Genomic DNA, 52,924 nt, shown 5'->3' with positions numbered 1-52,924 from the left:
ACAAAGGACATCCAGACTGTTACCTGGAAGCCTTTGACAAATTGTGGCAAACTTTGCTGAATAATTGCCCAACTCATATTTTCCCTTCTTTCCAAAAATAAGTAACTGGTAGTATTATAGACTTACTTTAAATCAGTTGCAATAGATAAGTGCATTATTTTCTTATATAGTAGTATTCATTTTTGTTATAGTAAAAAACCTTGTGGCAATATTGCTATTACCACAAGGTTTTTCATACTTAATTCTTCTATTAATCTAAGAAGTCCTTTAATTGATTTGAACGGCTTGGGTGACGTAGTTTACGTAAAGCCTTAGCTTCAATCTGTCTGATACGTTCACGGGTTACTCCAAATACTTTACCAACTTCTTCTAGAGTACGAGTACGTCCATCATCAAGACCAAAACGTAAACGTAAAACATTCTCTTCACGATCAGTTAAAGTATCGAGTACTTCTTCAAGTTGTTCTTTTAACAATTCATATGACGCATGTTGTTCAGGACTAGTTGCGTCTTTATCTTCAATAAAGTCACCTAGGTGAGAATCATCTTCCTCACCAATTGGTGTTTCAAGAGATACGGGTTCTTGTGCAATCTTCAAGATTTCACGAACCTTATCAGTTGGCATATCCATTTCGGCACCAATTTCTTCTGGAGTTGGTTCTCTTCCCAAATCTTGCAAAAGTTGTCTTTGAATTCTAATCAACTTATTAATTGTTTCAACCATGTGAACTGGAATACGGATTGTTCTAGCTTGGTCGGCAATTGCACGAGTAATTGCTTGTCTAATCCACCAAGTTGCATAAGTTGAAAACTTAAATCCTAAGCGATAGTCGAATTTGTCAACGGCCTTCATCAAGCCCATGTTACCTTCTTGAATTAAATCTAAGAAGGACATACCACGACCAACATAACGTTTAGCTATAGAAACTACCAAACGTAAGTTAGCTTCAGCCAATTCTTGCTTAGCTTCCTCATCGCCTGATTCAATTCTCTTAGCTAAGGCAATTTCTTGATCGGCATTTAATAATGAAACACGTCCAATTTCCTTCAAATACATCCGGACTGGATCATTCATTCTTACGCTTGAAGGTGCTGACATATCTTTTAATTCAGCCTTCTCAACGTCTTTTTGCTTCTTTAAAGCTAATTTTGAAGGTTCACCATTTTCATCAACAACACTAATTCCCTTGTCTTCAAATTCTTGAACTAGTTGATCTACCGCTTTTCCTTGAAGATCATATGGCTTAATTAGTTGAGCAGTAAATTCTTTTTCAGTAATTTGTTTGTCTTTTTTAACTTCCTTAACAACTTCCTTGACCTTTTTATCAAGTGTCATTGTTGTTTCTTTGGTAGTCTTACTCTCTGCCATGTAAAAAAGCCCCCTCTAAAACTTCTTTCTTCTTAACGCAATTACTTTTTGCGCTATTTCAAGCTCTAAACTATTATCTTGTTTTCTTTGAGCATCCTTCAATTGATTAAGCAAATCATTTAATTGCCGATCAATCTTACTTTTTTCCAATGCCCGCAATTGATCATCTAATTCGCGCTTAGAATAATCTGGAGGCATTGAAATCATCTCCATATTAATAATTATACCTTGAAGTTCTTCAGGAATAAAATCAATGAAGCCAGTAACCTCTGCCTCTTCATGAGTCTGGTGATACTTTAACCAAAATTCTGCTAATTTTGCATAACGTTCATCGGGAAACAAGAATTGCTGACTCAATAAGTAATCCCTTGCTTCATCACTATGTATAAATAGGTAAAGCAGGCGATCAAGAGCAGGATTTCTTGTCTCAAGGTCAGTCCCTGCTTGCTCTTCTTTCGGCTCAGTAGGCTGATCTATTGGAAGTGATTTAGGAGCTTGATAAGTTTGCTGATGATTCCTTGCACGCTGTAATTTACGTCTTTCACGCACAAAAGTTACTTTTAATGATTCACGAGTAACTCCAGTTTGACGTGCTAATTTATCAAGATACAAATCTGCCGCAACTGGATCATTTAGGCCAGCAATCATCTGTACACTAGCCGTAATATATCCTAGCTTCTCTCGATCATTATGTAAATTATATTGATTAGCCAATCTTTCAAGTAGAAAATCCATTGAGCTAAGTGCACCAGCTACCTCAGCTTGATACTTTTCTACTCCATATTTCTTTACATACTCATCCGGATCGAGATTTTCGGGTAAAACAATTATTCCTAAGTTGAATCCCTGTACTTGCCCAAATAACTTCGTTGCTCTTTCAGCAGCATGAATGCCGGGCGCATCTCCATCATAGTTAATTAAGATATTGGGAGTGATTCGTCTCAGCATATATACTTGTTCCGTGGTTAAGCTTGTTCCCATCGAAGCAACACCAGACTGAATACCAGCCTTATAAGCAGCAATTACATCCATATATCCTTCGTAAAGAATCAAATGTTTTTCACTTCTTGCCGCTTTTTTTGCTTCAGCAAAGTGAAACAGTAATTTAGATTTATTAAAAATCTTTGTTTCTGGACTATTCATATATTTAGCAATAGTTTTATCATTACTAATTCGTCGCCCAGAAAATCCTACTGTATAACCTGATTCATCCCCTAATGGAAACATTAATCGATCACGAAAACGATCAAATAATTGTCCATCTTGTGACTCTACAAATAAACCACTTTCTCGCAGCTCAGCATCTGTATAACCTTCTTGGCGAAGATAAGTTAACAAAATTGTATCGTTATCAGGCGCATAGCCCACCTTAAAATGCTCTAATAGATCATTAGTTAATTCACGTTTTTGAGCATATTCAAGTGCTCTTTCACCAACTTTAGTTGTGAGCAAAATATGCTGGTAAAATTCTGTTGCCTGTCGATACATCTTCTTTAACGGGCTAATTGGCTTTACTGCTTCACCATAGCCATCTGGCATATGAAGATGAGCTAATTCAGCAACTTTTCTTACACTTTCAGGAAAAGTCAGATGATCCTGATACATTAAGAATTTAAATACGTTTCCACCTTTACCACATCCAAAGCATTTAAAAAACTGCTTTCCTTCATTAACGGTAAACGAAGGCGTTTTTTCTTGATGGAAAGGGCAAAGTCCTAAATAATCCTTACCTTTTTTTTCTAAAGAGACATATTGACTTATTACATCCACAATATCGATCGAGTTTCTAACTTCATCGATAAATTGTTCAGGAATACGTCCTGCCATCAATGGATCATCCCAATCAATTATTATTTAATTACTAATTTACTTAAGTCACCCATTCGATCAGCTAAATTATTAACCTTTAATAATTGAGCCAAACGATTATTCTTTACCTTTTCATCCTTATCAAGAATCATATTACTTTCAAAGTAATTATTAATTACAGGTTGTAATTCTACAAAACCTTTATAAAGATCGGCAATACTCAAATCATTATTTTCTTCTAATACATTTACGCCAACATATAATTCTTCTTCACTAACATCTTGGAAAAGACTTTCATCAATGTTATTAGCATTTCTATATTTTGCTTTCTTCAAAATATTAGTAATTCTAGTCAAACTTTCAACTACTGGTTTAAAGTCAGCGTCATCATGATGCATTTGCAGAGTCTTAGCAGCAGCCAAAATTTGAATTGGATCTTGTTGACTAGATGCAAGAACAGCATCAATTACATCATAGTCATATTTTTCAACTTGTAATTGTTGCTTTACACGATCACGAATAAAGTCGGCAATTTCATTTTCAGCTTCAGCATCCTTAGGTAGCTTAGCTGCGGTCTTACCTGATAGTAATTGAATTAATTCTGGTAAAACATCTTTAATAGGAAGTGACCAACCTTCGTTTAATAAGATTCTTACAATTCCGTATGCATTTCTTCTTAATGCATATGGATCATTAGATGAGGATGGGATCATACCTGCACCGAAGAAGGAAATGATTGTATCAAGTTTATCTGCAATTGAAAGTAAAGAACCTACAGTAGTAGTTGGTAATTCACCTTCAGCACTAGTTGGCATATAACTTTCTTTAATTGCTACACTAACATTTTCATCTTCACCAATTAAGCGGGCATAGTGCATTCCCATGACACCTTGTAATTCAGCGAATTCACCAACCATTGAAGTAACAAGGTCAAATTTGTAGATATCACTAACTCGGTCAAAGTCTTTCATTTCAGTATCTGAAACATTAAACTTCTTACCAAGGTAATCACCAATAATTTGAACACGTGCCATATGTTCAGCTACTGAACCAATCTTATCATGGAAAGAAACATTCTTAAGCTTATCAACGAAGTGAGCTAATGGGTACTTCTTATCTTCATCATAGAAGAATTGTGCATCATCTAAACGAGCAACAAGAACTTTTTCATTACCAGCGATGACATTGTCTAAGTATTCACTATTTCCATTTCTAACTGAAATGAAGTGATTAATTAATTTGCCGTTTTCATCATAGACTTCAAAATATCTTTGATTATCCTTCATTGAAGTAATTAATACTTCATCAGGGATGTTCAAGTATTTTTCATCAAAAGAACCAGCAAATACGGTTGGATATTCAACCAAATTAGTAACTTCTTCAAGTAAACCCTTGTCAATATTAACTTTCCAGTTATGTTGAGCAACAAGTTCTTGAATTTGGTTAAGAATCATACCCTTACGTTCATCAGCATTAGCAATTACGTATTGGCTCTTTAATGCTTCTTCATAATCATCAGCGTTAGCTAATACTACACTGTCGCCTAAGAAACGATGACCTTGAGTTTTACGACCAGCTACTACATCTAGTAACTTAACTGGCACTACTTCACTACCAAGTAAAGAAACCATCCAATGAATTGGACGAACAAATTCGAAGTCGTAGCTACCCCAGCGCATCTTAGTTGGGAAAGTCATTGCTTTAACAATATCACTCATTCCCATTAAGATATCAGAAGCTTTTTTACCTTCTTTTTGAACATGAACATAGGCATATTCAGTGCCCTTAAGCTCTTCAAAGTAAATGTCATCAGTAGTCATCCCTTGACCACGGACAAATCCTTGAGCAGCTTTTGTCCAATTGCCGTCTTTATCTTGCGCAATCTTCTTAGCTGGGCCCTTTTTCACTTCATCAATATCTTCTTGTTTTTCAGCTAAATCTTCAACTAAAATCGTTAAACGACGTGGAGTTGAATAAGTCTTAATATCTTTAAAGGATAACCCATTTTCCTTTAAATACTTTTTAGTACGATCAGCTAATTGCTTAACACTTTTAGAAACAACGTGAGCTGGCATTTCTTCAGTGCCAATTTCAAATAAATAATCTTTAGTCATTGTTTTGCCCCGCTTTCTTAGTTTCTTCTTGGTGCTTTAATAATGGGAAGCCACGTTTTTCACGCTCTTCAACAAATCCCTTAGCAGCAAGATGAGCTAAGTTTCTAATTCTTGATAAGTAACCCGCTCTTTCAGTAACTGAAACTGCACCGCGTGCATCAAGCAAGTTAAAGGTATGACTACATTTTAAGATGTAATCATAAGCTGGATGAATTAGATTTTGACTTAACAAGCGCTTAGCAGTAGCTTCGTAAATATCAAAGAACTTAAGTAATTGTTCTTGATCACTTTCTTCAAAAGCATACTTAGAATGTTCATATTCTGGTTGCTTAAAGATATCACGATACTTAACTCCATCGCCCCATTCAAGATCAAAGACTGAGTTTACATCTTGAATATAAGAAGCAAGACGTTCTACACCATAAGTAATTTCACTCATAGTTGGTTTAACATCAAGTTCCCCAACTACTTGGAAGTAAGTAAATTGAGAAACTTCCATTCCATCAAGCCATACTTCCCAACCAACACCGGCACAACCCATAGATGGGTTTGCCCAGTTATCTTCAACAAATCGAATATCGTGTTCAAGAGGTTCAATACCTAATACTCTTAAACTATCTAAATAGTATTGTTGAATGTCTTTTGGTGCAGGCTTAATAACTACTTGGAATTGGTGGTGTTGGTATAAACGATTAGGGTTATCACCATATCGACCATCGGCAGGTCTTCTTGAAGGTTCAACATAACAAGCTGCCCAAGGTTCTGGTCCAACAGCACGTAAAAATGTATATGGACTCATTGTCCCGGCACCTTTTTGTTCATCATATGAAGGCATAATCATACAACCTTTAGAGGCCCAGAACTGTTCCAATTTAAAAATCATATCCTGGATATTCAGTTTCTCTGACATTTATCTCTCTCCTCACAACATAGGCATAAAAAAAGCCTATGCAAAAATTGCATAGGGACGATTTACTTCGCGGTTCCACCCTAATTCAGGAAAATATTCTTCCTGCCCTTAATTAACAACTTTGACTAAAAGGTGCCTTTTCCCAAATGCACTTCCACCAGTCTGCACTCGCTGTATTGGTACTTTTCTATTCCTTTATAGTTGTCAAAATACGTATCTATTTTATCATCTTTTATAAAAAAAGACTAGTAAGAAAACCTCACTAGTCTTTAAACGAATATAAAAAGTCAACAGCTAAAAAAGCGCCAATTCATCAAGAAATTTTTTAGTTTTTAAATTAAGATCCAGATAGTTAACGTACATCCGATCGATCACCTTGCCAGAGTCCTTTTTTAATTGCGGATTAATTTTTATTTTCCCTAAACGATCAATATCAACTAAAGCTAGAGTACGAATCAAGGCTACTACTTTAGGATCTAGATGCATCCTTTGACTGACACTATTAAAGTGATCACTACAAATAATTCCACCTAATTCCATCGAGTAGTCAAACACACCTTGTACTTTACCACAAATTAGACAACGATCTAATTGGGGCGCTACTCCATATGCATTAAGCAACTTCAGTTGTACCATCTGGGTAATAATTGCCGCATCTTCTCCAGAATTTATCTTCAGCAACGCTTTCATAATCAAATCATAAAAACTTCCAATATCTTTATACTCAACAAAAGCATGGTCAAGCAAGTCTAAAACATAACTCGAATACGCATTCTTAGTTAAATCTAAATATAACTGGTCCAGCTGCTTTACATCCTTGAAAGTCCGCAGCGTACTGATTCCCTTCAAATTTGTATTTACAATATACTTTCCATAAGAGAAGTTAAGGGTTGCAGCTCCTAATCTGGACTTTGGTCTCAGTGCTCCTCTTACATCAATTGTAAAAATACCATGATCTTTAGTCATGATCTTGGTTAGAACATCAGCTTCTTTATATTTTTTTCTTTTAAAAATTAATCCTTGAACTTCACAAAGTTCACGTGCCATCTATCTTAATTCCTTAGCGTTGTAGCCAATAGATTTAAGAAAGGCAGGATCAGAACGCCAATTCTTTTGAACCTTAACCCATAGGCGTAAATTAACCTTTTCACCTAATAAAGCTTCAATTTCCCGACGTGCAGCAATTCCAATCTGCTTCAACATTTGACCTTTCTTGCCGATAATAATGCCCTTTTGACCGGGACGCTCAACATAAATTGTAGCCTCAACTTGAAGCTTGCCACCTTCATGATCCCGCATTCGGTCAACTACCACGGCCGTAGCATGCGGAACTTCTTCATGAGTGAGCTTCAAAACCTGCTCGCGAATTAATTCAGCTACAATAAAATATTCTGGACGGTCAGTCAATTGGTCTGCATCATAAAATTGTGGACCTTCTGGCAAATATTTAGCAATTGTTTTAATCAACTCGGAAACATTATTTCCTTGTGAAGCAGAAATTGGAACAATTTCAGCAAAATCGCCTAGATTCTTATATGAATCTATAATAGATAATAACTCATCTGGGTGGACTTTATCAATCTTATTTATCACTAAAAATACAGGCTTTTTAATTTTCTTAAGAAGTTCAGCAATATATTGGTCTCCCTTACCTGCTGGTTCAGGTTCAACCATAAATAAAACCACATCTACTTCATCTAAAGCAGAGTAACTTGACTTATCCATAAAGTCATCTAATTTATTTTTTGGCTTATGAATCCCAGGAGTATCAATAAAAACTATTTGCTCCTGATCATCAGTATAAATACCTGAAATTTTATTTCTAGTGGTTTGTGGTTGTGGTGACATAATTGCCACTTTTTGACCTACTAAATAATTCAAGAGAGTTGATTTACCCACATTAGGTCTACCAATTAAAGCTACAAAACCTGATTTAAAGTCTTTTTTTTCATCCATCATTGTTACATCCTTTTTATTTAAGTTTTAGTGAATTTGCTTTCCATGATTTTCTTGATCAGGATGAAGCGGAAGTCCATATTCACGTAAAACTTTACCTTGGATACCGAACATAACCTTGGCTTCATCATCTTCGATATGATCATAACCATTTAAGTGAAGGTATCCATGAACTAGTGTATATCCAAACTCCCGATTAAATCCAGTTTCATACTCTACACTATGTCTTTTGATGACTTCAGGGCAAAGAAATAAATCCCCAATATCTTCTACAAAATCAGGATCGTCACTAAAAGCACTCATAAAGTCTTCATCTAATCCATCTTCAATTGCAAAAGAGATTACATCAGTTGGACGATCTTTACCGCGGTATTTTTTATTAATTTCATGGATTTTTTTGGAAGAAACAAAGTTAATACTCATTTCTTGAGCATTCTCTTTATGAATTTCTTTTTTTGCTGATAATAATAAGTTGCTAATCCATGGAATCCAATCTTTATCGCTATCTTTTAAGAAATTAACTTCATCATTAAAAGAAATATCTAAATTATTCAACTCTTAGTGTCCCTCTTCTTCATATGCTCTAACAATTTTGGCCACAACGGGATGACGAACAACATCATTAAAAGTAAAGTTAATAAATTTTACTTGCTCAATATTCTGTAAAATATGTTCAGCTTGTAATAATCCACTCTTTGCTTTTCCTGGTAAGTCAATTTGGGTCTGGTCCCCATTGACAACCATTTTAGAATTAAATCCTAATCTTGTTAAAAACATCTTCATTTGTGCCTGTGTTGTATTTTGTGCTTCGTCTAGAATTACAAAAGCATCATCCAAAGTTCTACCGCGCATATATGCTAGAGGAGCTACTTCAATAACCCCGCGTTCCATTAAACGGTTGGTTGGTTCTACACCTAAAATAGCATATAAAGAATCATAGATTGGTCTTAAATATGGATCAACTTTTTCTTTTAAATCACCTGGAAGAAATCCTAATGATTCGCCTGCTTCTACTGCTGGCCTAGTTAAAATAATCCGGGACACTTCTCCTTTTTTAAAGGCAGCAATTGCCATAACTACGGCTAGGAAAGTCTTTCCTGTACCAGCTGGCCCAATTCCAAAAACGACATCATATTTTTGAATAGCCTCGATATAGCGTTTTTGTCCCATATTCTTAACGCGGACTGGACGACCTTTCGCATCCCTAATTAGAATTTTATTATATAATTCTCCAAAAAATTCTAAAGTTCCCTTATCTGCCATCTTAATTGCACTAACAACATCAGTTGCAGTAATAGTAACTCCACGGGTAACAACCTTATCCAAAGCAGTAAAAATTTGCATAATTTTCTTAACAATGCTTTCTTCTCCGGTTACTTCGATTTCACTACCAGTATCAGTTACCTGCACATCATAAGATTCTTCAATTAAACGCAAATTTGCATCGTTAATTCCAACTAAATTCATGATTGTTTCTGGTTTAGTTGGTGTAAATGTTGCTTCTATAGTTTGTCCCACTTAAAATCCTCCGTCTAATAAAAGCTATTAGTTAAGCTTTTTACCAACAATTGAAGAAGCGGCTTTACCATCAGCCTTACCTTTAATTTTTGGCATTAATGCTTGCATAACTTTACCAAAGTCTTTTTTAGAACTTGCTCCAACTTCTTTAATTGTTTCTTCAACAGTTGCTTCAAGTTCTTCCTTAGACATTTGCTTTGGCATGTATTCTTCAATTAATTTCATTTCATTCTTTGTTTGATTAATTAAATCATCTCTGCCAGCCTTAGTAAATTCTTCTAAAGATTCTTTACGTTGCTTAAGAGCGCTGGACAAAACTGTTAATTCATCATCACTAGTTAGATCATGTCCCACTTTAATTTTATAATTCATTACTGCAGCCTTAAGCGAGCGAATTGTAGTTAAAGCTTCCTTATCTTTGGCTTTCATAGCTGTTTTCATATCTTGCATTAAAGTATCATTTAGTGACATTGTATTTAATTCTCCTCTTTAATCAAAACTTACACAGTCTATTTTAAACTTTTTATATAAAAAAAGCTCTTGATAGAAGATTTTTCTACCAGGAGCTTTTTCTATATTAATAATGTCTACGCTTACGAGCAGCTTCGGATTTTAACTTTCTCTTAACGCTTGGTTTTTCGTAGAATTCACGCTTGCGGTATTCTTGCAAGGTACCACTTCTAGAAACGGAACGTTTGAAACGACGAAGAGCATCATCAATAGACTCGTTTTCGTGAACGATTGTCTTAGCCATGTGAGATCCCTCCTTCCATTTCTTGGCACACAAATATGTGCCACAACAATATAGTTAAATTATAGCTAAACGAGAAAAAACGGTCAATAGTCGATTAACATTTTTCTTACTTATTTTGGTATAATTTAGATAAATAATGAGGTGAAATATATGACTGAAGAAAAAAAAGAAAATCAAAAAATTGTTAATCTAATTATTATTTCTGACTCTGTAGGTGATACAGCTTTCAATATGGTCCAAGCTGGTGCGGTACAATATCCAAATGTTAAGTTTAACTACCGGCGCTATCCTTTTATTACAAATCGAGAAAAGCTAGAAAAAGTTTTTAGTGAAATCACAGAATTTGAAAACGTATTAATTGCCTTTACCTTGATTCACGAAGATGAACAATTGGCTGTAATTAAATTTGCACGTGAACATAATATGAAATACGTCGACTTACTTTCTGGCGTAATTGACAACATTCATGCTTTAACTGGTGAAGAACCTAAACATGAAATCGGTGCTGTTCACCATATGGGTCAAAATTACTTTGATAGAATTTCCGCAATGGAATTTGCTGTTATGTATGATGACGGAAAAGATCCAAAAGGTTTCTTAGAAGCTGACGTTGTTTTACTTGGTGTTTCTAGAACTTCTAAGACTCCACTTTCTTTATTCTTAGCTAACAAGAATCTTAAGGTCGCTAATTTACCACTTGTGCCTCAAACCCATATTCCAGATGAGATTTATAAGATTAATCCTAAGAAAATCATTGGTTTAACAAATGATCCATCCGTTTTGAATGAAATCAGACGTCAAAGAATGATAGCCTATGGCTTAAATCCAGATACAACTTATTCTAATATGGATTCTATCAATGCAGAACTTGAAGCAGCCAATAAACTTTATAAGAAACTTGGTTGCTATGTAATTAACGTTGCTCATCGTTCAATTGAAGAAACAGCAGCACTAATTTTAGAACACCTCGGTATTGATGACTACGCTAAGTAACAAATAAAATTAAACATTTTAAAAAGATCTTTCATTAAATTTTGAAAGATCTTTTTTTGCTTCTATTTATTTTATTTTTTATCATATCCAAAATATTTTTTAGCTTGATCACTCATCTTTTCTGGACTCCAAACTGGGTACCAAACGAACTCAACATCAACATTTTTGACTTCAGGAACCTTCATAACTGCTGTAGTAACCAATTCAATTAATACTTCTGTTAAAGGACAAGCTGGAGTGGTTAAAGTCATATTAATCAAACAAATTCCACCTTCATCTAAATCAAGCTCGTAGACTAGTCCTAGATTAACAATATCTACTCCTAACTCTGGGTCTATGACAGTTGCTAGTTGATTGATAATATTTTGCTTAATTTCTTCACTAGTCCGCATTTTAAACATCTTTTCCAAAAATTCTAGCCTTAATAGCCTGTCCTGTTGGAGTGCCTGCTAATCCCCCAATACCAGTTTCTCTTAATGATACTGGCATTTGATGACCCACTTTTTTCATAGCATCAATACATTCATCAGCCGGAATAACACTGGTACATCCAGCTAGTGCCATATCAGCCGCAATTAGTGCGTTGCCTGCTCCAATGGCATTTCTTTTTACACAGGGTACTTCTACTAGTCCTGCTATTGGATCACACACTAATCCTAATAAATTAGACATCGCAATCGCCAAAGCTTGGGAGCTTTGCGTAGGTGTACCACCAGCTATTTCTACAGCCGCTGATGCGCCCATTGCGGATGCTGAACCGACTTCTGCTTGGCATCCGCCGGTTGCCCCAGCAATTTCCGCATTATTTCCAATAACTAATCCCATTCCTCCTGCAGTAAAGAGAAAGCGAATCATTTGCTCTTCATTTAAGTTGAGCTTTTTTTCAAGCATAAATAAAATACCTGGAAGTGTGCCAGAAGAGCCAGCTGTTGGGGTTGCACAAATGACGCCCATCGCAGCATTTACTTCATTTGTCGCTACGGCATTTTGCACAGCTTCCATCATAAAATCACCAGAAAGAGTATGTCCTTTTTCACGATAATTCTTTATTTTAATCGCTTCACCACCTGTTAAGCCAGTATGAGAAAATACTCCTTTACCACTACTTCCTTTACTAACTGCAGCTCGCATGGTTTCAAGATTATATTTCATTTTAGTCCATACTTTTTCTCTAGATAGACCTGATAATTTGCATTCTTGCTCAATTATTAATTCTGAAATAGGCTTTTCTGTTTTTTCAGCGTCTGCAACAATTTCTTTAATATGATTGTACATTAGTTTCTCATTTCATAAATAAACAATGTTTTTATATTTTTTCTTGAGTTCTCCAATTAAAGAAGGCTTAAAATAGTTTTGAATATCATATTCATAGATGTAATAGTCAGGACTTTTATATATTCTACTCTCATTAAAGGGTGCCTTTTGTTGTAAAAAGGAAGTTAAGGATCTTTGATTTTTTATTTTTCTTTCTGGATCAATCAATAGAACAATGGGCAACGTACCGCTTGGCTCAACCACAATATCATGGATTACTAAGCGTCGAATTTCTATTGCCCCACCACCAATAGAACAGCCTGCCAACTGAACTTTTTTATGACCATCAGTCATATCTAAAATCGCTGTATTCGGGTGATGAATGGGGCTTTCTCCCTTTTCCTCTACAAATCTAATATCAATACCGCGCTTACGTGCAATTTCTGGAGCTTTTGGTACTCGTAAGTCAGAAGTGGTAAAGCCCAAAATCCCAGCGGCAATTGCATAATCAGTACCATGTCCACGATGAGTTTGAGCAAAAGAACCATAATAATGAACAGTAACCTTTTTAGGAATTCCTCCAAAAAGCTTATTCCCTTCTCTACCAATTGCTACTGCACCAGCTGTATGTGAACTAGAGGGTCCAATCATAACTGGACCAATGATATCAAAAACACTTTTAAAACGATTTTCCATCTTAGATTCCCTACATAAAAATATTTTTAAAGAAAAACGACCATTTCCTTTGTTGTATAAAGTGAAATAATCGTTTTCTAGTAACATCTAAACTGGCGTCTGTTCCTTGAATCTTCCATATACCTTCGAAACTTCGCTTAAACTCATGAAGGCATAAGGATCATGGTTTAAGACAATATTATAAATGTCATACATATCATATTTATCAATTACCATTAATAAGACTGTCTTTTCAGTATGACTATACGCACCCTCGGCATCATGCAGAATAGTAATTCCACGATGCATTTTAGCCTGAATTCCATCAATAATATGTTTAGGATGTTCTGTTACAATTAATACCTGCATCTTTTGATGTTGATTATAGACAGCATCTATTACCTTCCCATTGACAAAGATATTCAAAGCTGTATATAGAGCTCGAGTCCATCCAAATACAAAACCAGCACATATTACGATAATTAGGTTAAAAAAGATATTTATTTGACCAAAACTTTTACCAGTTTTCTTTCGCAAAATAATCCCTAAGACATCTAATCCACCGGTAGAGATACCAGATTTTAAAGCGATCCCAGTACCAACACCATTAATTACCCCACCAAAAATTGCACAAATAATTGGATCATAGCTCATCTTAATTGGAGCAATAATTTTCATCATGATAGATGCCAATAAAACTGCAATTAAAGTAAAAATCGTAAAGCGATGGCCAATTTTAAACCATCCTAGAATAAACAATGGAATATTTAATACAAAATACATCACTGATGTCGCTAATGTAAATGGTAAATATCGTTCTGATACAGACTGTAAAATTTGGGCAAAACCAGTAATTCCAGAAGCATAAATTTTACCAGGTTGCCAGAAAAAGTTTAAGGCGATAGCAACGGCTAAAGCATAAAACAAAGCTGCTGATAACTTTGAAATTAAAATATGACGCCGCGAAAGCCTTTCTAATGTACTCATAATTTTCCTCTTTTACTATGTTCATAACGTATCTAGTGTAAAGATATTTATAGTTAAAAACAAGTCTATTTTTTCCAATGTTTTTTGATAAATTGTTCTCTCCCTCCGGCCTCTTCTAAAGCATACCGTGCTGGATCTTTTTTATAGAAATCTTGATGGTAATCTTCAGCCAAATAGAAAGGCTTTGCTGGTTCAATACGGGTTACAATTGGATCTGAAAACTTATTTGAATCTGCTAAAGATTTACGTGATTGCTCAGCAATTTCTTTTTGTTCAGGTGAATTATAGTAAATCACTGGTTGATATTGACTGCCGCGATCTTGAAATTGTCCCATAGCATCAGTTGGATCAGTAACTTGCCAATAAATATTAACTAAATCCTCATAAGATAGTTTATTTGGATCATAAGTAATGCGAACCGCCTCAGTATGCCCAGTTAATCCCGTACAAACTTGTTCGTAAGTAGGGTTAGGCACGACTCCACCGGTATAACCTGATTCGACCTTTATGACACCAGGATATGTATCGAAAGGAGCAACCATGCACCAGAAACAACCGCCAGCAAAGATAGCTGTGTCATACTGCGTTTTTTCATTGTTATCAAGGGATTTAACGTCTTTCATTTTATTAGCACTTCTTTCTAAATTTGAATAATTATGGATTACTTTCACTATATTTCCACTAACTTTCTAAAAAATCAATGTTTATCAAAATTGTGGTACTTTTGTGGTACTTTTAGAAAAATTATTTTTCTATTTATATTATTGACTAAGCTTTATTTCTTGTACAAGAAAAGTCACTTTAGAACTAATATTCTGAAGTGACTTCTTTTTTATATTACTTACTTTCCTTTAACTTTGCTCTTCTTTCTATTATATAGGACTCTATATTTTTTAAATCTTCTTCCGTAGCCGACTTAAGAATAAAGTTCTTTGTAGTGGATCGTTTAACTATGTAGTTCTTTCTATCTTTATTATGTTCATCCCATTTTTTATTAGCTTTTTTTCTAGCTTCTGTTAGTTTAACCATTAAATATCATCTTTCTAATTAAACATAAAACAAATCTAAGTGATATTAGATATTGCTATGATAACAGATTTATAATTTCTTTCTTAGTCATAATATTTAGTTTTATAGCTATCACTGCTGTTAAGTGCATCGATTATAGCCGGCGTTTATATTAAATCTATTTTCAAAACAACACTTTACATAATTATATTAACGTAATAAATATAAATTTATTTTATCTGCAAAAGAATAAAAAAATCCATCTCTCGATTATATAAAATCAAAAGATGGATTTTAAATAAAACTAATTTTCATAAATATCATTAAGCGCTTTTTCAAATTCAGGAAGCCAGCTCAACTTATATCCAGCACGAGTGGGATGAATATCGTCAACCATATAGAGATGACGGTCTTTTTCATTGTAATCAAAGCGCTTGTCATCCCACATATTAAGAAACTTAAATTTCCATTTCTTTTGTAACTCTTTTGTTGCTTCTACTAATTCACCATATTTTTCAGAATCAAAAGATGGATTAGAATAAATCAAAACAGGACAATTCCAAGTCTTTTTAACATATTCTAAAATGAATTCAATTGCCCCAATACTAGTTGTAATATCATATTTGTCACTTTCACTAATTTTACCTAAAGGAATGTCAGCTTTAGCATCATTAGTTGAAAGTTGCAAAACAAACGCACTTATATTTTCTAAAATTGGAAGTTTCTCCAAACGTGCTACATAAGAATCATCACCATTTTCTGCTAAGGTTGTTCCGGAAACAGCTTCTTTAAATGGGTAAATCCCATCTTTTTTTCTTAAATAATCTACGAATGATTCACTCAAGGCACCTGCACCATAAGTAACAGAACTTCCTAAAAAGGCAATCTGTTTATCTACAAGCTTACTATTAGTAGACTGTGTCCCACTTACACTGTATTCAACCTGATTACCAGAGGCTTTAACTATCTTTGTCAAAAAGTCTTCATGTTGACCAGCAAACTCTAATAATTCAGGAATATTTTCTTCTGGAATCTTCAAATTATCAAAAACTTGTATTAAATTCATGATCCTATTCCTCAAATATTTTTTTATATTGATTATAGCCTTCCTCTTCTAGCTTATCATATGGAATGAATTTTAAGGAAGCAGAATTAATACAATATCTTAATCCTCCCTGATCGACTGGTCCATCAGTAAAAACATGACCTAAGTGGGAATCAGCAATGGGGCTTTTCACTTCTGTTCGTTCCATTCCATGGGATTGATCCCGTCTATAACTTAATTTTTTTATTGGTTTAGTAAAACTTGGCCAACCACATCCTGCATCATATTTATCTTGACTTGAAAAAAGTGGTTCACCGGAAACTACATCGACATAAATTCCTTTTTGATTAAAATCATTATATTTTCCACTAAAAGGCATTTCAGTTGCTGCATGTTGTGTAACTTCATATTGCTCAGAATTTAATTTTTTAAGAGCTTCTTTTTTATCAAACATTTTTTCACCTTCTAAAATTAAAGATACCAAATTTTAACATAAAAATGTTGTCTCATGATTTTTGTTTCTATACAATAATCTATAATATTAGAGGGGGATTTTTTATGCCAAAATTAGCAAATGATTTATCACTTACAAAAAATACACGACTAAATTCTTTAGGACCTTCAAAAATTAGAGCCTTTGATGAAAAAGCGTCTCAAATCCCAGGAATTATTAAATTAACGATTGGAGAACCAGATTTAAATACACCAGATCATGTTAAAGATGCAGCTATTGCTGATATTAAAGCAAATGACTCGCATTATGCACCACAAGCCGGTAAACCTGAGTTATTAGAAGCTATTAGCAACTACCTTGATCGTAGTCTTGACGTTAAATACGATTCAAAAACTGAAATTTGCGTTACAGTTGGAGCTACTGGTGCTTTAAATGATGTATTCATGTCAATTTTAAATCCAGGTGATAAAATTTTAGTTCCTACTCCAGTATGGGCTTTATATTTTCAATTAATTAAATTAACGGGAGCTATCCCAGTCCAAATTGATACTTCAAAAGATGATTTTATCCTGACTCCTGAACATCTTGAGACAGTACTACAAAATGAAGGAAAAGGCGCTAAAGCAATCATTTTAACTGATCCATCTAACCCGACAGGTCGTGTTTATCCAGCAGCCACTTTAAAGGCACTTGCAGAAGTTATTGCCAAGTACCATCTCTTCTCGGTTACAGACGAAATATATGGTGAATTGGTTTACGATAATAATGTTCATCACTCTTTATCTCAATATATTCCTGAGCGCAACATTCTAATTTCAGGGCTTTCAAAAGCATACGCAATGACAGGTTGGCGTCTAGGATATATTGCAGCTCCTGCAGATATTATGAAAACCATTCAAAAAGTAAATGCATTTCTTGTTACCTCTGTAACGGATAATGTTCAAGCTGCTGCAATTGAAGCCTTAAATAATGGACAAAATGATCCACTTGAATCACGTCAGATTTACGAAGACCGCTTAAAGTTTATGAAGGCTGGACTAGAAAAATTAGGCTTTGAAATGTCTACTCCTCAAGGAGCTTTCTATATATTTGCTAAGATTCCAGACGCATTTGGTACCGATGATGAAGCCTTTGCTAATGAATTGGCTACTAAGGCCAAAGTTGGTGTGACACCAGGGCGCTATTTCGGTAAAGGCGGCCAAGGATATGTTAGAATGTCTTATGCTTCTTCAACAGAACAATTACAAGAAGCCTTAAAACGAATTGCAAAATTTGTTGAAAATATTTAAATAAATAAAAAAATTGCATTACCTACTTTAAAAGTTAGGTAATGCAATTTTTTGTTATTCAATTTTTTTAACTAAGATTATTCATCCCAAGTTGAATTCTTATCAGCATCTTCTTGAGCTTCTTTTTCAAGACGTTGTTCAGTTTCCTTAACACTGTCTTCATATTGCTTTTCAACTTCAATACCAATATCCGTTAATTGCTTATCAGCAACTGGAGCTGGAGCATGCATCATTGGCTCAGAAGCAGAAGCATTCTTTGGAAAGGCAGTAACGTCACGAATGTTGTCCTTACCTGCTAACATCATAGCTAATCGATCAAGACCAATAGCAAGACCAGCATGTGGTGGGAATCCCATATCTAAAGCATCCATTAAGTAACCAAATTGTTCATAAGCACGCTTCTTAGTGAAACCTAAAGCCTTAAACATCTTTTCTTGAATTGAACGTTTGTGGATACGGATTGATCCACCACCCATTTCATCTCCGTTCATAACAATATCGTATGAACGTGCATGAGCTTTATGAGGATCAGTATCTAACAACTTAATACCTTCATCATCTGGCATAGTGAATGGGTGGTGAGCAGCAATCCAGCGACCTAAACCTTCATCATACTCAAACAATGGCCAGTCAACTACCCATACAAAGTCAAAGACACCTTCTGGAATAATACCAGTTTCATGAGCAAATTCACGACGTAGATGATCAAGTGAATCAGTAACAACCTTCCACTTGTCAGCAACAATAACGATTAATTCGCCGCCTTCAAGATCAAATTCTTTCTTCAAAGCTTCCTTGTTTTCATCAGTTAAGAAACGAGCAATAGGTCCTGAAAATTCGCCATCTTCATATTTAACCCAAGCTAAACCTTTAGCATTGTAGCGCTTGATGTAGTCTTGTTTTTCTTCAATCTTCTTACGTGAATATTCTTTAGCACCATTCTTAACAGCAATACCTTTAACTACACCGCCATTAGCAATTGCACCAGAAAATACCTTAAAGTCACTATCTTTAAAGATTGGGCTTAAGTCATGAAGGTACATTTCATAACGAGTATCAGGTTTGTCAGAACCATACTTGTTCATTGCTTCGTCCCAAGTAATACGCTTGATTGGCGTCTTTAAATCAATGTTCATAACATCTTTCATAATCTTCTTTAAAAGACCTTCAGTATAGTCTTGAACACCTTGTTCATCTAAGAAAGAAGTTTCCATATCGATTTGAGTAAATTCTGGTTGACGGTCACCACGTAAGTCTTCGTCACGGAAACAACGAGCTAATTGATAGTACTTATCAAAACCAGCACCCATTAATAATTGTTTAAATAATTGTGGTGATTGTGGCAAAGCATAGAAACTACCTGGGTAAATTCTTGAAGGAACTAAGTAGTCACGAGCACCTTCAGGAGATGATTTACCTAAAATTGGAGTTTCAATATCAATAAAGCCTTGTTCATCGAAGTATTCGTGAACTGCCTTCAAAATCTTTGAACGTAAAATAATTGCTCTTTGAAGAGTTGGACGACGTAAATCAAGGTAGCGGTACTTCAAACGAGTTTGTTCTGCCGCATTAATATCATTCTTAATTTCAAATGGTGGCACTTTTGATTTATTTAATACGTCAATTTCAGTAGCATCTACTTCAACTTCACCAGTCTTCATTTCTGGGTTTACACTTGAACGCTTAACTACTTTTCCCTTTACTTCAATTACATCTTCATTATTTAATGAATCAGCAATTTCCATTAACTTTTCACCGGAATCTTTGTTAACAACAACTTGTACGATTCCTTCACGGTCACGAAGGTCAATGAAAACTAAGTTTCCTAAATTACGAACACGTTGAACCCAACCATAAAGGGTTACTTCTTGTCCTTCGTATTTGCTAGTAATATTGCCAGCATAATCAGTTCTTTTGTCCATATGTTCCATGTTAATCCTCCAATTTATTTATAACATCTTGCATATTATTGATATCTTCTAAGCTAAGATCAATGGTTTTACCATCACTCAAACGCTTAATATTTAAAACGCCATTTTCTAATTCTTTAGCTCCTAAAGTAATTACAAATGTTGCATGAACACGATCAGCTTTTCTAAACTGTTGTTTAAGCTTCTTTTGGTCAACATCATATTGTGCACTAAATCCTTGTTCACGTAAACTACGTGCAACTTCAATAGCTTTGAATTCAGTTCCTGCACCAATATTAGTAATAAAGAAATCTATTCCTTCTTCTTGGAAAAGCGCTGGATTTTGCTCTTTCAATACAAGCATTAATCTTTCTTCACCAATACCAAAACCAACTGCAGGTGTTTCTGGCCCATCAAACTCTTCAACTAAGTGGTTGTAGCGACCTCCACCTAAAATTGTAGTTGCTGATTCCCATAAGTTCTTATCTTCAACCATGAACTCAAAAATAATTCCAGTGTAGTAATCAAGACCACGAACTAAATCATCATCCATTACATAGTTAATGCCTAATTGCTCTAACATATCAGTAATTGTTTTAAAGTTTTCCCGAGACTCATCATCTAAGTAGTCAACAATCTTAGGAGCATTAGGTAAAAACCTCTTATCTCGTTCATCTTTTGAATCCAAGATTCTTAATGGATTTTGACTTAAGCGACGTTGTGAATCTTCAGAAAGTTGATCTTTAACTGGTGTGAAATAATTTACTAAAGCATCATGATAGGCTTCACGAACTTGAGCATTCCCCAAACTGTTAATGTGTAACTCATAATTTTTAACACCTAACTCAGCGAGTAAATCATGTGCCATCATTAAAGTTTCTACATCTGCCAATGGACTATCAGAGCCAAAACTTTCAACACCGATTTGGTGGAATTCACGTTGACGGCCAGCTTGTGGTCTTTCATATCTAAAAGTATTATCAATGTAGTAAACACTAAATGGCTTTACAACATCTGGACCATAAAGTTTATTTTCTACATAAGCACGCACTACACCAGCTGTTCCTTCAGGACGCAATGCAATGTGACGACCCCCTTTATCGTTAAAGTCGTACATTTCTTTTGAAACAACGTCTGAAGTTTCACCACTAGAACGTGAAAAAACTTCATAATTTTCAAAACTAGGTGTTCTTATCTCACGGTAATTAGCTCTTTTAAAAAAGTTCCTAGCGATAGATTCTACTTTTTCCCATGAACCAGACTCTCCTGGCAAAATATCGACTGTACCTTTTGGTCTTTGAACTTTCATTTAATCATCCTTTAATATAGTAATAAAAAAGCGCCCTTGAACTGAGTCAAGGGCGCAATAAATTAGCACGGTACCACCTTTTGCTTGCTGCGATTAACGCTCGCGAAACGATCCATTATCTGCTAAAGGTGTCACAGATCGCAACCTATCCGCTATTCTCACCAAACAAGCGGTCTCTGAGATAGATCATGCTAATCTACATTCTTCGTCATCGATAATTCCTTTTTAGCTTATATTTTTCCGTCAACAAAGTCAACCTTTGTAAGCCTTTACTTAAATATTTTAAATGTCTAAGACAATTGTAAAGGGACCATCATTTTCTAAACTGACCTGCATATCAGCCCCAAATTCACCTGTCTCAACATGGAAGCCCTTATCTTCTAACTCATGATTAAAGTCTTCCCATAATTGTTTTGACTTAGGTGGACGCATAGCTTCTACAAAACTTGGACGATTTCCTTTTTTAGTATTTGCTAGCAAAGTAAACTGACTAACGCTTAGAATTTCTCCATTAACATCTTTCAAAGACAAATTAGTTTTACCATCTTCATCTTCAAAAATACGCATTTTAGCAATTTTATCAGCGGCTTTTTTTACTTGTGCTAGTTCGTCGCCATCCCGTAAGCCTACTAATAAAAGAAAACCACGCTTAATTTTACCTACAACTTCGTTATCAATAGCAACTTGTGCCTTATTTACTCTTTGAATAACAACACGCATTAATTAATTGACCTCTTTGCTTCATAAACATTTGGTACATCCCTCATTCGACTTAAAATATCTTCCAAATGAGTTGCATCTCTAACTGAAACCGTTGCATAAATATGAGCCATGTTATTACTGTCTACTTTTCCAGAAATATTGACAATATTCTTAGTCTTAGAATTTAGTGCATTTATTACATCACTTAAGAGACGCGAACGATTAAAACCATAAATTTCAATATCAGCATTATAGTTTTCTTTATTCTTGTCTTTGGCAATGTTTTCCCAAGCAACATCAATCAATCGACCCTGCTTTTTAGCTTCTTCGGTTATATTTGGACAATCTGCACGATGAATAGTTACGCCGCGTCCTTTAGTTACATAACCAATAATTGGATCACCCGGGACTGGATTACAACACTTAGCTAAATGAAGCATTAAGTCAGATACACCCTGGACCATCACTCCATTATTATGCTTAACACGCATAATATCTGCTGGAGCATCTGAATCGTTATCTTCTTCAGTACTTTGCTGGCCAGCGTTCATGATTTTCTCTTCAAGTTGACGTTGCTTTTCATCTTCAGCTTTTTTACGTAAATCTTCAGTTAAACGATTTGCGACTGTTGCCGCAGAAACTTCACCATACCCAACTGCAGCAAACAACTCTTCATCGTTGTGATAGTTGAAATGATCAATAACTCGCTGAACATCAGCTTTAGTCATGAATTCTTTAGGAACTAAATCACGATTTGACAATTCCTGTTCAATCATGCTTTGTCCCTTTTCAATGTTTTCTTCTCTATCTTCAGTCTTAAAGAAGCGCTTGATTTTATTACGAGCACGTGAAGTTTTAACTAAGTTAACCCAGTCGCGAGATGGACGAGCTGATGCTTGAGTTAACATTTCAACGATGTCACCAGTTTTTAATTTGTAGTCTAGGGGAACAATTTTACCATTAATTCTAGCCCCAACAGAATGTGCACCAACTTCTGAGTGAATCATGTAGGCAAAATCTAAAGGACCTGAGCCTTTAGGAAGTTCATAAACATCACCTTTAGGTGTAAAAACATATACCCTATCTGAGAAGATATCTGTTTTAACACTCTTCATAAATTCATGAGAGTCTTTGGTCTCATTTTGAAGCTCAAGAATTTCTTGGAACATATTGAGCTTTTTATTTGCATCTGTTTGCTCGACTTCTCCCTTGACACCCTCTTTATATGCCCAGTGAGCAGCGACACCATATTCAGCAACTTGGTGCATAGCTTCTGTTCTAATTTGAATCTCTAGTGGCTTGCCACCCGGTCCAATAATTGTAGTATGAAGGGATTGATAACCGTTTACCTTTGGAACAGCAATATAATCCTTAAAACGACCTGGCATTGGCTTCCATTTAGTATGGACCGCACCTAAAACAGCATAACAATCTTTCACAGATTTAACGATTACTCGAACAGCTAATAAGTCATAAATCTCACTAAAGTCTTTGTGCTTATTAACCATTTTTTTATAAATTGAATAAATATGTTTTGGACGACCATAAATCTCATACTTAATGCCTAAGCTATCTAAGGTTTGCTTCAAAGTCGAGATTGCATCAGCAATATATCCTTCACGCTCACTTCGCTTAGACTGCATCAAATTAACAATTCGGTAATATTGTTGTGGGTTGAGATAATGTAAACTCATATCTTCCAGTTCCCACTTAATTGTTCCAATACCTAAACGATCAGCAAGAGGAGCATAGATATCTAAGGTTTCGTCTGCAATTCTTCTTTGTTTATCTGGGCGCAAATGGTCTAAAGTATGCATATTATGTAAACGGTCGGCTAATTTAACCATGATTACCCGTAAATCTTTAGCCATCGCAATTAACATCTTACGGTGATTATCAGCCAAGTATTCTTCATGGCTCTTAGATTTATATTGAATCTTGCTTAATTTAGTCACACCATCAACAATAAATGCAACGTCCTTACCAAATTTTTCTTTAATATCATCGTTAGTTACGGGTGTATCTTCAACCGTATCATGTAAATATCCAGCCGCTACTGTATCAGGATCTAAACGTAAAGTTGCCAATGTTCCAGCAACTTGAGTGGGATGAATGATATAAGGTTGCCCGGAAACTCTGAATTGACCCTCATGTGCTTTCTTAGCAAATTCATATGCTGATTCAACAAAAGCTAAGTGTTCATCATTCATATATTTCTTACATTCAGCAAGAACTTCTTCATGAGTCATTTCATGATATTTTGACATAACGCATCACCTATTCTCTATTTCTTTTCTTTGTAAAAATCATCATGCCATAAACCAAATAATTCAAAACTTAAATATACTAAGCACAATAAGAAATTATATTTAGCAAAGTGAATTAAAACTGCAATAGCAAAAACTACAGGAAAAAGAAGCAGCCACCAGTAGCTTAACTTCCTAATTTGCATAATACGACCAATTTGGTAGCTTAAATAAGTATTAAAAATAAAGAAAACCAGTCCAATTCGCCAAACTCGACTTAGATGAACGAGTGGACAGATAATCCAAACAATTACTCCTAATAAAGTTAACCAAATAAGAGGCATAAATGACTTTTCATTTATTTTACTCCATGAAACCCTAAAATTAAAATTTTTCTTTTCTTCACTATTTTTCTTCATTTTTCGCTTACCTTTTCTTTTAATTAATATTTTTAATTTGGTTTTCTAGCAATTAATAATCCAATCCAGCGGCCTTCTTGTATTTTCATTTTAATTACAAAATTATTCTCTTCTAGCGCCTTCTCTATCTTAGGAAGTTGTAAATAATCAATTCCTGAGAAAATAATTTTACCATTTTCATTCAAATGATTATCTAGATCCGGAATTAATTCTAACAGAATATCAGCCAAAATATTTGCCACGATTAGATCATATTTTTCATCAACATCTTTTAACAGATTAGCCTTGCGCACATCAACATTGTCAATATTATTTAAGGCAATATTTTCTTTAGCTGCAGTAACAGCTTCATCAGAAATGTCAGTTCCTAACACATGGCTTGCTCCTAGCTTACTTGCAGCAATTGCTAAAATACCAGATCCTGTACCAACATCTAAAACAGACATCGGCTTAACTAAAGCACGTTCCATAGCAAGCAAAACTAATTGTGTTGTTGTATGACCCCCAGTACCAAAGGCAAGTCCTGGATCTAAACGAATCAATTGTTGATCAGAAAAAACTGGTTGATAGTCTTCCCATTCAGGAACAATAGCTAAGTGTCTTGAAAAATCAATTACATGGTAGTATTTTTGCCAAGCCGTATTCCAATCTTCATCAGCTACTTCCTTAGTACTAATTGAAACCTTACCAGCGTCTAAACCGTAGCTTTTCATTTCAGCTATCTTGTCAGTAATCTTTTGAACTAGCTTCTTTTTATCAGCATTTTCATAATCGAAATATGCCGTTAATTCCAAATCTTCAGGTAGATTTTCAATATCATCTAGTTCAACTAAACTACTATCATGTTTTTGACCCTCTAAAACAAAGTCACTACGCTTACGACTTTCAATTCCCTGTGCATCCAGTTCATCCTGCATGAAGAAACTTAATCCATCCTCTAATTCATGACTACATTCAACTTTTATCGCTAATAATTTCACTAATCTTGTCCCCTTTTGACATGTTAAATTCTCACGTTTATGATATTAAAAGGTGAGAAAAATGTCGAAAAAAAATAAAAAGAAAAAACTTAATAAAACGTTGATTGAGAAGATGCTCGACCAACAAAAGATTCCATATAAGCAATTACAATTCGCCACAGTTCAAAAAGGCGATGTTAAACAAATGGATACTTCCATTTTAGACGATGAAGAGGCTTTGGTCTACAAAACCTTGGTATGTGAGGGAAATAAAAATAGTCCTGTAGTTGGGGTTGTTCCTGTTACCGAGCACTTAAGTATGAAAAAACTTGCTAAAGCTTCTGGTAACAAAAAATGTGAATTACTTCCACTTAAGAAGCTAGTCGCAACTACTGGTTATGTTCATGGAGCCAACACTCCAATTGGAATTTACCAAAAGCATCATTTTCCTATCTACCTAGATAGCAGTATGAAAGAACATGATCAAATTGCTGTTTCAAGTGGTGAGGTTGGTAGAAGTATCATGATCAATCCTGATGATTTACAAAAAGTTACGGATGCTACTTTTGTTGATTTATTAGAATAATAAGATTAAGTAAAAAGCTTTCTAGAATTTTTAAAGTCAATTCCAGAAAGCTTTTGCTTTACTCAAGTTTTCAATTTTTCTTATTTTTTACAATATTCATAATTAAAAGTATAGATACAATTGTTATCGATATCATACTAATTACAAAGGTAAATATATTAAGTGCACTTGGAGATGAAGTTACTTTGACTATATTTCTGCCAGTACGTGATTTTATTGATAATACTTGCCCTGAATTAAAGTTTCGGATATTTTTCCCATTTACCTTAACCTGATAATTAACACCATTATACAGCATGAAAGGCAATGTAACTTTCTGACCATTTTTTTCATTAAATGATAATATCAAAGAATTAAAGTTCGAATCAACCGTCTTTAATGATTTAGGTGTTTCATCTAAAACTTTTTGACTTATTACTTCTTTATTGTTCTTTGTGATCATATAATCATGCTGAGCATTAGTTGCGTCATTAATCGTACTATAATAATTTTCCTTGGTTATATAGTATCGAATCGGATTGTCGTTCAATTGCGTTTGGTAGGTTGCACACCCAAAAATACAAGTAAGCATCATAAGAGCCGAAATTACATAAAATGTAGTTTTTTCTGATAATTTTGCACCATACTTATCAAAGTATAAAACTGTAGCAATAACTAAAAATACAACTACAAAAGAATTTAATCTACCCAAAAATTGAATATTTCCAAAAAAGCTGTTCACAACGAAATTAGAATATGGGATCCACGAGAATGTAGATATTAAAACAGCCCAAGCACCTAATGTCCAATATTTCCAAGTTCCCTCTTTTTTGGTAAAGAGCTGAAATGTTAAAAACAATAGCATTATGAAAGCGATTATCCCTATATTCCAACTTCTACTGAAGTTATCACTAATACTATTATTCAACATAGCATCAAACATTTCGCTTGGAATTACTTGGCTAAGGCCTTTACCTGGCGTTAATAGCTCGTTTGATTGCATTAACGTAAGCATATTTAATAAACTAAAACATGCAATCAATCCTGTAATCAAAGCTGCATAAATAAATCTTACAACTTCTTTTAAAGTAATTTTCCTTCCAAAAATCCTAAAAATTTCAATAATGACTATAAATAGACAAGTAAATGCCATTGTAATAACATGCGAATTAGCCGTCATTCCCATGCCAAGAGCCAGTGTCAATATTCCCACTTTTTTATTATTCCATATCTGAATACAGCCTAAAAATACAAGTGGTAGGAAAGTATAAGCTAATGCCTCTCCGAGAGCATCTCTTCCATAAAGAACACATAAGTGATATGTATTAAACTCATATAATAGAGTTCCTAATAATTGCCAATAATACTTTTTAGTCAATTCACGACTAAGAAAATAGGCATTAATTAAAGTAAATAGATTTACTAAAAAATAGCTAATCATAATCGCATGAATTGGATTTGTAAACACTATTCTCGGTATTATAAAAAATAGTCCGCTAATCCAAGGATACATCCCTGTAAAAGCATTTCCCCAATGACCAAATCCCATAAAATTAACAAGTGGTGGGAAATGTCCATCCATTGTAATTTTAAAATAACTATTTAAAAAAGATGGATACGTTGCTATAAACGCACAAAACAATAAAAAGACACCAATTAAGAGTGACTGATATTTTATTTTATTCTTTGAAAACATTACTAAACCAACTTCCTATGAGCCTAAATACACTAATATTCATAGTATGGCAAATTTTCTATTTGCGGCTACAGTATTTAAATAAACTAACCATACTATAAGTAAGTATCCCAAGCCATCCTATTATAGTAACACATAATAAACCTTTAAAAGCAATTGGGGTTTTAAATGAAAGAATTGCGACATTCTCTCCTTTTTTAGCTTTAATTTGGGGCATTCCAATGACATTTAGTTTAGGTTTTACTTTTTTGCCATTTATGCTCAACTCAGATTGGTGATACATAACAATTGGCAAAGTTTTTATACTTGTCTCTTCTTCATTCCATTTCAACTGAAGACGACCATTTGAAATCACAGTTTTATTAACGCTTTGATCATAAATTAATTCTTTATCTACTAGTTTTTCTATATCCCATGAACTGATTTTTCGTTGAATAGGAAGATAATCAGGATTATTAGGCTGTTGTGTGAAATAATGTAAAAGATTTTTATCTTTAAATTTTTCTATTCTTTGAGAATTTGTTCTTTCATACAGAACTTTATTATTAACCTCAGTTAGATCGGAATTATAGTTACATATAGCGACCAAAAGTACTAATACATTGACTACTATTCCTACTTTTAGACCCCATTTTTTATTAATTTCAGTAAGAGTTAAACCAATACCCAAATATAATAACGGATAAGCTAAAACCGTAAAACGATTAGGAAATTGAAAATAGCTTGAGACCGCTGGAAGTTCTTTATCAATAAAACTCCAGGGGAACAAATTTGAACTTAATAATAAAAATACTAATCCTTCTAAGGTTAAAAATGTATTTAATTTTGAAGATTTAAAATTAAATCCTACATAAATCAATTGTAAACATAGTAAAACAGTGGTTACTCCAGTGATAGATTTCCACATTGTAGTTTTACCAAAAGCAAATAAATTTAAAGTACTGTTAACAGCTGGAAAATCAAGAGGTGCCGACAATGTATTAGTGGTATACAGATCAATAAAGGCGCCCCAAACGTTAGCTGTCAAAATTATAAATAAAACAATTGACTTTCCTACATTAATCCACAGTCTTTTTTTATCTGTAGAATGTATCAGTCCATAAATGAAACAAGGAACAAGTACTAAAACAGCCATAAAAGTACTCAATAAGTGTATTTGAGCCAAAATAGAAATAGTAATACCTAAAGTTATCCAGTTAATTTCCTTTTTATCGCTATTAATTAAATCAATTCCCTGCATAAGCACATAAGGCATCAAAAATGCACCTAAGCAATTCCCATTATTTGAATAAATCCAATAAAAAGTATAACCAGTAACCAAAAATAAAGATGTAACAATACTAGCGACTGTCCTAGATATATTTATTTTTCTTGATAGTTTAAAGAAACCTACAGATCCTATAATAAAAAGCAATATAGTTAATAATATCTGAAATCTAAACCATGATCCTGATATTAAGACTAATACTCCCATTAAATAGGCAAACAATGGACCATACAAGGCATTAATGATTCGACCAGTTTGTCCCATTCCATAAATCATTTGAAAATAACTAAAATTATGATTTTTTATTTGTTCAGCTGTATCCAAAAATCTACTAAAATGAAAAATTGTATCATCACCGGTGAATCCAATACGATTTATTAATTGGGGTAAGACTAGCAAAATCGCTATCGTAATTCCTATACTAATCGGGATTAAATAATCAATTATGTCCTCTTTATACTTTTTCATAATAAATTATCTCAACTTCTTTATATTTTTCTACACTATGATTTTTCATTTCTTACCTCTGATAAGTATCGTCTCAACCGTTTAATTGTATCATTCAACCAGGCGAAAAAAATACTTATTTACCACTTTTATTCTTCAGGAACTGACATATTTACCATATTTCTTCCCTTGCGATAGGCTTGTTTGATATCATCAATAGTTAAATCTTTACCCTTTTGATCATATGCAACTAAGACTTCTCTAACGCCATCAGCAAACTTACTTAATAATCTAAATATAGTAATTTCTGCAAAGAATAAAACTAACAATAAGAAAACAGCAGTTGCAGAGATACGTGAAAGTGCAAATAAGTTATGGAAGAAAATAATAGATAAAACTAATGCTAAAAAGGATCCACCTAAAACAGTCCACCTAAATTTATTTAGTGGTCTAGAAATATGGTATAGCACCATCATACCTACTGCGACTAATAACATCGTAGCCGTTGTAGCTACTTCTGGTCTTCCTAATTCTAAAACCATATCTGCCACTACCAAAATTGAGACCGCAAGCATATCCGTAATTCCACCAGGAATTGCCCTTGACAGTACATTAGGAATAAATTTTCCGCGAATACGGTTGTAATTATTTTCAAGAGCTAATAAGAATGATGGTAGACCAATAGTAAATGCTGAAATTAAGGCTATTTGAGCCGGACGCAATGGATAAGACATTGCAAAGGCAAGAGAAAAGATAGCCATTAAAAATGAAAAGATATTTTTCACTAAAAACAAACTAGCTGATCTTTCAATATTATTAACTACCTTTCTACCTTCATCTACCACTTTTGGCATTCTAGCAAAATCAGAATCTAATAAGACAACTTGGGATGCTTGAACAGCAGCACTATTGCCTGATGCCATAGCAATTGAACAATCTGCTGTCTTCATTGCTAAAATGTCGTTAACACCATCTCCTGTCATTGCAACAGTATTACCATTTTTTTGAAGAGCTTTAATTAACTTTTTCTTTTGATCAGGTTTAACACGTCCAAAGACGTTATATTTTTTAACAGCTTCTTCATAGTCGCCTTCACCGATTTCGGTTGCGTCAATTAACTTATCTGCATCGCGAATACCTGCCTGCCTTGCAACGCGTGCTACCGTTAAAGGGTTATCTCCAGAGATCACCTTGATATTTACCCCTTGACGATCAAAGTATTTAAAAGTACTTTTTGCTTCTTTACGGATTGGATTAGAAATTAAAATATAGCCTAATAGTTCAACGGGCTCTACTAATTTTTCCTTTTCATCCCTTAGTACATGCGGATATTTTCCAAAAACTAAAACACGATATCCTTGCCGGGTATATTGATTTATTTCTTTTTCATAATTTTTAAATTGATCTCGCAATACAAATTCAGGCGCACCCATTAATAAAGTGTTGTTCTTAATAACTGCCCCACTATATTTATTTACCGAAGTAAAAGGGATGATTTGCGTAGCCTGAATATTAAATTTCTGATTAAATGCTTTTGCGACAGCTTTGATAGTTGCATTATCGTGAGGCATATTTTGGGCAAAAATAGAAATTTCTTTGCTCAACTCTTCTTTAGTAACACTAACTGGAATAACTTCCTCTACTTCCATTTTAGGTTCAGTAATTGTTCCAGTCTTATCAACACATAGCACATTAACCCGAGCTAATGTTTCAACACTTTTCATATCATGAAGCATAACTTGGGAACGTGCTAAACGCATAGCTGCTAAGGCTAAAGCAATTGTAGTTAATAAATATAAACCTTCAGGAATCATTCCAATAATTGCTGCTTCCATTGAGACAATACTGTCCGCTAGATTTAAATGATTTACATAACGGGCAACGATGAAAAGCGCAATTCCACAGGGAATAATGATGATTCCAACCCATTTAATCAATCGATTAATTGAGCGCACCATTTCAGAGCCCTCTTTTGAATTCATCGCTTTAGCTTCTAAAGTTAGCTTAGAAACATAAGAATTTTTGCCAACCTTTTCAAGGCGGGCATATGCCTTTCCTGCAACTACGAAGCTTCCGGACATTAATTCTGAACCAACATCTTTCTCTATTTCATCAGCTTCACCAGTTAGCAATGCTTCATTTACTCGTAAAGTTCCAGAAATAACTTGCCCATCAGCAGGAATTTGATCTCCTGTTTTAAGTACAATTACATCCCCTAAAACCAGATCTTCGATCGGAATAATTTTTTCCTGTTGATCACGAATTACAGCTATTTTTGTTGTATTCATAACATTTAACTTGTCTAAAACACTTTTAGCACGTAATTCTTGGACAATCCCAATTATCATATTTGCGATAATGACTGGTAAAAACGTTAAATCCTTGTATTCTCCAACGATCACTAACAAGATTGCTAATACTAAAAATATCAAGTTAAAATACGTAAATGTATTTTCTTTAATTATTTGCCAGGTAGTCTTAGCTTGATCATTAACAGCTCGGTTAACTTTTCCCTCTTTAATTCTTTGCTCAACTTCTGCTTGTGTTAAGCCAATTGGTTGTTTAAAGTTTTCCTTCATTTGCATCCTTAAAAAATTAATCTATCTGTAAATTATCGTCTTTTTCAATCGTTACTTCACCAACTACATCAGTATTAAAAAAATCGGAAATCTGGTGAACGTCCCATTTCTGACCTAATCCCCACATCAGTTTAGTAATCGCACTCTCTGAAGTCATATCCCGGGCACTAATTGCTCCTTCAAGCAGCGCCTCTCTCCCAACTTCATATTTTGTAAGATCACTTCGCTCATATAAGCATTGACTCGTCGCAATAATCGGTATTCCTCTTCTAATCAACTTTCCAATTGCAGCTACCATATTTCTTCGGATGTAATTCATCCCTCCTAAACCATACGCTTCAATTACAATTCCTTGACATCCGCTTTCAACCATTGCAAATAGCAAATTAGGATCAAAACCCGGGAATAGTTTAACTAAAGAAACATGAGGATTAATGTTAGTGTTTAAAGTTGTATCTTTCATATCTTTCGTATTTTTAGGTACACTTTGATCAGAAAATACTAGGCCATCAGATGTTACTCTAGCTACTGGTGGTACATTAACACTTTCAAAAGCATCAAAATTAATCGTTCTTACCTTAACACTTCTGCATCCCAGCATCACTTTTCGATCAAAGGCTAAATAAATATTAGGATGACAAGTAGCCGCTGCCGCAAAAGCTAATTTTAAATTATCTGGTGCATCACTCAATACAACATTAATTGGAACCTGGCTTCCAGTTAAAACAACTGGAATATTAATATTTTGTAACATAAAAGAAAGCATGGATGCTGTATAGGCCATGGTATCAGTACCATGAGATACTACAATCCCATCATACTTATTTCGATTTTCATAAATTTTTTCAGCAATCAATTTCCATTCTTCAGGCTGAATATTAGATGAATCAAGTTGGAGAATATCTTCGACAGTAATATCATAAGGTAATTCCCCTAACATATTGATTAACTGCTCACCAGATTCTTTGGGCACTAACCCAGCTTCTGAAACAACTGACGCAATTGTTCCACCCGTTGAAAGCAATAATATTTTCTTTTGCATTTTTCACTCACTCTTTAATTCTCTTGTTCTATTAATTATACGAAAAAAGTTGTCATAGTTTAAATTCCATGACAACTTTTTAATAAAAATCTATCCGGCATGCCGCCAGTCTTTATCCATTAAAATCCGAGCTGCAATTAAGCCTAGTGGTAAACAAATTACAATCATTAAAGCTTGAACCATCCATAAGGCGCCTGCATTTAATGACGTTAATCCTAAGTTAAACATAGCTCGGTACATATATAGTCCCGGCACCATAATTACAATTGATGGCACCGTAATAGCAATTCTTGGGAAACCAGTTTTACGTCTAATAATTGAAGCTAACATTCCTGCAACAAAGGCTCCAATAAAAGCAGCCACAGCTGGTGGAACATTTGACCAATCAACTAAACTCAAGCGTAAAGTATTTGCTATAGCTCCGGAAATCCCTGCAACAGTTGCCATTGGAATTCTAGAATTAAACATAATTGAGAAGCCAAAAACTCCGCAGAAACTAGCAACTAATCTTAAAATAGTTAAAACTAATGGTGTTAGTCCTAATTTCTCAAAGTTTTGCGGATGCAGGTTTAAGATCAAAGCCATTACCCAACCAACTGCAGTTGCAACAACAATAATCATGATTGCATAAGCCATTCTCTCTAAGCCTGATCTCATATCAAGCTTAGAAATATCTAGTCCAGACGTAATAAATGGAAAACCTGGAATTACAAAGAGCATTGCTCCAATATATCCATCCAAATGTCGCAGACGGACTGGATAAAATAATCTAATTAAGTAAAAACTCCCTACATATACCGCACAAGCTACGGCAACTGCAACGGTAATATTCGCTAAAATAGTTAGATGACGATCAATCATTTTTCGGCGAACGTAATTTCCGCACCCTGCACCTAAAAATGCACACATAACTTCAAAAATCCCTCCGCCTAGTAAAAAAATAAATCCTGCACATGCAAGACCAGAAGCTAAACCAACTTGCCATGGAGCATATTGCGATTTCATTGTCGAAATTTCTTCTAATCGATTATGAATTTGGCCAATTGTCCAATTTCCGTTATCTTTTTTAAACTGACTGACGAAATTTTCCATACGGTCTAATTTAGTTGTATTAACTCCTGTGGATGGTAAACTTAGCGCCTGCGTATAACTCTTACCATCTGCATCAACACAAGTATATTCAATTGAAACAAGTCCAATATCCGTGCTGCATGTCATATCTAAACAGCGAGCAATTGTATTCATCGCTGATCTTACACGCCACGCTCCGGTCCCACAAGAGAGAAGCATCATCCCAATATGCCCTACAATTACCGATCGTTCAGCCAAAGTCGCATTTTTAGCAGGTGTAATATTATCACTAGTAAAAAACTCCTGCCACCGAATTCGCATATGATGATGATGCGACAAAGTATGTTGATGATGGAGCTGATTTACACGTTCATTTTTACTTTCTTTACTATTCACTTTCATAGTCCCCAAACTTTGATTAAATATCATACCTTTAAAATTTTATCACACAAAAAGCGTCTTGCACTCTCAACTTAAGTACAAGACGCTTTTAATTATTAAAATTATTGTTTAAAGGTCAATTCCGTCAACAACTTCCTTCATCTTAGCTGCTGAATAAGCCATTTTCTTATTTTCATCTTCTGATAAGTGAAGCTCAATCACGTCACTAATTCCATTAGCAGTAACTACAGCTGGGCTTCCTATGTAAAGATCATGAATACCATATTCTCCAGTCATGGGCGCAGATAGTGGCATCACTAGAGCCTTATTTTCTAAGATTGCCTTACAGATTTGTGTTAAGCACATTGCAACGCCATAAAAAGTTGCTCCCTTATTAGCAATGATCTTGCCGCCCTTTTTACGAACATCAGTCTCTAATTCAACTAATGTTTCTTCATCTAATTCTTTATAAGATCGAAGAGGCTTATGATCGATAATTGCTTCATCAAAGTTTTCAAAAGATGTATCACCATGTTCACCTAAAACATAAGCATCAATATGATCCACATTAACACCAGTCTTATGTGATAAAGCTACACGCAAGCGAGCTGTATCAAGGGATGTACCGGTTCCGATAACTTTATTCTTCGGAAAACCAGATAACTTTTGAGTTAAAGTAGTTAAAATATCTACTGGATTAGCAGAAACGACAAAAATACCGTTAAAACCAGACTCTACAATTGGTTTTATGATTGATTCTAAAATTTTAACATTAGTTTTTACTAAATCTAGTCTAGTCATTCCAGGTTTTCTTGCAGCTCCAGCAGTAATTACAGCAATATCTGCATCTTTTGCATCACTATAATCCCCACTCTTAACAGTACATTGACCAACAAATGGGGCTAAGTCTTCTAAATCTAAAGCATCCCCTTCAGTAATTTTTTTGACTACATCACAAATTACCAATTCATCAATTCTAACATTTTGCAATAAGTCATTTGCAAAGGTTGAACCAACACGGCCGTCACCAACTAAAAATACTTTTCTACGACTCATTTTTATATATACTCCTTTAAATGAAAGCTTAAGTTCTACACTTTAAGTATACACAAATAGCTTTTCTATTGAAAGCGCTTTATTTAATTAAATCTGCAATTGCTTTTCCAGCTTCACGACCAAAAATAATGGTTTCAGCAATTGAATTACCACCAATTCGATTGTTACCGTGTAAGCCGCCACTAACTTCACCTGCAGCATACAAGCCAGAAATAAAGTTTCCATTGGTATCATACACACGGGTATCAGGTGCAACATGAATTCCGCCCATTGTGTAATGGATAGCAGGTGCAATGTGAATTGCATAATATGGTGCATGGTCTAACTCAGCCATTCCGGTAGTACGACCAAATTTTGTATCATCATTATTTGCTACTGCTTTATTCCAATTTTTAAGTGTTTCTTCAAGGTTGGAAATTGGTACTTTAATGTTTTCAGCTAATTCTTCAATAGTGTTTCCATGAACAACTAAATTAATTGAATCATAAAATTCAATTGCCTTAACCCTATCCCTAACTCCTTGGTCAAAGATCAAATATGCAGAATGCTCTGGAGTTTGGGTAATTGCATTTGATACGATCTTTCGCGTATTCAATTCATTAACAAATCTCTTACCTTGATGATCAACTAAAATGGCTCCTTCACCGCGTACTGCTTCACCAATTAAATACGCATGATCTGTATCTTGTTGAACGGTAGGGTGAACTTGAACTAACTCTAATTGCTCAAGTTGTGCTCCCACTTTATTAGCTAATTTTAAGCCGTCTCCAGTCGCACCAGGTTGATTAGTTGTCTTATAGTTACGCAAATCTGGTCGATACTTAGCAATTAAATCTTTAGAAGCACCAAAACCACCAGTAGCAAGTAAAACTGCTTTAGCTTTTACTTGCCGCTCATTATTAACTTCTACTCCATTAATTTTCTTGTTGTCATCTTGTAATAATTTAGTCACCTTAGCATCAGTAAAAATTGGAATATTCTTTTCATCAGCAATTTTAAGTAAATTATTAACTAAAAATGCGCCAATTGGTGCCATTGAAGATGGACGGTGTGTACGTTTTTTGGACATACCACCTGTAATTGTTAAATCATCTACTTTAATTCCTAAGTTTTCAAGCCACGCAATAGCCAAAGGTGCATGCTCGACAAAATAGTGTAGCATTTCACGGTCATTCATGTAGCCGCCACCTTTTAGCGTCTCATCATAAAATTTTTGCATACTGTCGTTTACACCTAAACGAGCTTGAACAATACTTTCAGCAGCATTCATACCAGAACTAGCTCTCATAGTGTTTCCACCTAAAAAGCCATTCTTTTCTAAAATAGCAACTTTCAAACCATATTGCTGTGCTTGAATAGCTGCGGCTAATCCGGTACCACCACTTCCGACAATAATTGCATCGTATTCTTTTTGTAACTTATCTACTGTTTGTGTTGGAAATTTATATCCCATTCTTATTCCTTCTTTTAATCATCAATTGGCTTAGTATTCATTGCATTAGTCATGGTAATTGGTTTCATCCACTTATCATATTGTTCTTTAGTTACTAACCCGCTCTTTAAAGCTGCTGTACGCAAAGTCGTATTATTTTTAGCTGCAGTCTGTGCAATAGTAGCAGCTTCATGGTAACCAATATGTGGTGAAAGTGCAGTAACCGTCATTAATGAATTTGCTACATCCTTAGCCATTCTTTCTTTATTAACAGTCATACCATGAATCATCTTATCTGCAAAGCCAGAAATAGTTCCAGATAAAACATTGGCAGACTCTAAAAACGCTGCAATCATCACTGGTTTAAAGACATTCATTTCAAAGTTTCCTTGAGATGCAGCCATAGTAATAGTTGTATCATTTCCAAAGACTCTCAAACATGCCATGGTAACAGCTTCTGCTTGAGTCGGATTTACTTTACCTGGCATAATTGATGAACCAGGTTCGTTTGCAGGTAAATTAAGTTCTCCTAAACCAGCTCTTGGGCCAGATCCTAAGAAACGAATATCTTGAGCAATTTTAAACATATCAGCTGCCAAAGCTTTTAAAGCGCCATGCACAACATTTAAGCCTGAATGATTTGCTAAACCAAAGAATTTATTTGTATCAACTTTAAATTGGTGTCCATACTTTCTTGATAATCGCTCAGCGATATCTTCTGCCATACCAGGAGCTGCATTAAGTCCAGTACCAACAGCAGTTCCTCCAATTGGTAATTCATAAAGTGTTTCTTCTAACTCATTAATATAGGATAAATCATGATTAAGAGCAGAAATATAGCCTGATAGTTCCTGACCAAAAGTCAATGGAACCGCATCTTGCAAGTGGGTTCTTCCTACTTTAACCGTTGTCCAATACTCATCTTGTTTCACTTTTAATTCTTTAATCAAGTGTTTAATAGAAGGTTTTAAGGCGTCTAACGCTTGTGTTGCAACTAAATTCATTGCAGTTGGAAAAGTATCATTTGATGATTGTCCCATGTTCACGTCATCATTAGGTAAAATATCTAAACCGGGATGATTTTTATTAGCAAGATTAGCCACCACTTCATTAACATTCATATTAGTTTGGGTACCTGATCCAGTTTGATAGACATGTAATGGAAAATATGGTTGCAATTCTTCATTGTTTAAATCAAGTAGCTGATGAATTGCTTCAATAATGGCACGTCCCTTCTCTTCTGTTTCAGTTCCTGCTTCAATATTAGCTTGAGCAGCAGCTAGCTTTATTTGAAGAAGTGCACGAATAATACCAATTGGCATTAACGCTCCAGTATGGAAATTATCCTTACTTCTTTGTGTTTGTGGACCCCACAATGCCTTTTTGGGAATTTCTACTGGGCCTAATGTGTCACTTTCAACACGATAACCTTTTTTCACCATATTTTTGTCCTCCGTTTTCATTATCTTCATTATAAGCTATATTTAAATGAAAGGGCATACAAAAAGCGGAGAATATAATTCTTCGCTAATATAATTGTATTAAATTATACTAAAAATACTTTTTTAATGCTATACGCTTATCGTTCTTGATGATTCAACTTCTTAGCAATTAGGTCTCCAACCACTTGAACAATCAATACCAATAATAAAACTAATAAAGTTGCTACCAAAGTCACATCATTATTAAATCTATTGTATCCATATGAAATGGCTGTATTACCTAAGCCACCAGCACCAATAGCTCCGGCCATTGCAGTTAACCCAATTAAACTAATCAAAGTCACGGTTGAAACTCGAGCTAATTCAGATCTACTTTCTCTTAAATATACGTCAAAAATAATATCTTTGGTTGAAGCACCTAATGCTTCTGCAGCTTCAATCTTTCCTTTATCTACACTTTCAAGTGCAACTTGAACTTGTCTAGCAAAAAATGGGAACACACCTAAAGTTAATGGTACTAAAGCTGCTTTCATCCCAATTTGAGTTCCAACAATTTTTTGGGTAACTGGAGCAACAAACGCTAACAAGATAATAAATGGTACAGCTCTAAAAATCGATACGATTTTATCAACAATCCAATAAACTACTTTATTAGCTAAAATTCCTTTTGGTTTTGTTAAAACTAATAATAACCCAAAAATTAAACCTAGAATTCCTCCAAAAATAGCTGACCAAAAAGTCATAAATAAGGTTTGGAAAATAGCTGTTCCCCAACCAGCATCTCCGCCCCAACCTAGGGCTACTACATTAGGAAAGTTTTTAGTGAAAAAACTAATCATTAGTCAGCACTCCTTTATCTAACTTCGTTACAACAACATTTTTACTCTCCAAGAATTTAACAGCTTCTTTTTGCTTTAATTCATTTAAATTTAATAAAATTGCAAGTGTTCCTATTGGTTCACCACTTAGAACTTCTACATTTCCATATAAAATACTTGCTTTTGTATTCAATGAAACATCTAAATCAGCCACAACTGATTTAGTTACATCATTGATGCTATAAACTAATTGATACAATTCTGCGTTCTCAGCTAATTTATCAAAGTTATAAGTATTCAAAATATGTTGAGCCTGCAACGCCCCACCTACAAATTGACGAGTAAGTTGCTTCTGAGGGTGTAAGAAAACTTCTCTTAACTCACCTTTTTCGATTACTTTTCCCTTTTCCATTACTGCAATTTTATTTGCCACACGTTTTACAGCATCCATTTCATGGGTAATTAAAACAACAGTTAGACCTAATTTCTTATTTAGATCATATAATAAATCTAAGATTTGATTAGTAGTTTTTGGATCAAGGGCACTCGTCGCTTCATCAGAAATCAAAATATCAGGATCATTTGCCAGGGCACGCGCAATAGCTACACGCTGTTGCTGACCTCCAGATAACTGAGCCGGATAAAAATCTGCCTTATCTTTTAAGCCAACTAATTCTAACAAATGAAGAGATTTTTCCTCTAATTCCTGATCAGATAGGCGACTATGTTGTAGCGCAAAAGCAACATTTTCAATAACAGTTTCTTCGTTTAAGAGGTTAAAATTTTGAAAAATCATCCCAATTTTGCGTCTTTTTTCTTGCAATTGCTTCTTGCTAATCTGCAATTTATTATCTTTAAACAATACCGTTCCATTAACCTCTACTGATCCAGCAGAAGGATATTGAAGTAAGTTGATTGTTCTTACTAAAGTGGATTTTCCGGCTCCAGAAAATCCAATTACGCCGTAAATATCACCCTTATTTATTTCTAAACTTACATCGTTAACTGCTTTATTTTGTCCAAATTGAACGGTAATATTTTTCAAATCAATTTGTGCTGCCATTAGACTGCTCCTCCTCTTACTTTAATTTCAATCCCCAAGCTGCAACTTCAGTCTTACCATAAAGCTTGTCAGATAATTTCTTAGTTTTTTCAGTTTGATATGCCTTAACTAAATCCTTGTAAATTTTGTTATTCTTATCTTTTTTATTTGCGACAATTATGTTAATCCATTGTTCAGAATCTTTATTCAAAGGCTCAATATAAATTGTTTGCTTATCGCCTAATTTAGCAGGAACGGCATAAGTATTATTAACAATACTTGCATCTACATCATCAATTACTCGTGCTGTTTGTTCTGCACTAACTTCCTTAATTTTTAGTCCCTTAGGATTTGAAGTAATATCAGCTACCGTTGCAAGTTTAACGCCCTTTTTCAAGTTAATTAGTCCAGCATTTTTCAAGACATATAAGGCTCTTGATTCATTAGATGCATCATTTGGTACTGCAATTGTAGCGCCTTGTGGCAAATCCTTAATGCTCTTATATTTCTTTGAATACAACCTAATTGGAGCAATATAAGTATTCCCAATTGCGACTAGTGAACCATGATTTGCTTTATTCCAGGCATTTAAAAATGTGTAGTGCTGGAAAGCATTTAGATCAATATCACCATTTTGAAGCGCCTTATTTGGTTGATTATAGTCAGTAAAATTCTTAATTTTAATTTTTATACCATACTCTTCTTCAGCAGTTTCTGCTACACTTTTCCAAATTTCAGCATCTTGTTTCGTTTGACCAACTACACCCACTACTACCTCTTTTTGATTCTTGGTAGTGTTACTAGTTGGCCCAAAACTAAACCATCCCGCAATTACAATTAAAACTGCTACTAGTGACCAAATTATTCGATTTCTAATTCTTTTCTTATGCATTATACTTTCCTCCAAACAAAAAAGCACTCATCCATAAAAGGACGAGTGCTCGCGTTACCACCTTTGATTTGTCATTTACTCACATAAATGACCTTAGTAAGTAGCTCCTAATTTTCATTAAGAATTACCTTGCGTTTTTAACGGTCGCAACTCCGTTGATAACTTATTATTAAAATTCGTTACCACCATTTTAATCTCTAGTCCATCTTCAATCAGTTGCTTTATCTACTTCCACCACACGTAGACTCTCTAAAAAAACATCACCAATTTACTCAACTAGCAAAATGTTTAAGTTAATTGTTAAAAACATATTATAATCTTAATCAATTTTCGTCAAGTCTTTTTTTATTTTTTATTTTCTTATCGAAATCATTATATTATCCTGATACATGAGGATATTTAAGAATGGAGAAAGAATGATGAAAAATAATATTGTCAAAATAATAATGTGGATTCTCTTTTGGTTTTATCTACTTCCATATTATTTACTAAAAAAATTTGTTTTTAAGAAAAACAAACATCAAGTTTTTTGGGCAAATTGTGTAACAATCGCTTTATTCGTTTTACTAAGTCTAGCTGTTAGCCCAAGCAGCACAACCACTACTTCAAGTAATGAGGACGCCTTAGCCAAAAGCAGCAGAATAGTTCATAAAACAGTCACTAAAAAAGTTGGAACTAAAGAACTTAATAAAGAAAAAGCTAGAGCTAAGGTTCTCAAACAAGAACAAAAGAATAAACAAGCTGAATATGACAAGTTAAAACAGCAACTTGATGATTACCAAGAAAAAGAAGAACAACAAAAACAAGAAGCTGAACAAGCAAGAAAAAAGGCTGAAGCGGCAGCTAAAAAAGAGGCCAAGGCCCGTCAAAAAGAAGCTGAAGAACAGCAAAAAGCTGCTCAACGTCAGGAAGCAAATACTAGTAGTTCTTCTAATCACGGTGATCTTTATACTGGTAACCAAGGAACAATTGTCGGAAACAGTAATTCAAAAATCTACCACGTACCTGGTCAAGCAGGCTACCATATGAATTCAGCTAATGCCGTTTACTTTAACAGTGAACAAGACGCAATTAATGCTGGTTATAGAAAGGCCAAAAGATAATGAAACATAAGAAAATTACCGAATTTTTAACAGTTACCCTTTTGTTTTCTCTCGGACTTAGCCAAACATATACTGTTCAAGCTAGTTCATCTAACGATACTAAAGTCGCTAAAAAATATAAGTATGACTATAGTGATCAAAAAGAGGCTAATAATTTAAAAAAGAAGAACAAAAAAATTGAGAAGAAAATTAGCTCTTTAGATAAAAAGATAGCTGATCTTCAAAAGCAATTAAAAAACTACACTAATCCAAATGCAGTTGAATCTTTAAGTAAACAAAAATTAGCTAGTCTTGATTATACGGGAAAAACTGTTGTTAACGTGAACAATAATAATCCAGATTTTTCAAAGCAAGACTTAGATACGAGTCATGGCGCCTGGCAAAAATATGGCGATCTTGATTCACAAAATCGTGTAACTGCAGCAAATGCACTTTTAAATAGTTCCTTAATGCCAAAAACAAAACGAGAGCCACTACATGTCAATCCAACTGGCTGGCATAATAAGAAAATAAATGACCATTGGCTCTATAATCGTTCTCATTTAATTGGTTATCAACTCACAGGTCAAAATAATAATTGGAAAAATTTAATGACTGGGACTAGACACTTAAATGACCCCGATATGTTAATGTATGAAAACGAGGTGGCCACTTATCTAAAAGCTTCCCCATCAAATTATGTTCGGTATCGAGTTACTCCAATTTTCAGAAACAATGAGTTACTAGCTCGTGGTGTAGAAATGGAGGGCCAATCAATCAATTCAAATGATGTTCACTTCCATGTTTATATATTTAATGTTCAAGATGGCGTAAACTTAAATTACTCAAACGGAACCAGTAAAGTTTCTTAAGTTTTAATAAAATAACTATATGAAACTTATCTTTTTTGATATACTGCTATTTGCTTCTCTCAATTTCCTAACGTCAAATCTATACTTTTACTTCATAATACTTATTCAACTAGTGTTTATACTCAATGGTTTAGGTGTATGAATATACTAAATGAAGAAAGATAATATTATAAATTCTTCATTTAATTACAGTTTAACTTTATTCTAAAAAGCGCAGGCAGAAATCTGTGTGAAAGGAATTGTGATTGAAGTGATAGACAACTTAGGAACTGCGATCAAAAAAAGGCGCAGGAGTTTGAGAATGACTCAAGAAGACCTTGCGGAATTCAGTAGTCTATCAGTGAATTTCATCTCTAAGATTGAAAGAACAGGTAACCAAAATATCAGTATTCAAAAATTAGATGCGATTGCAAAAGCACTACAAACATCCGTAATTACTTTAATTGATGAATCATCCAAAACTCCTGAACCACAGGCATTTGCAAGTAAGTTAAGCAATGACCGTGTTTTTCTTGACAAGCTTACAAATGACATGAAAAAACTTCCTGTTGAGCAGGAAGAAGCTTTAGCTAAAAGTTTTATTACCATAATTAATACTTTTTCTAAAGAAAACAAATAAAAAACTTTGCCCGATATCTTCTATCTGGCAAAGTTTTTTATTTTATAGTCTAATTTTGATAATTAACTGTTTGCTTTTCAATCAACTTGTAATCTATCAACTCATCATCATCTAAGTTTTCTTTATTTAATTCAATGGCGTTAATTTGATTATTTTCATAATTGGTATAATAAAACGTTCCTGTCTCCAAGTTAGTTCCATCAGAGTAAATTGTATACTCATAAGAATTTGGTCCTACTTCATCCGTTCCTTTTGGCTGTTCAACTGAATGTAGAATATGGAAATAATTTGTTACACTACTTAATTCATTATTTCCTTGAGGAGAATGTGCACGAACAAAAGCTACTTTCACAAACCGACTGGCTGAATCCATTCCTCCTGGCAAAAAATGAGTCCCTAACCCGCGACTATATAGATTAAGGTCAACACCTGGAACAAGAGTATTTTTAGGCTGTGCAGGTGCTATATTACTATAATTAGCTAAGTTACGTAACTGGTCTGGAAATTCAGGATTATTGGTTAAAACATGAACTGGATTATCATAAACGTGTAATCCACTTAAAGTCGATTCTACAACAATCGACTCACCAGTCTTATCAGCCATTAACCAGTGAAGTGGAGAAAGTGGTAGTTTTTCTGAAAAGTTTATATTTACTAAGTTAACATCTTTCAATGCTTTTTTTACTTCTGCAACCGTAGTATATTGACTTAACAAATAAGGAATTAATTCAAATGGTGTAACATTATTTTTCTCCGCATTTTCTGGAAAATAATGACACGGACCATCAAAATTAAGACCAGCAATTCCTAGCCCTTCTTCATTTGCTGCATCAAAATATAGTGGATAATTATTTTCTACAATCGCCATCCCAACCATGGCATATTTTGCCTTTTTATTTGGTAATTTACGATATTGAAACTCATAATTTCTTGGTGTAATTACAGGATGTTCACCAAAAGAAATTTCCAAGTCTAGATTTCGACCAAAATAATGATGATTATTTGAACTATAAACAATTGAGGTACACATATAAACTTCCTCCTTATATCTTTTATAGTCCCTATATTACTCTTTTTTTCAAAAATAAAAAGGAAGCTTCTCCTATGAAGTTTCCTTATTTTTATTATTAGTATATTTTTTGAACATTATCTTGAATAGTTGGGTTATCTAAAAATTCATCATAGCTAGTATCTGCACGACTAACAATTCCTTTAGGGCCGACCTCAATAATATGATCCGCGATAGTTTGAATAAATTCATGATCGTGAGATGTAAATAAGATTGAACCTTGGTAATCTTTCAAAGCGTCGTTAAGAGAAGTAATTGATTCTAAATCCAAATGGTTAGTAGGATCATCCATTACCAAAACGTTAGCCGGTTCAAGCATCATTCTTGAAAGTTGACAACGAACTTTTTCTCCACCAGAGAGTACCTTAATCTTCTTATCAATCTCTTCACCAGAAAAGAGCATTCTACCTAAAAAGCCACGTAAAAAAGTATTATCATCTTGTTCTTTAGTAGCATATTGGCGAAGCCAATCTAAAATCGTTAATTCATCATTATTAAAGTTAGCATTTAAATCACGTGACATATAGTTATAAGCAGTAGTTTGACCCCAAGTCACAGTACCACTCTCTGGCTTAACTTTACCAGCAATAATATCCATCAAAGCAGTGGTTGCTAAAGTATTGCGTGATAAAAATGCAACTTTATCACCCGGACGCACTATAAACGAAACATGGTCCAAAATCTTTTCACCATCAACACTATAAGATACATCTTCTACTTTTAGTAAATCGTTTCCTAGGTCACGGTGCATTTCAAATTTTACATAAGGATATTTGCGAGAAGATGGTCTAATATCATCAAGAGTAATTTTTTCTAATTGTTTCTTTCTTGAAGTAGCTTGTTTTGATTTGGAAGCATTTGCTGAGAAACGAGCAATAAATTCTTGTAGTTCTTTTATTTTTTCTTCTTTTTTAGCATTTTGGTTAGCTGCTAATTCACTTGCAAGCTTACTTGATTCATACCAGAAATCGTAATTACCCATGTATAATTGAATTTTTCCATAGTCAACATCACACATTTGTGTACATACTTGGTTTAAGAAATGACGGTCGTGAGAAACTACAATAACAATATTCGGATAATCAGCTAAAAAGTCTTCAAGCCAGTTTACAGTATGAACATCTAAACCGTTAGTAGGCTCATCAAGTAAAAGAATATCAGGATTACCAAATAAGGCTTGTGCTAATAATACTTTAACTTTTTCAGCTTCTGGTAATTCACTCATCTTACTTTGATGCAAGTCTTCTGGTATGCCTAAAGACTGCAAAAGCTTAGATGCGTCTGCTTCGGCATTCCAACCGTCAAGTTCAGCAAATTTAGATTCTAGTTCTGCAGCTTTAACTCCATCTTCATCGCTAAAATCAGCTTTAGAATAAAGTTCGTCCTTATCTTTCATCACTTGATAAAGTTCCTTATGCCCCTGAATTACTGTATCTAAAACAGTAAATTCTTCGAAAGCAAAGTGATCCTGATTCAAGCTCGACATTCTTTCATTAGCATCAATGGAAATATTACCAGTAGTAGGTTCGATCTTACCTTCTAGCAGTTTTAAAAAAGTTGACTTACCGGCACCATTAGCACCAATTACTCCATAACAATTACCAGGAGTGAATTTCAAGTTAACATCTTCGTATAAAGTACGACCAGATAAATTTAAACTTAAATCTGAGACAGTAATCAAATTATTTTCCTCTCTTACATCTAATTTTTAGTTATAACACATTATAGAAAGTCTTTTTATGAAAATTTAATGCAAACTGGTAATGAATGTAGCTAATCCAAATAAAATCCCCGGAAAGTTAACTACAAACAACGGCCAATCCTTTTGCTCTCTTAAGAGAGCATACAGAACCCAAATAAGGCAGTTAACGGCTGCAACTAATGGCTGAAGAGGATTGCCGTAGTGTCCTTGCAAATTATTCATAATTTGTGGAATATAAGAATATACATTAGAACAGATAAAACTGAGCCAATTCATCCAATAGTTAATACAGTTTTATTATCAAAAGATCTAATTTCCCTTTCTATACTATGTTATCTAGTTTACTTACTTTTTATAGTTATCTCAAGCACAAAAAAAGAGATTGATCAAAAATCAATCTCTTTTTTAATATTAACTTATATTAATCTAAGTCAACGTTGTCTGGGAAGAATGCTAAACGTTCACCCTTACCAAGTTCTTCTTCGATTTCAAGTAAACGGTTGTACTTTTCAACACGTTCTGAACGAGCTGGAGCACCAGTCTTCAATTGACCACCGTTAACAGCAACTGCGAAGTCAGCAATGAAAGTATCACCAGTTTCACCTGAACGGTGAGAAATCATAGTGTTGTAACCATTCTTACGTGAAAGACGAATAGTTTCAAGAGTTTCAGTAACAGTACCGATTTGGTTCAACTTAATTAATGAAGCGTTACCAGCACCTTCGTGAATAGCCTTGTTCAAAAGCTTAGGGTTAGTACAAATGAAGTCGTCAAGAACGATTTGGATACGGTCCTTGTGGCTTTGAGTAAACTTAACCATACCTTCAACATCGTTTTCATCGTATGGGTCTTCCATAGAAATTAATTCTGGGAATTCGTCAAGTAACTTGTCGTAGTAGTCTGCCAATTCTTCGTCAGTAAGAACTTTACCTTCAAGGTGGTACTTGCCGTCTTCTTTGTTGTAGAAGTATGAAGCAGCACAGTCACATGCAATAGCAATATCTTCACCTGGCTTGTAACCAGCCTTGATGATTGATTCATGTAATGCCTTCAAAGCTTCTTCTGAGTTCTTCATGTTAGGAGCGAAACCACCTTCGTCACCTAAGCCAGTTTCATAACCCATATCTTCAAGAACTTTCTTCAAAGTGTGGTATACGTTAACGATCTTTTCAAAACCATCACGGAATGAAGTCTTAGCAACTGGAGTAATCATGAATTCTTGAATATCGATACCGTTGTCTGCGTGTTCACCACCGTTAATAACGTTGTGGAAAGTTTGAGGCATTTCAAGGTCAGTACCGCCAAGGTAACGGTATAATGGTTGGTGGTTGTCCTTAGCAGCTGCAGCAGCAGTAGCCATAGATACACCTAAGATAGCGTTAGCACCAAGACGGCCCTTGTTTGGAGTACCATCTAAAGCAATCATAGTTGCGTCGATGTTTGGTTGATCGTGTGGATCTAATCCCTTCAAAGCATCGTTGATTTCAGTGTTAACGTTGTTAACAGCGTTCATAACACCTTTACCACCAAGACGTGAACCACCATCACGTAATTCAACAGCTTCGTTTTCACCAGTTGAAGCACCAGATGGAACTTCAGCCTTACCTACAACACCGTTTGAAAGAGTAACGAAAACTTCAACAGTTGGGTTACCACGTGAATCAAAGATTTCAAGTGCATGTACATTCTCAATAACTGATTTGAGCATTAAAAAAATCCTCCTTAAATTTGTGGCGAAAAATACAAACTAACCGAATTGGCATCTAGTCAGTGTCTTTCGTCGCTTTTAGGCATAGCCCTTTTGACTACAGATTTATTTTAAAGCAACTTTGTGAGTATGTAAACTAAAGAAAGCAATTATTTTTTTATAAAAAAGATTGACCGTTAAAAGGCCAATCCTAAAAGTTGCTGTGCAATTGTAAAGCAAAATAGCGCTAAAGTGGTTGCTCCTAAAACATCGGATGGATAGTGCGCACGCATATTTAAACGTGACACTACTACTAGTCCCCATACGATTATTAAAGTAATTAAGAGCGAGATTCCCATAATATGACCAAAGATTTGCCATAACATTAATGACATAATTGTTGCACTTAACACATGTCCACTAGGAAAACTATAGCCATCTCGATACGTTCTCATTGATAAAGGCCTTTTTCTTTTAACTGAATGCTTCAAAAAGATTCCAACTGCATCCGTCACTGCCAAAGTACCTAAAGACCAAAGAGCAAGCCAGGGATGATGAAACAAAACTAATAGTCCTGCCAATAAGAAGTCCCAAACAACAATTACCTTAGGCTCATTTAAGACTGTAATAATTTTCCAAATTTTACCGTCCCTATTTTTAACAAGCTTATGGTGTAATAAATGATCATAAAAATTAAATAGACGAGAATTTCTAATGTTAAATATTAATCCTAAAAGAATCAATGCCGAAATCAGCAATTGAATTAAACAATGCAATTTCACTTTTACTTAACCTCAATTAATTGTGCTAATAAATATTGTAACAGCAAAAAAATAAAGCACATATGTTTTTAAATTTTATTTAACTATTTCAATAAAAAAATAGAAATGAGATTTCATCCTGAGTAAATATTTGGCGATCAAAGTGTATAAAAAAGTCCGTAAGATTAACACTTACGGACCAAATTCAAAAGGAGAGTACAGGTTTCAGTGCTTGATTATTTATGTTTACATTAGCCACTTGAATTATTGATCTATCAAACTTCGTTGCTTTATGTTGATATAACTATTCAATGCTATGTTACCAAAATTGCTACCATTTGTTACCACAAACAAAACATCCTAGGAAATTAATTTTCTAAAGCAACCTCTTATATTTTTAGTCATCTACTTCATAGCTAGTGGGTACAATTATTTGATTTTCAAAGTCTACGTAAATTTTACCTTCAAGAGCTAACTCTTTTAGTTGACTGACGTCTTTTAAATCGATTACTGCTAATAGATCCTCGTCTCTAAAGTCAAGTTCGTGTTTTTCTTTCCAGTCTTCTGCTTTAATCCACTCGAAGCCAACCTTGTTTAAAACTTCTATTAACTTTGGACTATATTCGTAGTCCTCATGTCTACCAAACCTTAATGTATTAACTACTGCGTATTTCATATTTTTTCCTCGCTAATTCCTAATTCTTTTTTTCTCTCTATTATGTAAGTCTCTATATTTTTTAAATCTTCTTCCGTAGCCGACTTAAGAATAAAGTTCTTTGTAGTGGATCGTTTAACTATGTAATTCTTTCTATCTTTATTATTTTCATCCCATTTTTTATTAGCTTTTTTTCTAGCTTCTGTTAGTTTTGGCATTTTTTCTCCTTATAATTATATTTTGTATTTTATAAAAAACATATCTGATTGCAGTAAGAAAACATATTATTAGACTTAGAATTAAAAGATATTTCATGGTAGTTTTAACAAATGCTTGTTATAATGACTGTACAGCAAAGGCAGAAGCCTTAGCTTCCGTCCTTTTGCTTTTTATCTTTATTTTTAAGCTGTTGATTTTCTAGTTTATATTTTGAACCTAAATGCCACAGGTAACGAGCTGTTACAAGTGCTACTAGAATTTCAGCAGCTTCTTTTATTTGATTAAGCATTTGTTTTCCTCCTTTCAACTATTTATAATACACGTTTTAACGTACACTGTAAATAGGGAATTGAAAATATTTTTTAAAATATGCAAAAAAAGCCACTCCAGAGAATTAACTCCAGAGTGGCTTTTAAAATGCATTTTAATTCGTTTCTTAAATTGGCAATAGATATAGAAACTTTAAAGATATCTATCCAAAGGACTAAATCCACAGTAACTAAATTATATCACTTTAATTACTTAAATGTTCCCCACGCATCGTTACCTACGCGTCCAACTAAATATCCATCGCGCCCACCAGAGCGTGGTTGTTGTAGCCATACACGACCTACACCATCTCTAGCCCAAGCATTGTACTTAACTGCCGATCCAGCAGGTAGTGTAGTAATAATTGTACTTTGAGTATTAGCACCCCAGCGTAAATTAATTGCTCCGCCAGTGATAAATGTACCATGTTCTTCATGCCAGGTCATGCCTTGAACATCAGTCCATGTCTTAGGCTGTGTGGAAGTCTTAACGGCTTGAGATGAAAGCTTACTTACATTGAAGTTAAAAGATAGAGATTTAACAGCGATATTGCCGTCCACACTCATGCCTTTCCAATTGTCAGTAAATTGCCAGATCGCTACCCCGTCCATTGATGGGAAGTAACCGAAATCTGGTACATTTGTAGGTACTCCGTTACCTAGTGGATACGCTGCTACCCACAAACAATCAGGATACTTGGCTAGAATTCTAGAAGTATTAATTTTGTTTTTTATCAAATACGCGCCTGAATATAGTAAAGGCTTATATCCAGCACTAACGACGGTATCCAAGAAAGCCAGAATTGCCGTCGTATTAGCTTCACGATCTCCTCTAGTTTCGTTCCCACTTCCTTGCTCATAGTCACAAGCTAAGAAAGATCCTACAACCACACCCGATAGTTTGGCTGAACTAACAGCATAGTTTCCTTCTTGAACACCTACATTGCTATTGTCACTAAATCTTGCATAGTGGTAAGCCATTGGCACAACATTATTTTGCTTAGTACTATCCACCTGCGCTTTAGCTTTAGGATTACGATAGTCTAGTCCCTCAGATACTTTCACAAGAACAAAATCAGCACCTGCATTCGTGTACTCAGTTGTATTTGCATTATTAAAGCTAGATACATCAACGCCATAAGCTCTGTTTTCAATTGTTCGTGTCATTTATTAGGCCCCTTTCTTTGAATCAATTAGCATTTTTTCATACTCATGCTGAACAATATTTCTTACTGTGACTCTATCAATTGGAAGATTTGGATAGAGTTTTTGTAATTGATAGAAAACCTCATCGGTTGCATCATACAGTTTCTTAGAGCCTTCTTTATCATCAAGGGATGCCTGATAAACTGTAGCCTTTTCAGATAATTCCCCAGCCATCTCTAAAGCTGTTGCAAGTTTAGGATGCGTAAGTTTTAATTTTTCTAACTTTTGTTTATTTACACTATAGGCAGTTGCCATGCCTGCAACAAGCAAAATAACAATCGCCCAAATCAAATTAATATCTAATTTCATTTTCTATTTCTCTCTTTCAATAAATTGTTTATTTCTTTATCCTTTTCAGCATTCAACTTAGTAAGACGCTTATTTTCTTTCACTATCCTGTCATTATCATCTGCTAAGCTATCATGCTTAGTCTTCTTAGAATTTAAGTTCCAAGTTAGTACTCCAAGAATTATAGGTGTCAACACTTGTGCTAGATTAATCAGGTCTTGAATTAAGTCATGCAAGTGTCTTCACCTCTTATCGCGTATCTCTAGTTCTTGCCGTGTATAAAATTTCTGCCAACAAAAAACAGGACAAGATAAAACCTAAAAACATAGGTGCTTGTCCTGCAAAAATAGCGTGAATTAATTGAATGCACGCAACCAGCCCTGTAAAGCCTGCTGAGATGCTTAACAAAACTCCTGCTACTGTATTGCTCTTTTCATTTGTAACTGCGTAGTATATTAATCCAAATCCAGTAACCACAGCCACAGCGTCTAAACCGTCATCATTCATAAGCCCAGCAAACTGCGGTGGCCAAAAGAAGTAGGTATGATCTGTCCACAGTAGTATTCCAATAGCTGATAAGGTTAGCCCAATTAAAAATAGTTGGAAATTATCACTTATATTACTTCCTATTTTGTGAGTGCGTTTCATTATCCCTCACTCGCCTTTTCATCAGCGCTTGCCATTACTTCATCTTGAGCGGACCAAACCTTATTTTGAAAGTCTTGCAAATCTTTTCTAACTGTGGCTTTATTTGCATCATATAAATCATGATCAGTGATAATCATATTGATATTATCACTACCGCCAGAAGCATTCGCTTCATAAATATTTGCATTAAAAGTAGCTACTTGCTTATCATCTACCATTGAACGACCTGAAATTGCAATTGATTTACTTGTTTTTAACATCTTTATTCTCCTTTTCTGCCTTTAACTGGTTTAATTCTTGAGTTAGTTCATCAACTTTTGCTTCTAAAACTGCATTATTATATTCACTAACTGCAAGCTTATTAATTAATTTTTGTGATACTGCATTATCGTTATTCA

Annotated in this window: 54 protein-coding genes and 1 other annotated feature; of the genes, 6 read left to right on the top strand and 48 right to left on the bottom strand. The window is 34.4% G+C overall.

Annotation, left to right across the window (positions count from 1 at the left end):
* Positions 1-250 precede the first annotated feature (250 nt).
* The 10 genes from rpoD to rpsU all read right to left on the bottom strand — a co-directional run bounded on the left by rpoD (position 251) and on the right by rpsU (position 10,430).
* Entirely contained in the window at positions 251-1,369 is a 1,119-nt protein-coding gene (gene rpoD / locus Q9R40_RS07085; protein ID WP_304677005.1) for an RNA polymerase sigma factor RpoD, read from the bottom strand.
* A gap of 15 nt (positions 1,370-1,384) precedes the next feature.
* Positions 1,385-3,196, bottom strand: coding sequence for a DNA primase (dnaG, locus tag Q9R40_RS07080; RefSeq protein WP_304677004.1), 1,812 nt, complete (start codon positions 3,194-3,196; stop codon positions 1,385-1,387).
* Between the two features lie 23 nt (positions 3,197-3,219).
* The gene (gene glyS, locus Q9R40_RS07075; RefSeq protein WP_297939760.1) at positions 3,220-5,292 is read right to left on the bottom strand and encodes a glycine--tRNA ligase subunit beta; all 2,073 of its coding nucleotides are present in this window, start codon (positions 5,290-5,292) and stop codon (positions 3,220-3,222) included.
* On the bottom strand, positions 5,285-6,202 hold the full coding sequence (glyQ, locus tag Q9R40_RS07070; RefSeq protein ID WP_004895097.1) for a glycine--tRNA ligase subunit alpha: 918 nt from the start codon (positions 6,200-6,202) through the stop codon (positions 5,285-5,287). The genes glyS and glyQ overlap by 8 nt, the downstream gene beginning before the upstream one ends.
* 294 nt (positions 6,203-6,496) lie before the next feature.
* Positions 6,497-7,249 (bottom strand): DNA repair protein RecO, encoded by a 753-nt coding sequence (recO, locus tag Q9R40_RS07065; RefSeq protein WP_304677003.1) that lies wholly within the window; start codon positions 7,247-7,249, stop codon positions 6,497-6,499.
* On the bottom strand, positions 7,250-8,161 hold the full coding sequence (gene era, locus Q9R40_RS07060) for a GTPase Era (RefSeq protein WP_172475804.1): 912 nt from the start codon (positions 8,159-8,161) through the stop codon (positions 7,250-7,252). It lies immediately after the preceding gene.
* Positions 8,162-8,185: 24 nt separating this feature from the next.
* Positions 8,186-8,713 (bottom strand): rRNA maturation RNase YbeY, encoded by a 528-nt coding sequence (gene ybeY, locus Q9R40_RS07055; RefSeq protein WP_304677002.1) that lies wholly within the window; start codon positions 8,711-8,713, stop codon positions 8,186-8,188.
* A 3-nt stretch (positions 8,714-8,716) separates the two neighbouring features.
* Positions 8,717-9,625 (bottom strand): PhoH family protein, encoded by a 909-nt coding sequence (locus Q9R40_RS07050; protein WP_044496752.1) that lies wholly within the window; start codon positions 9,623-9,625, stop codon positions 8,717-8,719.
* Positions 9,626-9,703: 78 nt separating this feature from the next.
* Positions 9,704-10,147 carry a GatB/YqeY domain-containing protein gene (locus Q9R40_RS07045; protein WP_304677001.1) on the bottom strand — a complete coding sequence of 148 codons (444 nt, stop codon included), beginning with the start codon at positions 10,145-10,147 and terminating at the stop codon, positions 9,704-9,706.
* 106 nt (positions 10,148-10,253) lie between these two features.
* Positions 10,254-10,430: a 30S ribosomal protein S21 gene (gene rpsU, locus Q9R40_RS07040; protein WP_003647180.1), complete on the bottom strand. Its 177-nt coding sequence runs from the start codon at positions 10,428-10,430 to the stop codon at positions 10,254-10,256.
* A gap of 150 nt (positions 10,431-10,580) precedes the next feature.
* Between rpsU and Q9R40_RS07035 the strand changes: the two genes are divergently transcribed.
* A complete protein-coding gene (locus tag Q9R40_RS07035) occupies positions 10,581-11,423 on the top strand; it encodes a pyruvate, water dikinase regulatory protein (RefSeq protein ID WP_004897193.1) in 843 nt (280 codons plus the stop codon).
* 71 nt (positions 11,424-11,494) lie between these two features.
* On the opposite strand, the gene Q9R40_RS07030 is transcribed toward Q9R40_RS07035, so the two are convergent.
* The 8 genes from Q9R40_RS07030 to msrB form a co-directional block, all read right to left on the bottom strand.
* On the bottom strand, positions 11,495-11,815 hold the full coding sequence (locus tag Q9R40_RS07030) for a metal-sulfur cluster assembly factor (protein WP_300593809.1): 321 nt from the start codon (positions 11,813-11,815) through the stop codon (positions 11,495-11,497).
* A gap of 1 nt (position 11,816) precedes the next feature.
* Positions 11,817-12,698, bottom strand: a complete 882-nt coding sequence (gene sdaAA / locus Q9R40_RS07025) for an L-serine ammonia-lyase, iron-sulfur-dependent, subunit alpha (protein ID WP_304677000.1) — start codon at positions 12,696-12,698, stop codon at positions 11,817-11,819.
* A gap of 12 nt (positions 12,699-12,710) precedes the next feature.
* Positions 12,711-13,373 carry a serine dehydratase beta chain gene (locus Q9R40_RS07020; protein ID WP_304676999.1) on the bottom strand — a complete coding sequence of 221 codons (663 nt, stop codon included), beginning with the start codon at positions 13,371-13,373 and terminating at the stop codon, positions 12,711-12,713.
* A gap of 87 nt (positions 13,374-13,460) precedes the next feature.
* Complete coding sequence (locus Q9R40_RS07015) at positions 13,461-14,339, bottom strand: YitT family protein (RefSeq protein ID WP_300593748.1); 879 nt, start codon at positions 14,337-14,339, stop codon at positions 13,461-13,463.
* A gap of 65 nt (positions 14,340-14,404) precedes the next feature.
* On the bottom strand, positions 14,405-14,962 hold the full coding sequence (msrA, locus tag Q9R40_RS07010) for a peptide-methionine (S)-S-oxide reductase MsrA (protein ID WP_300593745.1): 558 nt from the start codon (positions 14,960-14,962) through the stop codon (positions 14,405-14,407).
* Positions 14,963-15,176: 214 nt separating this feature from the next.
* Positions 15,177-15,368 (bottom strand): hypothetical protein, encoded by a 192-nt coding sequence (locus tag Q9R40_RS07005; protein ID WP_300593742.1) that lies wholly within the window; start codon positions 15,366-15,368, stop codon positions 15,177-15,179.
* A gap of 283 nt (positions 15,369-15,651) precedes the next feature.
* Complete coding sequence (locus Q9R40_RS07000) at positions 15,652-16,413, bottom strand: SGNH/GDSL hydrolase family protein (protein ID WP_304676998.1); 762 nt, start codon at positions 16,411-16,413, stop codon at positions 15,652-15,654.
* Positions 16,414-16,417: 4 nt separating this feature from the next.
* Positions 16,418-16,846: a peptide-methionine (R)-S-oxide reductase MsrB gene (gene msrB, locus Q9R40_RS06995; RefSeq protein ID WP_300594657.1), complete on the bottom strand. Its 429-nt coding sequence runs from the start codon at positions 16,844-16,846 to the stop codon at positions 16,418-16,420.
* Positions 16,847-16,950: 104 nt separating this feature from the next.
* Here msrB and Q9R40_RS06990 point away from each other — a divergent pair, with 104 nt between their 5' ends.
* Positions 16,951-18,135, top strand: a complete 1,185-nt coding sequence (locus Q9R40_RS06990; protein ID WP_304676997.1) for an aminotransferase class I/II-fold pyridoxal phosphate-dependent enzyme — start codon at positions 16,951-16,953, stop codon at positions 18,133-18,135.
* 77 nt (positions 18,136-18,212) lie between these two features.
* Here Q9R40_RS06990 and aspS read toward each other — a convergent pair whose 3' ends face one another.
* The 6 genes from aspS to prmA form a co-directional block, all read right to left on the bottom strand.
* Positions 18,213-20,066 carry an aspartate--tRNA ligase gene (gene aspS, locus Q9R40_RS06985; RefSeq protein WP_304676996.1) on the bottom strand — a complete coding sequence of 618 codons (1,854 nt, stop codon included), beginning with the start codon at positions 20,064-20,066 and terminating at the stop codon, positions 18,213-18,215.
* Position 20,067: 1 nt separating this feature from the next.
* A complete protein-coding gene (hisS, locus tag Q9R40_RS06980; protein WP_304676995.1) occupies positions 20,068-21,354 on the bottom strand; it encodes a histidine--tRNA ligase in 1,287 nt (428 codons plus the stop codon).
* Positions 21,355-21,636: 282 nt separating this feature from the next.
* Positions 21,637-22,074: a D-aminoacyl-tRNA deacylase gene (gene dtd / locus Q9R40_RS06975; RefSeq protein WP_297940500.1), complete on the bottom strand. Its 438-nt coding sequence runs from the start codon at positions 22,072-22,074 to the stop codon at positions 21,637-21,639.
* Positions 22,074-24,323, bottom strand: coding sequence for a bifunctional (p)ppGpp synthetase/guanosine-3',5'-bis(diphosphate) 3'-pyrophosphohydrolase (locus Q9R40_RS06970; RefSeq protein WP_304676994.1), 2,250 nt, complete (start codon positions 24,321-24,323; stop codon positions 22,074-22,076). Before Q9R40_RS06970 ends, dtd begins: the two co-directional genes overlap by 1 nt.
* A 17-nt stretch (positions 24,324-24,340) precedes the next feature.
* Positions 24,341-24,721 (bottom strand): hypothetical protein, encoded by a 381-nt coding sequence (locus Q9R40_RS06965; RefSeq protein ID WP_271329326.1) that lies wholly within the window; start codon positions 24,719-24,721, stop codon positions 24,341-24,343.
* Between the two features lie 32 nt (positions 24,722-24,753).
* On the bottom strand, positions 24,754-25,701 hold the full coding sequence (prmA, locus tag Q9R40_RS06960; protein WP_304676993.1) for a 50S ribosomal protein L11 methyltransferase: 948 nt from the start codon (positions 25,699-25,701) through the stop codon (positions 24,754-24,756).
* A gap of 61 nt (positions 25,702-25,762) precedes the next feature.
* On the opposite strand from prmA, the gene ybaK reads away from it, so the two are divergent.
* Complete coding sequence (gene ybaK / locus Q9R40_RS06955) at positions 25,763-26,266, top strand: Cys-tRNA(Pro) deacylase (protein ID WP_053107684.1); 504 nt, start codon at positions 25,763-25,765, stop codon at positions 26,264-26,266.
* Positions 26,267-26,336: 70 nt separating this feature from the next.
* Here the strand turns inward: ybaK and Q9R40_RS06950 are convergent, their stop codons facing one another.
* The 11 genes from Q9R40_RS06950 to Q9R40_RS06900 all read right to left on the bottom strand — a co-directional run bounded on the left by Q9R40_RS06950 (position 26,337) and on the right by Q9R40_RS06900 (position 41,410).
* A complete protein-coding gene (locus Q9R40_RS06950; protein WP_304676992.1) occupies positions 26,337-27,941 on the bottom strand; it encodes a YfhO family protein in 1,605 nt (534 codons plus the stop codon).
* A 58-nt stretch (positions 27,942-27,999) separates the two neighbouring features.
* On the bottom strand, positions 28,000-29,676 hold the full coding sequence (locus Q9R40_RS06945) for a cell division protein (RefSeq protein ID WP_304676991.1): 1,677 nt from the start codon (positions 29,674-29,676) through the stop codon (positions 28,000-28,002).
* A gap of 128 nt (positions 29,677-29,804) precedes the next feature.
* Entirely contained in the window at positions 29,805-32,234 is a 2,430-nt protein-coding gene (locus Q9R40_RS06940) for a cation-translocating P-type ATPase (RefSeq protein ID WP_304676990.1), read from the bottom strand.
* Positions 32,235-32,250: 16 nt separating this feature from the next.
* The gene (locus tag Q9R40_RS06935; RefSeq protein ID WP_300734946.1) at positions 32,251-33,276 is read right to left on the bottom strand and encodes an asparaginase; all 1,026 of its coding nucleotides are present in this window, start codon (positions 33,274-33,276) and stop codon (positions 32,251-32,253) included.
* Positions 33,277-33,366: 90 nt separating this feature from the next.
* A complete protein-coding gene (locus tag Q9R40_RS06930; RefSeq protein WP_304676989.1) occupies positions 33,367-34,749 on the bottom strand; it encodes a threonine/serine exporter ThrE family protein in 1,383 nt (460 codons plus the stop codon).
* A 108-nt stretch (positions 34,750-34,857) separates the two neighbouring features.
* Positions 34,858-35,784, bottom strand: coding sequence for an L-lactate dehydrogenase (locus Q9R40_RS06925; protein ID WP_011162161.1), 927 nt, complete (start codon positions 35,782-35,784; stop codon positions 34,858-34,860).
* Between the two features lie 79 nt (positions 35,785-35,863).
* Complete coding sequence (locus tag Q9R40_RS06920) at positions 35,864-37,237, bottom strand: flavocytochrome c (protein WP_304676988.1); 1,374 nt, start codon at positions 37,235-37,237, stop codon at positions 35,864-35,866.
* A gap of 14 nt (positions 37,238-37,251) precedes the next feature.
* Positions 37,252-38,658 carry a class II fumarate hydratase gene (locus Q9R40_RS06915; protein ID WP_304676987.1) on the bottom strand — a complete coding sequence of 469 codons (1,407 nt, stop codon included), beginning with the start codon at positions 38,656-38,658 and terminating at the stop codon, positions 37,252-37,254.
* Between the two features lie 137 nt (positions 38,659-38,795).
* Positions 38,796-39,497, bottom strand: a complete 702-nt coding sequence (locus tag Q9R40_RS06910; RefSeq protein ID WP_304676986.1) for a methionine ABC transporter permease — start codon at positions 39,495-39,497, stop codon at positions 38,796-38,798.
* Positions 39,490-40,539 carry a methionine ABC transporter ATP-binding protein gene (locus Q9R40_RS06905; protein ID WP_260316862.1) on the bottom strand — a complete coding sequence of 350 codons (1,050 nt, stop codon included), beginning with the start codon at positions 40,537-40,539 and terminating at the stop codon, positions 39,490-39,492. The genes Q9R40_RS06910 and Q9R40_RS06905 overlap by 8 nt, the downstream gene beginning before the upstream one ends.
* 16 nt (positions 40,540-40,555) lie before the next feature.
* Positions 40,556-41,410 (bottom strand): MetQ/NlpA family ABC transporter substrate-binding protein, encoded by an 855-nt coding sequence (locus tag Q9R40_RS06900; RefSeq protein WP_127835684.1) that lies wholly within the window; start codon positions 41,408-41,410, stop codon positions 40,556-40,558.
* A gap of 34 nt (positions 41,411-41,444) precedes the next feature.
* Positions 41,445-41,702, bottom strand: a binding site (T-box leader).
* Positions 41,703-41,826: 124 nt separating this feature from the next.
* Between Q9R40_RS06900 and Q9R40_RS06895 the strand changes: the two genes are divergently transcribed.
* The 3 genes from Q9R40_RS06895 (at position 41,827) to Q9R40_RS06885 (ending at position 43,983) form a co-directional block, all read left to right on the top strand.
* Entirely contained in the window at positions 41,827-42,513 is a 687-nt protein-coding gene (locus tag Q9R40_RS06895) for a DNA-entry nuclease (protein WP_304676985.1), read from the top strand.
* Positions 42,513-43,364, top strand: a complete 852-nt coding sequence (locus Q9R40_RS06890) for a DNA/RNA non-specific endonuclease (protein WP_300594531.1) — start codon at positions 42,513-42,515, stop codon at positions 43,362-43,364. The genes Q9R40_RS06895 and Q9R40_RS06890 overlap by 1 nt, the downstream gene beginning before the upstream one ends.
* Before the next feature lie 301 nt (positions 43,365-43,665).
* Positions 43,666-43,983: a helix-turn-helix domain-containing protein gene (locus Q9R40_RS06885; RefSeq protein ID WP_297940051.1), complete on the top strand. Its 318-nt coding sequence runs from the start codon at positions 43,666-43,668 to the stop codon at positions 43,981-43,983.
* Between the two features lie 49 nt (positions 43,984-44,032).
* Here the strand turns inward: Q9R40_RS06885 and bsh are convergent, their stop codons facing one another.
* The 13 genes from bsh to Q9R40_RS06820 all read right to left on the bottom strand — a co-directional run bounded on the left by bsh (position 44,033) and on the right by Q9R40_RS06820 (position 52,786).
* Entirely contained in the window at positions 44,033-45,013 is a 981-nt protein-coding gene (bsh, locus tag Q9R40_RS06880) for a choloylglycine hydrolase (RefSeq protein WP_297940053.1), read from the bottom strand.
* A gap of 97 nt (positions 45,014-45,110) precedes the next feature.
* Positions 45,111-46,733: an ABC-F family ATP-binding cassette domain-containing protein gene (locus Q9R40_RS06875; RefSeq protein WP_370648922.1), complete on the bottom strand. Its 1,623-nt coding sequence runs from the start codon at positions 46,731-46,733 to the stop codon at positions 45,111-45,113.
* A 66-nt stretch (positions 46,734-46,799) separates the two neighbouring features.
* Entirely contained in the window at positions 46,800-47,030 is a 231-nt protein-coding gene (locus Q9R40_RS06870; RefSeq protein ID WP_370648921.1) for a hypothetical protein, read from the bottom strand.
* 145 nt (positions 47,031-47,175) lie between these two features.
* Entirely contained in the window at positions 47,176-48,462 is a 1,287-nt protein-coding gene (eno, locus tag Q9R40_RS06865) for a phosphopyruvate hydratase (protein WP_004897160.1), read from the bottom strand.
* 176 nt (positions 48,463-48,638) lie between these two features.
* Complete coding sequence (locus Q9R40_RS06860; protein ID WP_300594335.1) at positions 48,639-49,223, bottom strand: phosphatase PAP2 family protein; 585 nt, start codon at positions 49,221-49,223, stop codon at positions 48,639-48,641.
* Between the two features lie 376 nt (positions 49,224-49,599).
* Positions 49,600-49,878 carry a hypothetical protein gene (locus Q9R40_RS06855; protein WP_304676984.1) on the bottom strand — a complete coding sequence of 93 codons (279 nt, stop codon included), beginning with the start codon at positions 49,876-49,878 and terminating at the stop codon, positions 49,600-49,602.
* Positions 49,875-50,075: a hypothetical protein gene (locus Q9R40_RS06850; protein ID WP_155692944.1), complete on the bottom strand. Its 201-nt coding sequence runs from the start codon at positions 50,073-50,075 to the stop codon at positions 49,875-49,877. Before Q9R40_RS06850 ends, Q9R40_RS06855 begins: the two co-directional genes overlap by 4 nt.
* A 149-nt stretch (positions 50,076-50,224) precedes the next feature.
* Positions 50,225-50,365 carry a hypothetical protein gene (locus Q9R40_RS06845; RefSeq protein ID WP_155692943.1) on the bottom strand — a complete coding sequence of 47 codons (141 nt, stop codon included), beginning with the start codon at positions 50,363-50,365 and terminating at the stop codon, positions 50,225-50,227.
* A 229-nt stretch (positions 50,366-50,594) separates the two neighbouring features.
* Positions 50,595-51,551, bottom strand: a complete 957-nt coding sequence (locus Q9R40_RS06840; RefSeq protein ID WP_304676983.1) for a GH25 family lysozyme — start codon at positions 51,549-51,551, stop codon at positions 50,595-50,597.
* Positions 51,552-51,554: 3 nt separating this feature from the next.
* Entirely contained in the window at positions 51,555-51,899 is a 345-nt protein-coding gene (locus tag Q9R40_RS06835; protein ID WP_304676982.1) for a holin, read from the bottom strand.
* Entirely contained in the window at positions 51,896-52,114 is a 219-nt protein-coding gene (locus Q9R40_RS06830) for a hypothetical protein (protein WP_014567374.1), read from the bottom strand. Before Q9R40_RS06830 ends, Q9R40_RS06835 begins: the two co-directional genes overlap by 4 nt.
* A gap of 13 nt (positions 52,115-52,127) precedes the next feature.
* The gene (locus tag Q9R40_RS06825; protein ID WP_304676981.1) at positions 52,128-52,526 is read right to left on the bottom strand and encodes a hypothetical protein; all 399 of its coding nucleotides are present in this window, start codon (positions 52,524-52,526) and stop codon (positions 52,128-52,130) included.
* Positions 52,526-52,786 (bottom strand): hypothetical protein, encoded by a 261-nt coding sequence (locus Q9R40_RS06820; protein ID WP_304676980.1) that lies wholly within the window; start codon positions 52,784-52,786, stop codon positions 52,526-52,528. The genes Q9R40_RS06825 and Q9R40_RS06820 overlap by 1 nt, the downstream gene beginning before the upstream one ends.
* Between the last annotated feature and the right edge of the window lie 138 nt (positions 52,787-52,924).

This window comes from uncultured Lactobacillus sp. (assembly GCF_948948975.1).
Taxonomy (GTDB): Bacteria; Bacillota; Bacilli; order Lactobacillales; family Lactobacillaceae; genus Lactobacillus.
Note: the sequence above shows the minus strand (reverse complement) of the source record. Positions and strands in the feature narration are given on the sequence as shown.

Excerpts from the sequence above, each read along its gene's own strand:
- rpoD (WP_304677005.1), bottom strand. The coding sequence starts at position 1,369 with ATGGCAGAGAGTAAGACTACCAAAGAAACAACAATGACACTTGATAAA.
- dnaG (WP_304677004.1), bottom strand. The coding sequence starts at position 3,196 with ATGGCAGGACGTATTCCTGAACAATTTATCGATGAAGTTAGAAACTCG.
- glyS (WP_297939760.1), bottom strand. The coding sequence starts at position 5,292 with ATGACTAAAGATTATTTATTTGAAATTGGCACTGAAGAAATGCCAGCT.
- glyQ (WP_004895097.1), bottom strand. The coding sequence starts at position 6,202 with ATGTCAGAGAAACTGAATATCCAGGATATGATTTTTAAATTGGAACAG.
- recO (WP_304677003.1), bottom strand. The coding sequence starts at position 7,249 with ATGGCACGTGAACTTTGTGAAGTTCAAGGATTAATTTTTAAAAGAAAA.
- era (WP_172475804.1), bottom strand. The coding sequence starts at position 8,161 with ATGATGGATGAAAAAAAAGACTTTAAATCAGGTTTTGTAGCTTTAATT.
- Q9R40_RS07050 (WP_044496752.1), bottom strand. The coding sequence starts at position 9,625 with ATGAATTTAGTTGGAATTAACGATGCAAATTTGCGTTTAATTGAAGAA.
- Q9R40_RS07045 (WP_304677001.1), bottom strand. The coding sequence starts at position 10,147 with ATGTCACTAAATGATACTTTAATGCAAGATATGAAAACAGCTATGAAA.
- rpsU (WP_003647180.1), bottom strand. The coding sequence starts at position 10,430 with ATGGCTAAGACAATCGTTCACGAAAACGAGTCTATTGATGATGCTCTT.
- Q9R40_RS07035 (WP_004897193.1), top strand. The coding sequence starts at position 10,581 with ATGACTGAAGAAAAAAAAGAAAATCAAAAAATTGTTAATCTAATTATT.
- Q9R40_RS07030 (WP_300593809.1), bottom strand. The coding sequence starts at position 11,815 with ATGCGGACTAGTGAAGAAATTAAGCAAAATATTATCAATCAACTAGCA.
- sdaAA (WP_304677000.1), bottom strand. The coding sequence starts at position 12,698 with ATGTACAATCATATTAAAGAAATTGTTGCAGACGCTGAAAAAACAGAA.
- Q9R40_RS07020 (WP_304676999.1), bottom strand. The coding sequence starts at position 13,373 with ATGGAAAATCGTTTTAAAAGTGTTTTTGATATCATTGGTCCAGTTATG.
- Q9R40_RS07015 (WP_300593748.1), bottom strand. The coding sequence starts at position 14,339 with ATGAGTACATTAGAAAGGCTTTCGCGGCGTCATATTTTAATTTCAAAG.
- msrA (WP_300593745.1), bottom strand. The coding sequence starts at position 14,962 with ATGAAAGACGTTAAATCCCTTGATAACAATGAAAAAACGCAGTATGAC.
- Q9R40_RS07005 (WP_300593742.1), bottom strand. The coding sequence starts at position 15,368 with ATGGTTAAACTAACAGAAGCTAGAAAAAAAGCTAATAAAAAATGGGAT.
- Q9R40_RS07000 (WP_304676998.1), bottom strand. The coding sequence starts at position 16,413 with ATGAATTTAATACAAGTTTTTGATAATTTGAAGATTCCAGAAGAAAAT.
- msrB (WP_300594657.1), bottom strand. The coding sequence starts at position 16,846 with ATGTTTGATAAAAAAGAAGCTCTTAAAAAATTAAATTCTGAGCAATAT.
- Q9R40_RS06990 (WP_304676997.1), top strand. The coding sequence starts at position 16,951 with ATGCCAAAATTAGCAAATGATTTATCACTTACAAAAAATACACGACTA.
- aspS (WP_304676996.1), bottom strand. The coding sequence starts at position 20,066 with ATGGAACATATGGACAAAAGAACTGATTATGCTGGCAATATTACTAGC.
- hisS (WP_304676995.1), bottom strand. The coding sequence starts at position 21,354 with ATGAAAGTTCAAAGACCAAAAGGTACAGTCGATATTTTGCCAGGAGAG.
- dtd (WP_297940500.1), bottom strand. The coding sequence starts at position 22,074 with ATGCGTGTTGTTATTCAAAGAGTAAATAAGGCACAAGTTGCTATTGAT.
- Q9R40_RS06970 (WP_304676994.1), bottom strand. The coding sequence starts at position 24,323 with ATGTCAAAATATCATGAAATGACTCATGAAGAAGTTCTTGCTGAATGT.
- Q9R40_RS06965 (WP_271329326.1), bottom strand. The coding sequence starts at position 24,721 with ATGAAGAAAAATAGTGAAGAAAAGAAAAATTTTAATTTTAGGGTTTCA.
- ybaK (WP_053107684.1), top strand. The coding sequence starts at position 25,763 with ATGTCGAAAAAAAATAAAAAGAAAAAACTTAATAAAACGTTGATTGAG.
- Q9R40_RS06950 (WP_304676992.1), bottom strand. The coding sequence starts at position 27,941 with ATGTTTTCAAAGAATAAAATAAAATATCAGTCACTCTTAATTGGTGTC.
- Q9R40_RS06945 (WP_304676991.1), bottom strand. The coding sequence starts at position 29,676 with ATGAAAAAGTATAAAGAGGACATAATTGATTATTTAATCCCGATTAGT.
- Q9R40_RS06940 (WP_304676990.1), bottom strand. The coding sequence starts at position 32,234 with ATGAAGGAAAACTTTAAACAACCAATTGGCTTAACACAAGCAGAAGTT.
- Q9R40_RS06935 (WP_300734946.1), bottom strand. The coding sequence starts at position 33,276 with ATGCAAAAGAAAATATTATTGCTTTCAACGGGTGGAACAATTGCGTCA.
- Q9R40_RS06930 (WP_304676989.1), bottom strand. The coding sequence starts at position 34,749 with ATGAAAGTGAATAGTAAAGAAAGTAAAAATGAACGTGTAAATCAGCTC.
- Q9R40_RS06925 (WP_011162161.1), bottom strand. The coding sequence starts at position 35,784 with ATGAGTCGTAGAAAAGTATTTTTAGTTGGTGACGGCCGTGTTGGTTCA.
- Q9R40_RS06920 (WP_304676988.1), bottom strand. The coding sequence starts at position 37,237 with ATGGGATATAAATTTCCAACACAAACAGTAGATAAGTTACAAAAAGAA.
- Q9R40_RS06915 (WP_304676987.1), bottom strand. The coding sequence starts at position 38,658 with ATGGTGAAAAAAGGTTATCGTGTTGAAAGTGACACATTAGGCCCAGTA.
- Q9R40_RS06910 (WP_304676986.1), bottom strand. The coding sequence starts at position 39,497 with ATGATTAGTTTTTTCACTAAAAACTTTCCTAATGTAGTAGCCCTAGGT.
- Q9R40_RS06905 (WP_260316862.1), bottom strand. The coding sequence starts at position 40,539 with ATGGCAGCACAAATTGATTTGAAAAATATTACCGTTCAATTTGGACAA.
- Q9R40_RS06900 (WP_127835684.1), bottom strand. The coding sequence starts at position 41,410 with ATGCATAAGAAAAGAATTAGAAATCGAATAATTTGGTCACTAGTAGCA.
- Q9R40_RS06895 (WP_304676985.1), top strand. The coding sequence starts at position 41,827 with ATGATGAAAAATAATATTGTCAAAATAATAATGTGGATTCTCTTTTGG.
- Q9R40_RS06890 (WP_300594531.1), top strand. The coding sequence starts at position 42,513 with ATGAAACATAAGAAAATTACCGAATTTTTAACAGTTACCCTTTTGTTT.
- Q9R40_RS06885 (WP_297940051.1), top strand. The coding sequence starts at position 43,666 with ATGACTCAAGAAGACCTTGCGGAATTCAGTAGTCTATCAGTGAATTTC.
- bsh (WP_297940053.1), bottom strand. The coding sequence starts at position 45,013 with ATGTGTACCTCAATTGTTTATAGTTCAAATAATCATCATTATTTTGGT.
- Q9R40_RS06870 (WP_370648921.1), bottom strand. The coding sequence starts at position 47,030 with ATGAATTGGCTCAGTTTTATCTGTTCTAATGTATATTCTTATATTCCA.
- eno (WP_004897160.1), bottom strand. The coding sequence starts at position 48,462 with ATGCTCAAATCAGTTATTGAGAATGTACATGCACTTGAAATCTTTGAT.
- Q9R40_RS06855 (WP_304676984.1), bottom strand. The coding sequence starts at position 49,878 with ATGAAATACGCAGTAGTTAATACATTAAGGTTTGGTAGACATGAGGAC.
- Q9R40_RS06850 (WP_155692944.1), bottom strand. The coding sequence starts at position 50,075 with ATGCCAAAACTAACAGAAGCTAGAAAAAAAGCTAATAAAAAATGGGAT.
- Q9R40_RS06845 (WP_155692943.1), bottom strand. The coding sequence starts at position 50,365 with ATGCTTAATCAAATAAAAGAAGCTGCTGAAATTCTAGTAGCACTTGTA.
- Q9R40_RS06840 (WP_304676983.1), bottom strand. The coding sequence starts at position 51,551 with ATGACACGAACAATTGAAAACAGAGCTTATGGCGTTGATGTATCTAGC.
- Q9R40_RS06835 (WP_304676982.1), bottom strand. The coding sequence starts at position 51,899 with ATGAAATTAGATATTAATTTGATTTGGGCGATTGTTATTTTGCTTGTT.
- Q9R40_RS06825 (WP_304676981.1), bottom strand. The coding sequence starts at position 52,526 with ATGAAACGCACTCACAAAATAGGAAGTAATATAAGTGATAATTTCCAA.
- Q9R40_RS06820 (WP_304676980.1), bottom strand. The coding sequence starts at position 52,786 with ATGTTAAAAACAAGTAAATCAATTGCAATTTCAGGTCGTTCAATGGTA.